General features: G+C 64.5%; 60 protein-coding genes and 1 pseudogene (2 of these 61 running past the window's edge). 36 read left to right on the forward strand and 25 right to left on the reverse strand.

What is annotated here, in order from left to right:
* Positions 1–895, forward strand: the 3' portion of a protein-coding gene (locus tag MYCSP_RS05700; RefSeq protein WP_088413368.1) for a wax ester/triacylglycerol synthase domain-containing protein. The gene continues 440 nt to the left of window position 1, outside the view; the window shows 895 of its 1335 coding nt (coding positions 441–1335); the start codon falls outside the window, past its left edge; the stop codon is at positions 893–895.
* A 30-nt stretch (positions 896–925) separates the two neighbouring features.
* Complete coding sequence (locus MYCSP_RS05705; protein WP_083013866.1) at positions 926–1417, forward strand: VOC family protein; 492 nt, start codon at positions 926–928, stop codon at positions 1415–1417.
* Here MYCSP_RS05705 and MYCSP_RS05710 read toward each other — a convergent pair.
* From MYCSP_RS05710 to MYCSP_RS05720, 3 genes are read right to left on the reverse strand one after another with little or no spacing between them, the layout of a single operon-like run.
* Entirely contained in the window at positions 1414–2706 is a 1293-nt protein-coding gene (locus MYCSP_RS05710) for a hypothetical protein (protein ID WP_088413369.1), read from the reverse strand. The two genes, MYCSP_RS05705 and MYCSP_RS05710, sit on opposite strands and share 4 nt — an antisense overlap.
* Before the next feature lie 27 nt (positions 2707–2733).
* Positions 2734–3309 carry a DUF3558 family protein gene (locus MYCSP_RS05715; RefSeq protein WP_088413370.1) on the reverse strand — a complete coding sequence of 192 codons (576 nt, stop codon included), beginning with the start codon at positions 3307–3309 and terminating at the stop codon, positions 2734–2736.
* Positions 3310–3330: 21 nt separating this feature from the next.
* Positions 3331–3723, reverse strand: coding sequence for a hypothetical protein (locus MYCSP_RS05720; protein ID WP_088413371.1), 393 nt, complete (start codon positions 3721–3723; stop codon positions 3331–3333).
* A gap of 441 nt (positions 3724–4164) precedes the next feature.
* Between MYCSP_RS05720 and MYCSP_RS05725 the strand changes: the two genes are divergently transcribed.
* The 5 genes from MYCSP_RS05725 to MYCSP_RS05740 all read left to right on the forward strand — a co-directional run bounded on the left by MYCSP_RS05725 (position 4165) and on the right by MYCSP_RS05740 (position 9392).
* Positions 4165–4824: a hypothetical protein gene (locus MYCSP_RS05725; protein WP_157886155.1), complete on the forward strand. Its 660-nt coding sequence runs from the start codon at positions 4165–4167 to the stop codon at positions 4822–4824.
* Between the two features lie 354 nt (positions 4825–5178).
* Complete coding sequence (locus tag MYCSP_RS05730; RefSeq protein WP_131822121.1) at positions 5179–5937, forward strand: hypothetical protein; 759 nt, start codon at positions 5179–5181, stop codon at positions 5935–5937.
* Between the two features lie 69 nt (positions 5938–6006).
* A complete protein-coding gene (locus MYCSP_RS23050; RefSeq protein ID WP_157886156.1) occupies positions 6007–6378 on the forward strand; it encodes a hypothetical protein in 372 nt (123 codons plus the stop codon).
* 169 nt (positions 6379–6547) lie between these two features.
* On the forward strand, positions 6548–8758 hold the full coding sequence (locus MYCSP_RS05735) for an MMPL family transporter (protein WP_088415465.1): 2211 nt from the start codon (positions 6548–6550) through the stop codon (positions 8756–8758).
* Entirely contained in the window at positions 8751–9392 is a 642-nt protein-coding gene (locus MYCSP_RS05740; protein ID WP_083013860.1) for a TetR/AcrR family transcriptional regulator, read from the forward strand. The genes MYCSP_RS05735 and MYCSP_RS05740 overlap by 8 nt, the downstream gene beginning before the upstream one ends.
* On the opposite strand, the gene MYCSP_RS05745 is transcribed toward MYCSP_RS05740, so the two are convergent.
* Together MYCSP_RS05745 and tpx are read right to left on the reverse strand one after the other, a co-directional pair.
* The gene (locus MYCSP_RS05745; protein ID WP_083013859.1) at positions 9383–10195 is read right to left on the reverse strand and encodes a nuclear transport factor 2 family protein; all 813 of its coding nucleotides are present in this window, start codon (positions 10193–10195) and stop codon (positions 9383–9385) included. The genes MYCSP_RS05740 and MYCSP_RS05745 overlap by 10 nt on opposite strands.
* A 4-nt stretch (positions 10196–10199) precedes the next feature.
* Positions 10200–10694, reverse strand: a complete 495-nt coding sequence (gene tpx / locus MYCSP_RS05750; RefSeq protein WP_005059496.1) for a thiol peroxidase — start codon at positions 10692–10694, stop codon at positions 10200–10202.
* Positions 10695–10751: 57 nt separating this feature from the next.
* On the opposite strand from tpx, the gene MYCSP_RS05755 reads away from it, so the two are divergent.
* Entirely contained in the window at positions 10752–11396 is a 645-nt protein-coding gene (locus tag MYCSP_RS05755; protein ID WP_070913290.1) for a class I SAM-dependent methyltransferase, read from the forward strand.
* A 12-nt stretch (positions 11397–11408) separates the two neighbouring features.
* Here the strand turns inward: MYCSP_RS05755 and MYCSP_RS05760 are convergent, their stop codons facing one another.
* Genes MYCSP_RS05760 through MYCSP_RS05770 form a run of 3 tightly spaced genes read right to left on the reverse strand, consistent with a single transcriptional unit; the run spans position 11409 to position 13604 of the window.
* Positions 11409–12218, reverse strand: a complete 810-nt coding sequence (locus MYCSP_RS05760) for a class I SAM-dependent methyltransferase (protein ID WP_162266205.1) — start codon at positions 12216–12218, stop codon at positions 11409–11411.
* Positions 12219–12231: 13 nt separating this feature from the next.
* A complete protein-coding gene (locus MYCSP_RS05765) occupies positions 12232–12753 on the reverse strand; it encodes a DUF1697 domain-containing protein (protein ID WP_088413374.1) in 522 nt (173 codons plus the stop codon).
* Between the two features lie 2 nt (positions 12754–12755).
* Entirely contained in the window at positions 12756–13604 is an 849-nt protein-coding gene (locus MYCSP_RS05770; RefSeq protein WP_083013856.1) for a class I SAM-dependent methyltransferase, read from the reverse strand.
* A gap of 60 nt (positions 13605–13664) precedes the next feature.
* On the opposite strand from MYCSP_RS05770, the gene MYCSP_RS05775 reads away from it, so the two are divergent.
* Entirely contained in the window at positions 13665–13850 is a 186-nt protein-coding gene (locus MYCSP_RS05775) for a DUF5302 domain-containing protein (protein ID WP_070913294.1), read from the forward strand.
* Here the strand turns inward: MYCSP_RS05775 and MYCSP_RS05780 are convergent.
* From MYCSP_RS05780 to MYCSP_RS05810, 7 genes and pseudogenes are all read right to left on the reverse strand, one after another.
* Positions 13847–15148: an acyltransferase family protein gene (locus MYCSP_RS05780; RefSeq protein WP_088413375.1), complete on the reverse strand. Its 1302-nt coding sequence runs from the start codon at positions 15146–15148 to the stop codon at positions 13847–13849. The two genes, MYCSP_RS05775 and MYCSP_RS05780, sit on opposite strands and share 4 nt — an antisense overlap.
* Positions 15149–15250: 102 nt before the next feature.
* Positions 15251–15640, reverse strand: a complete 390-nt coding sequence (locus MYCSP_RS05785; RefSeq protein ID WP_070913389.1) for a hypothetical protein — start codon at positions 15638–15640, stop codon at positions 15251–15253.
* A gap of 280 nt (positions 15641–15920) precedes the next feature.
* The gene (locus MYCSP_RS05790; protein ID WP_088413376.1) at positions 15921–17129 is read right to left on the reverse strand and encodes an MFS transporter; all 1209 of its coding nucleotides are present in this window, start codon (positions 17127–17129) and stop codon (positions 15921–15923) included.
* Between the two features lie 138 nt (positions 17130–17267).
* Positions 17268–18900 (reverse strand): annotated as a pseudogene (locus MYCSP_RS05795) (solute symporter family protein).
* Positions 18897–19229, reverse strand: coding sequence for a DUF485 domain-containing protein (locus MYCSP_RS05800; RefSeq protein ID WP_088413377.1), 333 nt, complete (start codon positions 19227–19229; stop codon positions 18897–18899). The pseudogene MYCSP_RS05795 and the gene MYCSP_RS05800 overlap by 4 nt, the downstream one beginning before the upstream one ends.
* Positions 19230–19360: 131 nt before the next feature.
* Complete coding sequence (locus tag MYCSP_RS05805) at positions 19361–20389, reverse strand: TPR repeat region-containing protein (protein WP_088413378.1); 1029 nt, start codon at positions 20387–20389, stop codon at positions 19361–19363.
* Positions 20386–20679 carry a hypothetical protein gene (locus MYCSP_RS05810; RefSeq protein ID WP_070913299.1) on the reverse strand — a complete coding sequence of 98 codons (294 nt, stop codon included), beginning with the start codon at positions 20677–20679 and terminating at the stop codon, positions 20386–20388. The genes MYCSP_RS05805 and MYCSP_RS05810 overlap by 4 nt, the downstream gene beginning before the upstream one ends.
* A gap of 116 nt (positions 20680–20795) precedes the next feature.
* On the opposite strand from MYCSP_RS05810, the gene MYCSP_RS05815 reads away from it, so the two are divergent.
* Positions 20796–21371: an HhH-GPD-type base excision DNA repair protein gene (locus MYCSP_RS05815; protein WP_207565751.1), complete on the forward strand. Its 576-nt coding sequence runs from the start codon at positions 20796–20798 to the stop codon at positions 21369–21371.
* Between the two features lie 33 nt (positions 21372–21404).
* Here the strand turns inward: MYCSP_RS05815 and MYCSP_RS05820 are convergent, their stop codons facing one another.
* On the reverse strand, positions 21405–22043 hold the full coding sequence (locus MYCSP_RS05820; protein WP_088413379.1) for a hypothetical protein: 639 nt from the start codon (positions 22041–22043) through the stop codon (positions 21405–21407).
* A gap of 96 nt (positions 22044–22139) precedes the next feature.
* Between MYCSP_RS05820 and MYCSP_RS05825 the strand changes: the two genes are divergently transcribed.
* The 3 genes from MYCSP_RS05825 to purU are packed head-to-tail and all read left to right on the forward strand — an operon-like array spanning position 22140 to position 25143.
* Positions 22140–23423 carry a mannosyltransferase gene (locus MYCSP_RS05825; protein WP_407661629.1) on the forward strand — a complete coding sequence of 428 codons (1284 nt, stop codon included), beginning with the start codon at positions 22140–22142 and terminating at the stop codon, positions 23421–23423.
* A gap of 10 nt (positions 23424–23433) precedes the next feature.
* A complete protein-coding gene (locus MYCSP_RS05830; protein ID WP_088413381.1) occupies positions 23434–24240 on the forward strand; it encodes an SDR family oxidoreductase in 807 nt (268 codons plus the stop codon).
* Positions 24241–24243: 3 nt separating this feature from the next.
* Positions 24244–25143: a formyltetrahydrofolate deformylase gene (purU, locus tag MYCSP_RS05835; protein ID WP_088413382.1), complete on the forward strand. Its 900-nt coding sequence runs from the start codon at positions 24244–24246 to the stop codon at positions 25141–25143.
* Positions 25144–25300: 157 nt separating this feature from the next.
* On the opposite strand, the gene MYCSP_RS05840 is transcribed toward purU, so the two are convergent.
* Together MYCSP_RS05840 and MYCSP_RS05845 are read right to left on the reverse strand one after the other, a co-directional pair.
* Positions 25301–25585, reverse strand: a complete 285-nt coding sequence (locus tag MYCSP_RS05840) for a 4a-hydroxytetrahydrobiopterin dehydratase (RefSeq protein ID WP_088415467.1) — start codon at positions 25583–25585, stop codon at positions 25301–25303.
* 25 nt (positions 25586–25610) lie between these two features.
* On the reverse strand, positions 25611–26261 hold the full coding sequence (locus tag MYCSP_RS05845) for a hypothetical protein (protein ID WP_157886157.1): 651 nt from the start codon (positions 26259–26261) through the stop codon (positions 25611–25613).
* A gap of 67 nt (positions 26262–26328) precedes the next feature.
* Here MYCSP_RS05845 and MYCSP_RS05850 point away from each other — a divergent pair, with 67 nt between their 5' ends.
* The 9 genes from MYCSP_RS05850 to MYCSP_RS05895 all read left to right on the forward strand — a co-directional run bounded on the left by MYCSP_RS05850 (position 26329) and on the right by MYCSP_RS05895 (position 35941).
* Positions 26329–26721, forward strand: a complete 393-nt coding sequence (locus MYCSP_RS05850) for a (deoxy)nucleoside triphosphate pyrophosphohydrolase (protein WP_162266206.1) — start codon at positions 26329–26331, stop codon at positions 26719–26721.
* A gap of 250 nt (positions 26722–26971) precedes the next feature.
* The gene (typA, locus tag MYCSP_RS05860; protein WP_162266207.1) at positions 26972–28876 is read left to right on the forward strand and encodes a translational GTPase TypA; all 1905 of its coding nucleotides are present in this window, start codon (positions 26972–26974) and stop codon (positions 28874–28876) included.
* Between the two features lie 9 nt (positions 28877–28885).
* Positions 28886–29266, forward strand: a complete 381-nt coding sequence (locus MYCSP_RS05865; protein WP_083013844.1) for a VOC family protein — start codon at positions 28886–28888, stop codon at positions 29264–29266.
* Positions 29267–29342: 76 nt separating this feature from the next.
* Entirely contained in the window at positions 29343–29732 is a 390-nt protein-coding gene (locus MYCSP_RS05870; RefSeq protein WP_234809099.1) for a nitroreductase family deazaflavin-dependent oxidoreductase, read from the forward strand.
* A 93-nt stretch (positions 29733–29825) separates the two neighbouring features.
* A complete protein-coding gene (locus MYCSP_RS05875) occupies positions 29826–31727 on the forward strand; it encodes an alkyl/aryl-sulfatase (RefSeq protein WP_088413386.1) in 1902 nt (633 codons plus the stop codon).
* 32 nt (positions 31728–31759) lie between these two features.
* Positions 31760–32572: a helix-turn-helix domain-containing protein gene (locus tag MYCSP_RS05880; protein ID WP_088413387.1), complete on the forward strand. Its 813-nt coding sequence runs from the start codon at positions 31760–31762 to the stop codon at positions 32570–32572.
* Between the two features lie 270 nt (positions 32573–32842).
* On the forward strand, positions 32843–34636 hold the full coding sequence (locus tag MYCSP_RS05885) for an ABC transporter family substrate-binding protein (protein ID WP_083013840.1): 1794 nt from the start codon (positions 32843–32845) through the stop codon (positions 34634–34636).
* 11 nt (positions 34637–34647) lie between these two features.
* The gene (gene mshB / locus MYCSP_RS05890; protein WP_083013888.1) at positions 34648–35469 is read left to right on the forward strand and encodes an N-acetyl-1-D-myo-inositol-2-amino-2-deoxy-alpha-D-glucopyranoside deacetylase; all 822 of its coding nucleotides are present in this window, start codon (positions 34648–34650) and stop codon (positions 35467–35469) included.
* A gap of 139 nt (positions 35470–35608) precedes the next feature.
* Entirely contained in the window at positions 35609–35941 is a 333-nt protein-coding gene (locus tag MYCSP_RS05895) for a hypothetical protein (protein ID WP_083013839.1), read from the forward strand.
* On the opposite strand, the gene MYCSP_RS05900 is transcribed toward MYCSP_RS05895, so the two are convergent.
* Positions 35938–36699, reverse strand: coding sequence for an O-methyltransferase (locus tag MYCSP_RS05900; RefSeq protein WP_070913394.1), 762 nt, complete (start codon positions 36697–36699; stop codon positions 35938–35940). The genes MYCSP_RS05895 and MYCSP_RS05900 overlap by 4 nt on opposite strands.
* 117 nt (positions 36700–36816) lie before the next feature.
* Here MYCSP_RS05900 and MYCSP_RS05905 point away from each other — a divergent pair, with 117 nt between their 5' ends.
* Complete coding sequence (locus MYCSP_RS05905) at positions 36817–39393, forward strand: bifunctional FO biosynthesis protein CofGH (RefSeq protein WP_070913395.1); 2577 nt, start codon at positions 36817–36819, stop codon at positions 39391–39393.
* 7 nt (positions 39394–39400) lie between these two features.
* Here MYCSP_RS05905 and MYCSP_RS05910 read toward each other — a convergent pair whose 3' ends face one another.
* Complete coding sequence (locus tag MYCSP_RS05910; RefSeq protein WP_234809097.1) at positions 39401–40105, reverse strand: excalibur calcium-binding domain-containing protein; 705 nt, start codon at positions 40103–40105, stop codon at positions 39401–39403.
* Between the two features lie 104 nt (positions 40106–40209).
* Between MYCSP_RS05910 and MYCSP_RS05915 the strand changes: the two genes are divergently transcribed.
* From MYCSP_RS05915 to MYCSP_RS05935, 5 genes are all read left to right on the forward strand, one after another.
* Entirely contained in the window at positions 40210–40665 is a 456-nt protein-coding gene (locus MYCSP_RS05915) for a hypothetical protein (RefSeq protein ID WP_088413389.1), read from the forward strand.
* Positions 40666–40745: 80 nt separating this feature from the next.
* The gene (locus MYCSP_RS05920) at positions 40746–41384 is read left to right on the forward strand and encodes an MspA family porin (protein ID WP_070913396.1); all 639 of its coding nucleotides are present in this window, start codon (positions 40746–40748) and stop codon (positions 41382–41384) included.
* Positions 41384–41677 carry a hypothetical protein gene (locus tag MYCSP_RS05925; protein WP_088413390.1) on the forward strand — a complete coding sequence of 98 codons (294 nt, stop codon included), beginning with the start codon at positions 41384–41386 and terminating at the stop codon, positions 41675–41677. Before MYCSP_RS05920 ends, MYCSP_RS05925 begins: the two co-directional genes overlap by 1 nt.
* A complete protein-coding gene (locus tag MYCSP_RS05930) occupies positions 41674–41976 on the forward strand; it encodes a hypothetical protein (RefSeq protein WP_083013836.1) in 303 nt (100 codons plus the stop codon). Before MYCSP_RS05925 ends, MYCSP_RS05930 begins: the two co-directional genes overlap by 4 nt.
* Positions 41977–42111: 135 nt before the next feature.
* A complete protein-coding gene (locus MYCSP_RS05935) occupies positions 42112–42561 on the forward strand; it encodes a hypothetical protein (RefSeq protein WP_088413392.1) in 450 nt (149 codons plus the stop codon).
* Positions 42562–42642: 81 nt separating this feature from the next.
* On the opposite strand, the gene MYCSP_RS05940 is transcribed toward MYCSP_RS05935, so the two are convergent.
* Positions 42643–44673 carry an NADPH-dependent 2,4-dienoyl-CoA reductase gene (locus tag MYCSP_RS05940; protein WP_083013834.1) on the reverse strand — a complete coding sequence of 677 codons (2031 nt, stop codon included), beginning with the start codon at positions 44671–44673 and terminating at the stop codon, positions 42643–42645.
* A complete protein-coding gene (locus tag MYCSP_RS05945) occupies positions 44666–45235 on the reverse strand; it encodes a PadR family transcriptional regulator (protein WP_070913319.1) in 570 nt (189 codons plus the stop codon). The genes MYCSP_RS05940 and MYCSP_RS05945 overlap by 8 nt, the downstream gene beginning before the upstream one ends.
* A gap of 400 nt (positions 45236–45635) precedes the next feature.
* Between MYCSP_RS05945 and fdxA the strand changes: the two genes are divergently transcribed.
* From fdxA to MYCSP_RS05980, 6 genes are all read left to right on the forward strand, one after another.
* Positions 45636–45962 (forward strand): ferredoxin, encoded by a 327-nt coding sequence (gene fdxA / locus MYCSP_RS05950; RefSeq protein WP_070913320.1) that lies wholly within the window; start codon positions 45636–45638, stop codon positions 45960–45962.
* 8 nt (positions 45963–45970) lie between these two features.
* On the forward strand, positions 45971–47071 hold the full coding sequence (gene dapC / locus MYCSP_RS05955) for a succinyldiaminopimelate transaminase (protein ID WP_083013833.1): 1101 nt from the start codon (positions 45971–45973) through the stop codon (positions 47069–47071).
* 130 nt (positions 47072–47201) lie between these two features.
* A complete protein-coding gene (gene pruA, locus MYCSP_RS05960) occupies positions 47202–48836 on the forward strand; it encodes an L-glutamate gamma-semialdehyde dehydrogenase (RefSeq protein WP_088413394.1) in 1635 nt (544 codons plus the stop codon).
* The gene (locus MYCSP_RS05965) at positions 48829–49794 is read left to right on the forward strand and encodes a proline dehydrogenase family protein (protein ID WP_083013887.1); all 966 of its coding nucleotides are present in this window, start codon (positions 48829–48831) and stop codon (positions 49792–49794) included. Before pruA ends, MYCSP_RS05965 begins: the two co-directional genes overlap by 8 nt.
* Before the next feature lie 192 nt (positions 49795–49986).
* The gene (locus MYCSP_RS05975) at positions 49987–51378 is read left to right on the forward strand and encodes an acyl-CoA synthetase (protein ID WP_088413396.1); all 1392 of its coding nucleotides are present in this window, start codon (positions 49987–49989) and stop codon (positions 51376–51378) included.
* On the forward strand, positions 51375–51923 hold the full coding sequence (locus MYCSP_RS05980; RefSeq protein ID WP_070913324.1) for a DinB family protein: 549 nt from the start codon (positions 51375–51377) through the stop codon (positions 51921–51923). The genes MYCSP_RS05975 and MYCSP_RS05980 overlap by 4 nt, the downstream gene beginning before the upstream one ends.
* Before the next feature lie 11 nt (positions 51924–51934).
* Here the strand turns inward: MYCSP_RS05980 and MYCSP_RS05985 are convergent, their stop codons facing one another.
* Both MYCSP_RS05985 and dapD read right to left on the reverse strand, forming a co-directional pair.
* Positions 51935–52900: an SGNH/GDSL hydrolase family protein gene (locus MYCSP_RS05985; protein ID WP_088413397.1), complete on the reverse strand. Its 966-nt coding sequence runs from the start codon at positions 52898–52900 to the stop codon at positions 51935–51937.
* Positions 52901–52907: 7 nt separating this feature from the next.
* The gene (dapD, locus tag MYCSP_RS05990) at positions 52908–53855 is read right to left on the reverse strand and encodes a 2,3,4,5-tetrahydropyridine-2,6-dicarboxylate N-succinyltransferase (protein WP_070913398.1); all 948 of its coding nucleotides are present in this window, start codon (positions 53853–53855) and stop codon (positions 52908–52910) included.
* Positions 53856–53878: 23 nt separating this feature from the next.
* Between dapD and dapE the strand changes: the two genes are divergently transcribed.
* Positions 53879–54943 carry a succinyl-diaminopimelate desuccinylase gene (gene dapE, locus MYCSP_RS05995; protein ID WP_083013829.1) on the forward strand — a complete coding sequence of 355 codons (1065 nt, stop codon included), beginning with the start codon at positions 53879–53881 and terminating at the stop codon, positions 54941–54943.
* Here the strand turns inward: dapE and MYCSP_RS06000 are convergent.
* Complete coding sequence (locus MYCSP_RS06000; protein ID WP_083013828.1) at positions 54933–55673, reverse strand: AraC family transcriptional regulator; 741 nt, start codon at positions 55671–55673, stop codon at positions 54933–54935. The two genes, dapE and MYCSP_RS06000, sit on opposite strands and share 11 nt — an antisense overlap.
* Before the next feature lie 97 nt (positions 55674–55770).
* Between MYCSP_RS06000 and MYCSP_RS06005 the strand changes: the two genes are divergently transcribed.
* Positions 55771–56236, forward strand: partial view of a TIGR03564 family F420-dependent LLM class oxidoreductase gene (locus tag MYCSP_RS06005; protein ID WP_083013827.1) — the 5' portion only. 473 nt of this gene lie beyond the right edge of the window; 466 of the gene's 939 nt are visible here — the first part of the coding sequence; its start codon is at positions 55771–55773; the stop codon falls past the right edge of the window.

Here is a 56236-nt window from a genome sequence, read left to right on the forward strand (position 1 = left end):
CACCGCCGCCGCGCGGGCCTTGTTCGGAGATGGTGTATCGGAGAAGGGGCCGTTGCCCCAGGTGCCGGCCCGCGCGGCCCTGCGCGGGCTGATGGGCTTCCCGGCCAAACTGGGGCAACTGCTGGGCGCGAGCCGGGGTGGGTACGTGGCCTACCGGCGTCAGCAGGAGCTTGTCGCGGCCGGTGAGTTGGAGCCGGAACCGCACGGCTTCCCGCTGATTTCGCTCAACACGCGGCCCGATGACCGCCGCGAGATCCGGATGATCGTGCGGCCGCGCGACGAGCTGCGCGCCGACAACGTCAGCGTGACCGTCGCGGTCATGGCCGCGATCGGCACGGCGCTACCGCGGTATCTGCGCCATCACGGGCAGTGGGTGCCGGAGCGATTGGGTGCCGAGGTGACCGTCGCCGACGCCGGGGAATCGTTGGCGCGTAACAACTTCAGGAATGTGGGCGTCGACCTGTGCTGGGACGAGCCGGACGTGCGCACGCGAGCACGCAGGATTGCCGACGGCATCGAACGCAGGCGTCTTCGCGCGGCGCATCCGGTGTTGGTCGCACAGCGCGCGGGCGGGGCGGCGCTGCCCGCACCGATGATGTGGGCCGGCGTCAACGCCTTCAATCTCGACCTCATGCCGCCCACCGTCGCCGGCAACACCGTGGTGTCCAGTGTGGTGCGCGGTGCCGCCGATCTGACATTGGGCGGTGGGCGGGTGGTGTTCACTGCTGGGTTCCCGGCGCTCTCGCCGGTGATGGGCCTGACCCACGGGGTGCACGGGATCGGCGACGCCGTCACGGTGAGCGTGCACACCAGCGCGGCGGTGATGCCGGATGCCGACCATTACGAAGACCTGTTGGCCGATGCGCTTACCGAGGTTTCCCGCCAGCTGCGATGAGTTTTCCCGTCGGCGGGGGTCGATACCGGTATGCCGACGATTACTCCTTGCCTGTGGTTCGACACCCAAGCCGAAGAGGCCGCCACCTTCTATGTGTCCGTGTTTCCCAACTCCCGGATCCTTGAGGTCACCCACTACGGGCCGAACACGCCGATGCCGGAGGGCACCGTGCTCACCGTCGAGTTCGAGCTCGACGGAAAGCGGTACACCGCGCTGAACGGCGGCCCCCAGTTCACCTTCGACGAGGCGATCTCGTTCCAGATCGATTGCGCATCGCAGGAAGAGGTCGACCGCTACTGGGAGGCGCTGACCGCGAACGGGGGAGAGGAGTCCCAGTGCGGTTGGCTCAAGGACAAATTCGGGCTGTCCTGGCAGGTGGTTCCGCGCGAGCTGATCGACCTGATCTTCCACTCCGACACCGTGACCGGTAACGCGGCGATGCAGGCCATGATGACCATGCGCAAGCTCGATGTTGCCGTCGCCAAGGACGCGGTGGCCGCGGCGAAGGGCGCTTCTTCCTAGTCCTCGTCGCCGAAGTCGACGTTCCAGCCCATGGACTTGTAGCGGCGCTTCTCGGACTCGCGACGCTGCTTTTCGGCGCGCTCGTGCTCGCTCCAGTCGCCGATGACGCCGGGGGATGCCTTGGGTAGATCGCCGAACAGCTCGTTGCCGTTGTCCCAGTTGATCAGGAACTCCGGGGTCTGGTGTTCGTCGTCGTCTTCGCCCTTGCCGCCGCGGCCGTGGGCGCCGCCCATGGGGGCCATGCCCATGCCACCCATGCCGATTCCACCGCCACGGATTCCTGCGCCACCGATGCCGGCTGGGTTGGTGCCGCCAGCTCCCGGTCCGGGAACTCCTGCTCCACCGCGCAATGCGCCTGGGCCGCTGAGGGTTCCGGTGCCCGAGCCTGAGCCCGATGGCGAGTTGAAGCCTGCTGAGGTGGTGGTGCCGGGCGCCAGGCCGGAGCCGTCCTTGCCCAGGCCGCCCGCGAGGCCGCTGAGCGCATTGCCCAGGCCACTGCCCGAGCCGCCCGAGCCGCTTTGGGGACTGCCGCCGCCTGCGCCGCTGCCGCCACCCGAACCCGCGCCTTGGCCTTGCCCTTGACCGCCCGAGCCGTCGCTGAAGGCGGGCTTGGTGTCCTTGTCGGCAAGGCCATTGGTGAGCTTGCTCAAATCACCCGAGCCCTGTCCGCCTGTACCGCCGTTCTGGCCGCTTCCACCGGTGTTGTTGCCGCCGCCGGTGCCGGTGCCTTCGGGACGATTTGTGGGCTCTTGCAGCGTGATGTTCCCCGGATTATTGCCCTGTGGGGGACGAACATCGGTGACGTTATCGCCCTCGCGCACCACTGGTTCGCTGAACAGGCCGACCATCTGAAGGCGTGCAAAGAACTGCTCTTGGTTTTTCCGCTGTTGTATGTCTGCGTCCGACGATCCCGACTTCTTGAGCTGCGAGACCTGGGCGTCGGACATCGGCGGCTCGATGCTCCGCTTGGCGGCGCTCATCGCGTCGGCAAGCGGCGGCATTCTGTCGGCCACGTGCCGAATGCTGATGATGCCTCTCTCCGAGGCCCGGAAATACTCGGACATGTTGGCCTGTAGGGATTTCGCGGCCGCCCCACGCCAGTCCTCGACCAGCATGCCCTGCACCTTGCCGCCGAGCGTGTGCATGATGTCGCCCAGTTGCTCGGCGATGCTGTTGATCGATTCCTGGGCCGCTTGCGGGCTGCCGGTCTGGAATGCCTGGGCGGCGTTGTAGATCGACTGGTGGTCGTGGCCTTCCCAGTGTTCCTTCTGGATCTGCTTCTTCCCCATGTCTTCTCCTCTTGAAAACGGCTGGCTCTAAGGTATTTTCGGCTCGATCTGCTTCATGATCTGCAGGGCCAACGGGCATTGGTCGTAGTGCTGCTCGGTGAGATCGGTCTTCAAGTCCACTTGCACGGACGCGACACCCTGCTGAGAAGGAATGGCAATCGAACAACTTATGGCGCTCGTCGTGTGAACCAGCCAGCCCGACCGCGAACCAATCTGCACTGGTTCCTGCCGATCGAATCGCTTTTGGGGTTGCCCAAGCTGGTCCAAGTTGGCATCGACCGCGTAGATCTTGATGCCCCATTTTGGGCCAACCCACATACAACCTCGAACGTTCTGCCCGAAGGCGATGCTGTGCGCGTCCTGCCTACTGGCAGGATCGACTTCCCAACTGGTGAGCTCCTCACTTGTCGCTGCGGCACAGCCGTCGAAAGTGGTTCCTTTGACCGGATCACCGCTTGTCTGCGTGGTTGTAGTCATCACGGAGTCGTCGGGTGAAGACACCGAAGACGAGGCTGACCCTGCAGCAGGTGACCCCTGGATGCCGTCATGCGTGCATCCCGCGATAAGTGCAGCCGACGCGGCGACTACGGTGATCCATCTCATGGGTTGAGTTTTCCTGACTCGTCAGCTGGTGGGTGGCGGGTAGACGCCAAGGCCGTTGCTGTCGATGGTGTCGCCTTTGAGCTGCTCGAATGATTCGGCATTCCGATGCTCCATAGAGTCATACTCGTTTTGAGCGACCTTGGCCCACTCTGCCCAAGTCTTCACAGTTTTGATGTGTGCATCAATGACCGAGACGACCGACTCGGAGGGACCGGTTACTAACTCAGCTAAAGCATCGTTCCACGACGTGCCCTCTGCACAGCCACCCATACCTACGTCTGCGTTGAACGCCGCTGCAGTCAGGCGAAGACTCTCCAGTTTGTCTACCGTTGCGCTGAACTCCTGTGACACCTTCGTAGCGGCCCCTGGCGCCAGGTGCAGCTCGTTCATGTCGAGTCCCGATTCGCCGGGCATGGACGCTCCCCTCGCTGGTCAAGCGGACATATTTGTCCTACACATACCTCTGACGTCAGCTGGCCCGATTTGGTTCCATGTTTTTCGGATGAGGAGGAACTCGGGTCGTCAGGTGCGCACTGTGCAGGGCGCCGGTCCTAGCTCGAAGATAATCGGCGCCGCCTCTGCTGGGTAACAGCCGATGATCGACGTGTTGTCGGTTGATGAAGCAGACCGCGGACGCTTACGTGAAGATCCTCCGGGTTGTGAGAGGAAAAAGCGGCCTGAGCAGGCTCTCCTGCTCAATATTTAGTTGAATTCGGTACGACTGTTGAGCGGACCGCCGAGGTGTTGGAACCGATACGCCTGCAACCTAGTCGGATCAGTTAGGCGAAGCATGGCTTCTGGTGACGTTGGAAATTGCGAGCAGTGGGCTCGTGTAAAACACGATGGGAATCTGAGATGGGCAGTCGAGAAGACGGCGAGCTTGTGGTCGGGGTGGCCGCGAACGGCACTATCTCGGCGGAGCTGACCGGAGACAGAGAGCTTGTTCGCGTTCAAGTCCAGCAGGGTTGGGAGGGGGCGATACCAGCGAGCGGACTGGGTTCAGCGGTCCTGACCGCTTACAGCGACGGTCTGTCGAAGTTGCCAGAACTCTCGATTGGGGATCTATTGGCCAACCCCAGGGGCTTCGACCACGGCATGGATTCAAGGTCGAGCGAGTTCGGTGGACCTCCTCGCAGCGTGGAGAGCTTTTCGGAGGATCTCCAGAACACAATCGATCAAGCGGCGGCGGCGCTGAACGACTTACGACTGGCGACCAGGGCTGCGAACGCTCCTGACCAATCCGTCGTTCGTACGGTGGCATTCCGCTTAAGGCAGAAGTGGGTCGTTGGTTGCAAGGTGAATCCCGATTGGGCGGCTGGAAAATCGGGGATAGAAATCACCCAAGAGGTCATGCGTGCCCTCGAGTTAGCGCGGAGTGGATCCAACGACATAGATCCGAGTACTGCAGCCCAAGAGCGAGTACAGCAGGCAGTCCAATCGTTGATGGGCTTCGGATACGAAGCAATCGCGAGCCTGTCTAATCCCAGGCCCACAAACACAAATGAGGGAGGCTAGCAAATATGGCACCGTCACCAGAGCGAATTAAGGTAGACGTGGACTGGCTGAGGAACCAATCGAAGAATTGGACATCATTAGGTGATGGCCTAGGTTCCGTGGGACAGGGTTCTGCATCTGTCAGGGTGGACAAAGCCGGTATAGGTGTTTTCGGTCAGGAAGTCACGAACGTGGCGGGATTCCTAAGTGCGTACAGCGAGTTCGAGACGACCTTCGAAGATCGCACGTCTGAAGGTGCGAAGGCCTGTCATGGAATTGCGTCTGCTGTAGTGGCGATAGCGGACGGCTATCAAGCGCAGGAAGCGACGACCACTAGCAACATTAGAAATACAGGATAAGGGGGCGGAGTGAAAAATGTCTGGGCCATATGAACTAGTAGAGAAATTACAGGAAATCGAACCATGGCCGGGGAAAATTCGCAACGGCGCCAACGATGTTGCGAACTCTTGGCTGGCTAAACATCTGCACCTAGACGGAGCCATCCGAGAGGGTGGAAACGGGGTGGCAGATAAAACACAGGAGTTGGTAGATAAAACCAAACCCGTGGTCCAGGATGCTAAAGATATCCAGAAGCTACAGAATGTTCCAGCAGGATGGGATGCAATCATTCGGAAGTTGTCTGGGGAAATCGTTGCGGAGTTCGGCAAACCAGAGATGGGTTTGCGTGGGCACTGGGAAGGCAGCGGCGCCGAGGCATACACAGCGATGTCAGAGCAACAGCAGCATGCGATGGAGAAACTGTTAGCAATGGCCAAGAAGGCCAAGCAGACAATCGATGATATGAATGATTCGGCCGAAACGTTCTTCTATGGTGTTATGGGCTTTGTCGTGGGCGCGTTGGTCGCTCTTGCGGCAGCGCTAATATCATTGGCCGGCGTGGTCACTGCCGTGCCAGGCTGGGCAGTATGCCTGACGGCAATCATTGCGGCAATCGGTGGACTGGCAAGCCTTATTACTACATTTGGAATGCGTTGCAATGATTTGGCAAAGGGCATTCGGTCTCTGAAAGATGAATCGAATGATCAACAGTTCTTCCCGGGGCCTCCGGCTGGCCGTTGGCCCGCAGTCAACAATGGTGCATACAGCTTGGATCAGGGCTGGGAGGCCAAGTAAAATGGACATCTTCGGCATTCAGCGAAACGTGGCTTCAAATTGATGCTCACAAGATCGCGAAGGAATACCGTGGCCTGGACGCTCTTTGTAGCGTATACGGTGGTCTGTTTAGTATCCGTATATCTGGCCGGATTGTCTGCAAAATCTGTAGTTGTCGCAGCTGTTGAAATTGGCTATATGCTGGTTATCACCTTCGGTATTACTGCGCGCCGACTGGCCCCGTTGACCCGTAAGCATGCACGCATCGGTGATGTCTTAGCTGTGGGAGTAGTTGGCATGTTCATCGTCGCAATGATATTGGTGATCCCAAGTCTGTATACAAGCGATCATGCGATTCTGGGAATAGTAGTTTTGGTGATAATTTCGGTGCTGCTGTTGGCGCAATTAGCTATCTTCTTCACGAGGTCAACGGCCGAAAGTTTAGGTCGAGATCGGGAATAGCGATGCTGCCTGCCCCACGCACCCTCGTTCGCCGAGCGCATACCGCACGCAGGTGAAACGCCCGAAAGGCCTGTGTGCGGTATCCATTCGGTGAGCAACGCGACCACCTTGACCCGTTAACTTATCGCTGATAACTTAACGCCGTTATTCTCCGGCGGAAGGCGTGGCGATGTTGGAACGTTTGGCTCGATCGGTGATCGCGGCACCGCGCCTGGTCCTGGGCGCGGCACTGCTCATCGCCATAGCGGCCGCCATCTTCGGCGTACCGGTGACCAAGCACCTCGCCGCCGGTGGACAGCAGGACCCCAATTCCGAGTCCGCTTATGTGACACGAGTTCTCGCCGACAAGTTCGACATCAGCGACCAATCGCTGGTCTTCATGCTCACCAGCGAGCAGGGCGTCAAAAGCTCACAGATGCGCGCCGTCGCAAGCGATCTGGAACGCCAGCTCAAAGACTCCGGCGTGGTGCTCAATCTGACCTCGGCATGGACGGCGCCACCGCCGGTGGCCGAAGAGCTCTTCGGCACCGACGGTAAGTCGGGGATGATCGTCGCCGGTCTGACCGGAGGCGAGAACGACGCCCAGAAGCACGCGGCCACGCTCATCAAGTCACTCGCCGTAGATCGCGATGGCGTATCGGTCACGGCGGGTGGTGTCGCCACGCTCTACAACCAGATCGTCACGCAGTCCGAGAAGGATCTATTGGTCATGGAATCGATCGCGATTCCGATCAGCTTCGTGGTGTTGGTCTGGATCTTCGGCGGTCTCTACGCCGCCCTGCTCCCCCTTGTCGTGGGCGTGTTCTCCATCGTCGGGGCCATGTCGATCCTGCGCGGTCTGACCTACGTCACCGACGTTTCGGTGTTCGCCCTGAATCTGGCTGTGGCAATGGGATTGGCGCTCGCCATCGACTATTCGCTGCTGATCATCAGCCGCTATCGCGAGGAGGTGAGTGCAGGCAAGCCGCGCGACGAAGCGCTGGTGCTGACCATGACCACCGCGGGCCGCACCGTGCTCTTCTCGGCGCTGACGGTTGCCCTCGCGCTGGTGGCGCTGATCTTGTTCCCGATGTACTTCCTCAAGTCGTTCGGGTATGCCGGTGTGGCCGTGGTGTTCGTCGGCGCGATCGCGGCGCTCGTGATCGTGCCGGCTGTGGTGACCCTGCTGGGCGATCGGATCGATGCCCTCGACGTGCGCCGCCTCATCCGCAAGATTCTGGGCAGGCCCGAGCCGGTGGCGAAGGCCGTCACCGACACCTTCTGGTATCGCAACACCAAACGGGTTATGGCGCGGGCGGTTCCGATTGCCATTGTCATCGTCACGGCACTGGTAGTTCTCGGGCTGCCGTTCCTCGACGGCAAGTTCGGGTTCCCGGATGATCGGGTGCTCCCCGCATCGGCCTCGGTGCACCAGGTGGGCAACGAGATGCGCCGCAACTTCAACAACAACAGCTCCACCAACTTGTCGGTCATCGCCGAGGGCGTCGGCACGCTGCCGCCGCAGGAGATCGACCGGTACGCCATGGACCTCTCGAAGATCGAAGACGTCAAGGAGGTGGCCGCGCCGACCGGCGCCTTCATTCGTGGCATGAAGGTCGGCCCGCCGTCGAGTGCAACCGGAATCAAGGATGGGACAGCGCTTTTCACGGTCCAGACGGGCGCCAAGCCATATACCGATGCCGCCGACCTTCAGCTCGACGCCATCCACGCACTGCCCGGTCCTGGCGACGTCACCGTCAAGATCGGCGGCGGCGCGCAGCTGGACCGTGACGCCGTCGACGGCATCGTGCACAAGCTGCCGTTGGTGCTGGCGATCATCGCGGTTGTCACCTTTGCGCTGCTGTTCCTGCTGACAGGTTCGGTGGTGCTGCCGCTCAAGGCGCTTGTTCTGAACGTACTGTCGCTCACGGCGACCTTCGGGGCGCTGATCTGGATCTTCCAGGAAGGCCACCTGGGTGGGTTTGGAACCGAAGTGACCGGCACCATTGTCGCCACCATGCCGATGCTGTTGTTCTGTATCGCGTTTGGGCTGTCGATGGACTACGAGGTGTTTCTCATCTCGCGCATCCGCGAGTACTGGATGGCGTCTGGGCGTACGCGTGCCGACAACGACGAGGCCGTAGCGCTCGGGGTGGCCCGTACGGGGCGGGTGGTCACTGCGGCCGCGTTGATCATGGCGATCGCCTTCGCGGCACTGATGGCGGCGCAGGTGTCCTTCATGCGCATGTTCGGTACCGGACTGACGATCGCGATCCTGGTCGACGCCACCATCATTCGCATGCTGCTGGTGCCGTCGTTCATGCGAATGCTGGGGCGCTTCAACTGGTGGGCGCCCAAACCGCTGGTCAAGCTGCATGAGCGAATCGGATTCAGTGACTAAGCGTCAGCGTTCATCTCGCGGGGAAGGGGATCAGCTCCGCGAGGAGATCATCGGGGCCGCAATTGCTTTGGTGCTGGAATCCAAGGAGTTGCGTGCGCCGTCGATTCGTGAGGTGGCCCGCGAGATTGGTGTGACACCGCCGTCGATCTACCTGCATTTCGCGGACAAAGACGAGCTCATGGACGCGGTGTGCGCGCAGTACTACCAACAGCTCGACGACGAGATGGTGGCCGCCGCCGTGGATCAGCCGACCGCACTGGAGCGCTTACACGCGCAGGGTATGGCCTACGTCCGTTTCGCCATCGCGACACCGCTGATGTATCGGCTGGCCACGTCCGCACCGCCGCGCAACGACAGTGAGCTGGACGAGACATTGGTCAGCGCGGCGTTCGCGCATCTACACAAGGGTGTTCTGGAACTCGTCGCCGAGGGTTTCTATCCGGACGGCGATACGGTAGCGATGGGTTTGCAGCTCTGGACCACGGCGCACGGAGTGGCCTCGATGTTGGTCACCAAACCGCACCTGCCATGGGGAGACGCGGAACTGTTCGCCGACAACGCCTTACGTGTGGCCTGCCTGGGGCAGGCGGTCAGCGACATCGACCTGAGCGGTTTACTGCCCCGTCAGAAATAGAGCCGCGCCGACGCCAGCGTGCCCGGCGCCGCCGAGTTGTCGGAGAACTCGAAGAGCCCTACGCCGCGACGATCGCCCAAATGCACCGTGGCCGATACCGAAGAGCCCGCGGCCAGCAGCTTGTCAACGGTCAAAGAGCCTGCCTCCGAGGCGAACTCGGCCAGCGAAGCATCGGATACCCCATCCAGGGAGAGGGAGGCCTCGGGGGAGAGCAGCGTGGTCACTGTGGGAACATCGCGGCCGCGCAGGGCCGCAGCCAGTTCCTGCACGCGCTGCTTGCCCGCCTCGCGCACACCCTTGAGCCCGCGCATGAATCCGAGCACCCCGTTGAGTCCCTGATTCTTCAGCAGCTGTGGCCCCAGTTTGACGCTCGCGAGCAGTCCGTCACCGCCCGCGCCCAACAGCTGGCCGATCATGGCGCGCAGTTCCCAGTAGGCGAACAGGCGGTCGATCTTTAGCGATGCGGCCGGACCGTCCTCGACCACGTCATACCGCAGATGCATCGGGATATGCATCGTGACACCGGTCGACATGGTCGTATGGATGGTCAGATCGCGTAACACCGACATCCCGGCGACCACATCGTTTTCGACTTCGAACACGATGGTGTTCGGTGCGATGAAGGTGTCGTAGAACTTGCCGATCGCGGATTCGCCGATATGTGGCCGCGACCCCACCGGGTCATTCACCTGGCCATAGGTGGCGAACAGGCCGACCCAGGTGTCCTTGTCATGAGCACCGACAGCTGCCGGCGACGCCTGAACGGTCGCCAGCAGCTCGTCGGCAAATGGTGCGCTGGACACAGTCTTAGGACAGTGCGCCGAGCACCGCGTCGTAATCGGGTTCCTGAGCGATCTCGGGGACCAACTCGGTGTAGGCGACGTTGCCGTCGGCGCCGATGACGACGATCGCGCGTCCCAGCAGTCCGGTCATCGGGCCGTCGGCGATGGTGACGCCGAAGTCCTCGCCGAAAGAGCTGCGGAACGCGGACGCGGTGCCGACGTTCTCGATGCCCTCGGCGCCGCAGAAACGCTTCTGGGCAAACGGCAGGTCCTTGGACACGCACAGCACCGGCGCTCCGGCCTCGGCGGCACGCTGATTGAAGGTGCGCACGCTGGCCTGGCAGACCGGGGTGTCGATCGAAGGAAAGATGTTGAGGATCACCGGCTTATCCCGGTACTGATCGCTGGTGACGGGGCCGAGATCGGCGCCTACCAGCTCAAATGCCGGGGCAGGAGAGCCGACAGCGGGAAGCTCGCCGACCGTGTTGATGGGGTTTCCGCGCAACGTGATCTGTGCCATGGCCCCAGTGTTCCAGAGTTCGGGTGCCAGTGGCATCAGCGGGGCTAGGTTGGAGGCATGACGACGCCCGTCAGCTTCGATAACAAATTCTTCTCGGCAATGTGGTCCGCCATCGCGCGACGCGAGCCTCCGGAGATCAAAGAGCTGCGTGCCGAGAATTTGCGAGGCCTGACGGGGCACGTGCTGGAGGTGGGTGCGGGGATCGGCTCGAACTTCCCGCTGTACCCGAACACGGTGACCGCGGTGACGGCACTCGAACCCGAATCCAGGCTGCGCCCGCAAGCCGAGGACGCGGCGGCCGGTGCGGCGATCCCGGTGACGGTGACCGCCGGTGTCTTCGAGGATCTTGCGGTCACCGGGGAGGACCGATTCGACGCGGTGGTGTGCTCGCTGGTGTTGTGCTCGGTGAGCGATCCCGACCGTGCCGCAGCGCAGGCCTTCGAGGTGCTCAAGCCGGGCGGAGAGGTGCGTTTCTTCGAGCATGTAGCCCACGACGGTGCGCTCGGGCTGGTGCAGCGCGCCGTCGACGCGACGTTCTGGCCGAGACTGTTCGGTAACTGCCACACCCACCGAGACACGCTGGGCGCGATCGAACGCGCCGGGTTCCAGATCGAGGGGCAGCGGGATGACTGGCTCAAGGTGATGGGTATCCCGATGCCGTCCTCGTCGATCGTGATCGGACGCGCGGTCAAACCCGCCTAGAACGTCTGCGGATCAACCGAATTCGACGACGGTCATCGCCGGCCTGATCCGGTCGGAGAAGGGCAGGTCGTAGAACAGCGGCGTGGCCAGCTTCAGGAAGTTTCCGCGGCCGGGTGGCATCCGCACCTCGCGGACCGCGCGCACACCGTCGAGAGCACGTAGCTCGTCGTATTGGTGGGCGGTGAAAGAGAACGGCATCGGCGGCACCGTGTAGTGCTTGCTCAGCTTCCAGCCCCGCCGTTGCGAATACACGCTCATCAACCACGGGATGGTGTCGAACGCCATCCAGCCACCGGGGAAGCGTTTGGCGCAGGCGGCGATGAGATCGAACACGACGTCGCGTTCCAGGTACATGAACAGGCCCTCGGCGGTGATCACCACACCCTCGGAGGCGTCGACCTGATCCATCCAGGAGTAGTCGAGTGCCGACTGTGCGATGTAACGGAGCCGGTCCGACGGGGGGAGCAACTGCTGACGCAACCGCACGATGGGTTCCAGGTCGACCGTCACCCACTTCAGCTCGCCGTTGTCGATACGCCAGAAGCTGGTCTGCAATCCCTCGGCCAGCGCCACCACCGTGGCACGCGGACGATCGGCCAGGTACTCGTTGGTGACGTTGTCGAATGTCAACGCCCGCAGCGCAATACCTTGATGTGTCCGGCCGAAGTGGTGGTAGTCGTAATCCAGGCTCTCGTAGACCACGACGGCCATCGGATCGTCGATCACGCCATCGGGCCGGGCCGCCTCTTCGGCGCGCTGGCGCAGAGTGATGAGCGCGGTTTCGGACACCCCGTCGAGGTGGCGGGCATCAATGGCAGCCATGCCAGCCACACTACTAGCGAACGAGCTTGTGCAACGTCCGCAGGTTGCGGGTGGTGGTCGTCGACTTGTATCGCTTCTTGCCCATCGTCTTGCCGACGGGGCTGCTCAGGGTCTGCGACTTGGGCACCTGCCAGTACAGCACCCCATCGCCGGCGGCGATGCGTTCGTTCTCGTCGAGCTCGGTATCGAGGCCGGCCAGTTCGGCAAGCACCTCGGGCTCGCTGCAGAACATCACGTACGAATGCACGTCCTCGATCTCGGGCTCCCACGGGAATGCCGCGATGATCTGGCCGATGGTGTCCAGGTCGTACACCAGCACCCATGCCTCGTAGCCGAAGCGATCGCCGAGTACCTGCTGCAGTCGTTCCTTGACCGCGGCCGCGGGCTCGGTTGCGTCGAGCAGTACGTTGCCGCTGGCGAGAATCGTTGTCACACCTGCGAATCCATCAGTGGCGAGGGCATCGCGGACATCGGCCATCTTCATCGTGATGCCACCAACGTTCACTCCGCGCAGCAAGGCGGCGTATCTGGTCACGGTTATCCGAACTGCAGCAGTGTCATGGACGGCCGGGTTCTACGCAGAAATCCGCGATCAAGACGCTTGGCGTTCACGAACTTCCAGATTCCACGGCCCGGATGCAACGGGATGTCGATGGCCGCGGACACTCCGGGAATGGACGTCAGTGACTCACCCTCATCGGCTGTCAGCGCGAACGGCATCGGTGGGGCCACGTAGCGGTCCGAGAGTTTGAACCCCTGTAGGGTGCGCTTGCTGAACCAATGCGGGATGCTGTCGAACATCATCTGTCCGCCGGGAAAGCGCTTGGCGCAGGCTTCGATCAGTCCCAGTGACTCCTCGGGTCGCAAGTACATCAGCAGCCCCTCGGCCGTGATGAACACACCGCCCGAGTCGTCGACCCGATCCATCCAGCTCAGGTCGAGGGCCGACTGGGCCAGCTTCACGATCCCCTCGTTCTTGGGCAGCAGTTGGTCGCGCAGCTCCATCACCGGCGGTAGATCCACTGAATACCAGGTGAATTGCGTCGTGGGTTTGTCGCCGCCCAGCCGCCAGAAGCTCGTCTGCATGCCCTCCGCGAGGGCCACCACCGCCGCTCTGGGGTGCGTTGCGAGATACACCCGTGCTTGCGAGTCGAACGACAATGCCCTGAGTGCGTGGGACTGCGACGGGCGACCGAACTTGCGGTAGTCGTACTCGATGGCGTCGAAGAGCTCCGCGGCCAGCGGGTCCTGGATGAGACTGTCGGGGCGCTTGGCCTCGGTGCCGCGATTGTGCAGTGTCCACAGGGTGGTAGCCGAGACGCCGTCCAGGCTGTCTCCGCTGATCCGCGATGAGCCGCTTGGGCGAAGAGCATCGGACTCGGTCATGAACCTGATGCTAGTGAAATGGGGCGACGACCGGGCCGCCCCTTGGTTAGGCTGACGGCTATGACCGATTCGAAGGGGAGCGGCGACTCGGCCGCGGACGAGGCCAAGCGCAAGTTCCGCGAGGCCCTTGAGCGCAAGAACACCAAGGCCAGCTCCGCCGCCGATCACAAGGACACCGGAAGCAAGCCGACCCATGCACACGGCCGGGCCGGCTCGCATCGCGAATTCCGTCGTAAGAGCGGCTAGACGGCCTTCTTCTCACTGGCCAGCAGCCGGGCGACGACCAGCCCGGCCAGCACTACCAGCCAGCACACGAGGCCAAATCCCTTGAGTCCCCAGACCACTGAGGCCAAGGTGAATCCGCCCGCGGCCATCAGCGCTATCCCGACGACGGCGCTGCGTGGGCCGGGGTGTGCGACATAGCCGCCATCCCAGCCGGGTAGCGGGTTGTTCTCCAGCGGCCGCAGGGCCAGGAACAGTCCGGTCACCAGCAGGACCATCGTCGCCACCTGGAGCACCGACAGGGTGATGAAATTCGGTGCGGCGGTGTCATATCGGGGGAACCCGAGGAAGTCGAACACCAGATGCATGCCGAGGAGTGCGGGCATGTGCCACAGGTACAGCGTCATCGCACCCGAGTTGCCGATGGCCACCGCCCACCACACGCGTGGACGCTGTGCCCACCGGTTGATGGCCGGCATCGCCGCGATAGCAAGGGCGGACAGGATGATTGCGTGCCCGGCCAGCACCAGCGACGGCGGGATCATGTTCGGCACCTTCTGGCCGGCCACGCCGACCAGGCTGATGGTGTACGGGCCGAACGTCACCAGGGCGATGTTGATCGCGAAAACGGCCGCGGCCAGCGCCAGGGCCGCCTTCCGGGTGATCAGCTGACGGCGGTACCCCACGCCCAAAACCGCCGGCAGCAGCCACACCACGAAGTTGACGTACCCGATCCCCTTGGATGCATCCAGGCCGAGTCGCAGCACGTCCACCGCCGCGATGCCCAAGTAGATTCCTGCGAGCGCCGTGAACATCGCACGTGTCGTCGTGATCCGGGCCAACAGCGGCACCGCCGCCAGCACCAGCACGTAGGCCCCGAGGAACCACAGCAGCTGGGTGCTCACACCGGCGACCGGCTCATAGACATGCAGAGGCAGGACCTGCCGGAGAATCACCAGCGCCAGCGCCCAGAAGCCCACGTAGTAGAACACCGGGCGATACAGCCGGGTGCAGCGATGCATCAGCCAGGACCCCCAGCTGGTTCCGGGCTTCCAGGACCCCACGCTGGCCGCGACACCGGCGAAGAAGAACAGCGGCATGATCTGGAAAACCCAGGTCAGCGCCTGGAAAATGGGGCGGCCGTTGAGCAGGTTGCCCCAGAGCAGCACGCCGTTGTCGATGGTGCTCACCGCCATGACGGTGTGCCCGAGGACCACGCCGGCCAGCGACACGATCCGGATCACGTCGAGTGCGCGGTCACGCGTGGTCGGGGTGGCTGCGCCCACCTCATCGGCGGTGGGCAGGCCCAGAGTCATCGTCATGCACCCAGCGTCGCCGAGCGGCCCACCCCGACACAGCGCGTGGCTACGCGACTGCGCTAGGTAGTTTCCCCTGCCGTGTCGGCGAGAAGGTACCTACCTGAACTAGCCGCCGAGAGCGGCGATGAGGTCCTTGATCTTGGCGGCCTCGTCTTCGGTGACGGGTTCCTCGGACTCGATCGCCGTCAGGAAGCCCACCTTCAGACCGGCGCCGTTGGCGGTCTCCTGCGCGGTGAGCCGCGCACGCCGGCGAGCGGTGTAGAGGCGCTGGCCCAGCGTGGCGCTGGGGCTGTTGGCGGCGTCCTTCATCAGGTCGTCGTAGCGATGGCGCACTCCGCTCAGCGCGACGACGACCGAGGGCGTCACGCGGCTACGGCTGGCGGCCTTCGCGATCGCGCCCTCAAGCTTGCGAAGCCCGCTGAGAACAACGGCGACGCGTTCTCCGTACTCGGGGTCGCTGGGCTCGGGCAAGGTGTCGATGGCGGATGAGTACATGTGCACCGCTGCATCGACAAGGCTGACAATGACTGGGGCTTCTCCGTCATCCGGCACGACTTCAGGCACGACCCATCGACTCCTTCTGAAAAGACCGGTTATGACCCCGGAGTAGGCGGGGGTCGCCGACAACCTAGCGCCGATTCGCGGCCCGGACAACCCTTATCGGATGAACGGTTTCTGACCCGAGTGTCTAGGTTGGACCTGCGAACTATGCTGCGCTACCTACCTTTTCGCCATCGCAGCTGTGCTCATGCGGTGTGGCGGCAACAGATCTTGATTAGCCGGTGGTCGCCGGCTCCACCGCCTGTATCCGGCGCGGGCGCTCCTGCCAGATGACGGCGATCAGGCAGAGCGCCGCCAGCGCGGCCACCGCGAGGGCGAAGGTGACACCGGCGGTGCGCAGACCCCACGCCTGGGCGGCCAGGCCCTCGCCGATGACCGGCAGCGCGATGCCGATGTAGGCGACCACGAAGTAACTGGAGGTCACCTCGGCGCGGTTGTCCTCGGGGGTGCGGTCGGCGATCGAGGCCAGCCCACGGCTGAAGCTGATGCCCTGCCCGATGCCCACCACCACCGCGCTGGCCAGGTACCACGGCAGCGAGGAGGTGTGCAGCGCCACCACCACAAGCAGCATGCCGGTCAGCAGGATGGCGCAGCCGATGACCAGGGCCTTGGCCGCAGGCACCTGACGGGCGAGAATCTGTGCCACGCAAGAAGATCCGAACGTCAGAAAGACGCTCGCCCCGGCGACCGCATGGTTGTCGATGCCGATCACCGTGGACAGGAATCCGGGGGCCACGGCGGTGAATGACCCGAGTGCCGCGAAGCCGGCGAAGCCCGCTGTAGCCGCAGCCGCGAATGTCGTGCGGACTTGAGGAGGAAGCGAAAGGCGTTGCACACCAAGTTTTCCGTGCTTGGGCGCGGTTTCCGGTGCCAGCAGCAGCGCCACCACGGCGATCGACACGAGCGCGATATGAACGATGAACGCCAGGTGTGTCGGCCAGGGCGCGTACTGCACGAGGATGCCGGCCACCAGCGGGCCGAGCCCGAGGCCGCCGGTGTTGGCGATGGTCGCCACCGCCGCCGCCCGCCCCCGCCATTGCTCGGGTGCTGCCTCGATGACAGCGACGGTGGCCGCACCGGTGAAGAAGCCTGCCGACAGGCCCGAGACGATGCGCGCGATCAGCAGCAGCGGAACCGAGTCGACGAACAGGAAGATGACCGAGCTGAGGATGGCGAATCCGGCGCCCGTCAGCAACAGAGGGCGACGGCCGAGAACATCGGACCAGCCGCCGAACATCAGCAGCGCGAACAGCACCCCGGCGGCATAGGTGGCATAGACAACCGTGGTGGTGAGCACCGAAAAGTGCATCTGCTGCGAGTACAAGGCGTACATCGGGGTCGGCATCGTGGTGCCGATCATGACGGTGGAGAAGCTGAACGCCAGCAGGATGAAGGCAGCCGAACGGCGCAGACGGGCAATCACACCCCAATGTAAGTCACCGGCCGCCGGAGGTTGTTCCCGCGAGATGACATTTATGCGGGCAATTGGTGCCCAAAGACCAGCGTGAATGTCATCTCGGCCGGGATAGCGCAAGAGGGCCGGGATGGGGGAGTGCGGTGGTTAGTGCTGGACGGCCTTCTCCGCCCCGATGCCCGTCAACGAGCGCACCTCCATCTCGGCGTTCAATCCGGGGTCGCCCTTGTCGTTGGACGTGAGCGTCCCGACGATGCCCAGTAGGAAGGCCAGCGGAATCGACACGATGCCCGGGTTGGCCAAGGGGAACCAGGCGAAGTCGGCGCCGGGGATCATCGCCGTCTTCGCGCCGGACACGGCGGGCGAGAAGACGATCAGCACGATGGTGGAGATCAAGCCGCCGTACATGCTCCACAGCGCACCGCGGGTGTTGAAGCGCGGCCAGTACAGCGAGTACAGGATGGTCGGCAGATTGGCCGCGGCCGCGACCGCGAACGCCAGGGCGACCAGGAACGCGACGTTCTGCCCGTTGGCCAGGATGCCGAGTCCGATCGCGATGATGCCCAGCACCACCGCCGCGATCCGCGATACCCGCACCTGCTCCTCTTCGGAAACGTTGTGTCCCTTCATGACCGAGGCATAGATGTCATGCGCGAAGGATGCTGACGCGGTGATCGTCAAGCCGGCTACCACCGCGAGGATGGTTGCGAAGGCCACCGCGGAGATGACCGCCAGCAGTATCACCCCGCCGAGTTCGAAGGCCAACAGTGGCGCAGCCGAGTTCTGACCGCCCGCGGCGGCCAGGATGCGATCGGGACCCACGAGTGCCGCGGCGCCGTAGCCGAGCGCCAAGGTGAACAGGTAGAAGGCGCCGATCAGCCCGATCGCCCACACCACCGAACGGCGAGCCTCCTTGGCGGTGGGCACCGTGTAGAAGCGCATCAGCACATGGGGGAGGCCGGCAGTGCCGAGCACCAGGGCCAGGCCGAGTGACAGGAAGTTGATCTTCGACGTTAACGAGCCGCCGTACTGTGCGCCGGGCGCCAGAACATCGCGGGAGGCAACACCTTTGGTGTGGCTGCCGGAAACGGCGTGCTGCGCTGCCCCGAGGATGTCGGAGAAGTTGAAACCGAACTTGGCCAGCACTGCCGCCGTCATCAGCGCGGCGCCGGTGATCAACAGCACCGCCTTGATGATCTGCACCCAGGTGGTGCCCTTCATGCCGCCTACCAGGACATAGACGATCATGAGCACGCCCACCACGCCGATCACGATCGATTGGCCCACGCGGCCGTGGATATTGAGCAGCAGCGCCACCAGGCCGCCGGCGCCCGCCATCTGGGCGAGCAGGTAGAACAACGACACCGTGAGGGTCGAGGTGGCTGCCGCCAGCCGGACCGGGCGCTGCCTGAGCCGGAAGCTCAACACGTCGGCCATGGTGAATTTTCCTGTGTTGCGCAGCAATTCGGCGACAAGCAGCAGAGCCACCAACCACGCCACCAGGAATCCGATGGAGTACAAGAAGCCGTCGTAGCCGTACCGCGATGGCCCCGGCGATGCCGAGAAAGCTTGCGGCAGAAAGGTAGTCGCCGGCTATCGCGATGCCGTTCTGTGGACCGGAGAAGGCGCGGCCGCCGGTGAAGAATCCCTCGGCGGTCTTACTGCTTCCGCTGGCCCGGATGACGAGGTAGAGGGTGACGACGACGAAGAGAGTGAATATCGCGATGTTGGTGGCGGGATTGCCGATGGTCTCGGCCGCCATGATCGACGGTGTGGTCATGCCTTTTCCGCCTCGGCGCGGATGGCCGCCGCTCGCGGATCCAACTCGCGGTTGGCGAACCGGACGTAGAAGCCGGTGATGACGAATGTGGTGAGGAACTGGCCGAGACCGAGTACGAGCCCCACGTTGATGTTGCCGACGACCTTGATGGCCATGAAGTCATGAGCGAACGCACCCAGCGCCAGGTACAGGCCGTACCACCCCAGAAAAAATGCCGTCATGGGAAAAATGAAGTGGCGCAACGTTTTCCGGAGCTCGTGAAACTCGGGGCTGGCCTGGATTTCCAGGGCTCTGTCGGTGGACAGCTCGGGAGGATCGATAGCGGTCAACGCTGGCTCCTTATGGATACCTGTCAGGGTGCTGGGAGAGCGTAATGAGGGCTGAGCCGCGACCGGGGCGTTTCCGGCCCTGGTTTGTCAGGTGTTCACCTGCGCGGGCTCGAATCGGTGGAGCCGACGCCTTACGCGTCCTTGCGCGCCGAGTCCTCTCCATACTGCTGGTTGACCGCGCGCAGGAACTTCTCGGCGTCGGTCGGTTCCAGTGGAGGCAGGTTGATCGTCTCGCTGACGATGCCGTCGGGAAGACGGGGCTCGGACCCGACGTCGGGAATGAAGTTCTTCACGGCTCCGTCGGTGAAGGGCACGCCCGACTTGACCTGGTTGTTGGACACCAGGTCGAATGCCCGCGTCATCGCGTCCCGGGATTCCTCGGGCAGTCCCGCCTTGATGGCGGCGATCTCGGTGGCGGACTTGCCGTCGAAGGACTGCGCGAACTCGTACAGGTACTGCAGCTGGTTCGACGGGATGGTGACACTCTTGCCGGCCGCCAGGTCCTTGAGCTGCTTGTCATCGAGAAGCGATGCCGCCTTGACCCGATTCAGCACGCTCTGATCGCGATGGTTGTCGTCCTGAAAGTGCGCCCCGTCGTGGTTTCCCTGCGCCGATGTCAGCCCACAGAACGGATTGAACGACGCCGATAGGGCGTCGCAGATGGCGTCGATCTGTTGCTGGGCCTCCAGCTCGGCCGCCCACCACTTGTCGTAGGCCTTCCGCATCATCCGCGTGAACTTGGCGGCGTACTGATTGCCTTTGTCGATGATCTCCGCGCTTGCGTTGGATTGCATGATCCAGCTGGCGGTGAGGTCCTCGGCAACGGTGTAGCCGTTATCCATGGCCTCGTTGTAGAGGTCCACCGCCTCGCGGCGGTACTCGATGGACTGAAACTCCAACGTGACCAGGGCCTTCGGAGCATCATCGAGCAACATCTGAGTGGCCAGATAGATCGTCTTCTCGTCGCTGGCCGCGGTGTCCTGGATGGCGCGGGCGGTTTCCCCATCCCAGGGCAGTCCGCCGGGCCGGTCGATCGAGTTCTTGTAGTCCTGGGCGCGATGCTGCAACTCGGCGGCGGCGAGCATCGCCTGGCGCAACGGCACGATGGACTGTTCGGGGTGGTTGGTGAGCAACCTTCTGGCCGAGTACTCCGATTTCATTGCGGCCTCGACAAGGACGCTGCCGAAAGGATGGTCTGCCGCACATACTCTTCGGTGTCGCCGAATCGGGTCTGCGCCTGCTGGGACAGATCGGCCATGTTGACACAACGTGCCGCAAACATGCGCTGCAGCTCGGGGATGACCTCGGTGACCAGTCGTCTGACGGCCTTCAGCGAAGGAGCATCCCCCGGTTCAACCCTGGCGGGGTTGTCAGCCCGATTGCATAGCTTGTGGGCTTGTTCTCTTAGTTCCGGCGACAGCTTGCGCAACGCCTCTAGATCAACGTCCAATTGGCCTGACAGCGGCAGCCTCCCCGAGCACGGCGATCTTGGTCGCCCAAGTTGCCGTAGCGTAGCACCGCTGGGGTTGTCAAAGTTCAGAAGGAAGGAATGTCACATTGGCGAAATTGCAGCTAGCGCAAGACCCGGCCGCCGATGAGTTGCTGGAGGAGAATCCGCTGGCGCTTTTGATAGCGATGCTCCTCGATCAACAGATTCCCATGGAGGTCGCATTCGCGGGGCCCAAGAAGATTGCCGACCGCATCGGCGGTATCGACGCGCACCAGATCGCCGAGTACGACCCCGACAAGTTCGTGGCCCTGTGTTCCGAGCGGCCCGCCATCCATCGCTTCCCCGGCTCGATGGCCAAGCGTGTCCAGGTCCTCGCGCAGGAGATCGTCGACGAGTATGACGGCCGCGCCGAGAACATCTGGAAGGCCGGCGACCCGAACGGGGCCGAGCTGCTCAAGCGGCTCAAGGCGCTGCCCGGCTTCGGCGAGCAGAAGGCGAAAATCTTTGTGGCCCTGCTGGGCAAGCAGTATGGCGTGCAGCCCGCGGACTGGCGCAAGGCCGCCGGAAACTACGGCGAGAAGGACACGCACCTATCGGTCGCGGATGTCGTCGACGCCGAGTCGCTCGGTCTGGTGCGTGCCCATAAGAAGGAAATGAAGGCTGCCGCCAAAGCAAAGGCGGCCAAGGCATAACGCCCTGACCGCCTTGCTTGTGTACTGACTGAACTACGGCAGCGCCGCGAACATCGGTGCCGACGGGACCAGTCCGGCGCCGGGGGTGGCGGCGGTGGCGGCAGGCAGTCCGGCCACGGGAGCCGCCGCAGCGGCGGGGATTCCGTTGACCAGCGCCGGCGGGATCAGCGTCTGCTGCACACCGGCGGGCAGCAGCTTGGGCAGGTTGGTGGCCCACAGATCGACGGTCTGGGTGACGCCGTCTGCACCCGGGATCTGCGAGACACCGGGCACGTTGCTGGTCGCGGGAACCGACGCCGGAGACAGCGCCTGGGCTGCGGCCGGGGTCAGGGCCTGGGCGGCGGCCGGAGGCAGCGCGGCCGGGGCAGCAGGAGCGGCGGGCGCCACGCCCTGAGCCGGTGCGGCCGCGGGAGCGGCCGGAGCCACGGCAGGAAGGGCCGGTGCTGCCGGTGCGGCAATCGCGGCGGGTGCCGCGGGAGCCACCGGAGCGGCGGCGGGTGCGTTACCGAAGCCCGAAGCAGCCTGGCCCAGGATCGCGGCGGGGTTGGTCGGGTTCGGCCCCGGGGCGGGGATGGGGTCAGCGCTGGCGGTCGACGCCAGGCCCAGCGCCAGGCCGGCCGACGCGAAGGCCGCGATCGACGCGCCCATGAAGACGTTGGTGATCCGTGACATATTGAACTCCAATGCTGTTTCGCTAGACGTGATTACTGGTGTTAAACGCCAAGGTAATCCGTTACGCGTGTTACTCAAGTGACGCGTGTGGCGTAGATGGAACCGTTACCAAAACGAGTGAGCGAGGTTATCGAAGCCCCGATGAGAACAGAGCCGACCAGGGCGGATAGCGAGCCCCAGGTTTCGACACGCGGCGCGTCGGCGTGGCGGCGTGTCCGCGAGTGGGGCCCGTGGCTGCTGGCGCTGAGTGTCGCGGTGCGCCTTGCGTGGGCGTACCTGACGCCGCACGGTGCCGACCTTGTCGACCTGCATGTGTACGTCAGCGGTCCGGCAACTCTGGGCCACGGAAATCTCTACGAGTTCACCTATCCGGACAAGACGCCGGACTTTCCGCTGCCCTTCACGTATCCGCCCTTTGCGGCCGTGGTGTTCTGGCCGCTACACCTGATTCCGTTCACTCTGCTCGGACTGTGCTGGATCCTGGGCACTATCGCCGCGCTGTACGCGGTGGTTCGGCTGAGTCAACGACTCCTCGGATTCGACGACGCCCGCGGTGCCGCCGTGTGGACCGCCGTCACGATGTGGACCGAACCGGTGCGCTCCACCCTGGATTACGGGCAGATCAACGTGTTGTTGATGCTGCTGATCCTGTTGGCGGTCACGTCGTCGCGCTGGTGGATCTCCGGAACGCTGGTGGGGCTTGCCGGTGGGGTGAAGCTGACCCCGCTGGTCAGCGGGTTGTACTTCCTGGGTGCGCGTCGCTGGGCGACTGCCGTCTGGGCCGGAGTGGTTTTTGTGCTGACCGTGGTGATCGGCATCGCGGTGGTCGGGGAGCAAGGGCGCTATTACTTCACCGATCTGTTGGGTAAGCCCGACCGGATCGGGCCGATCGCCACCGTGTTCAACCAATCCTGGCGCGGCGGGATCTCCAGAATCCTCGGACACGACGTGGGGTCCGGGGCGCTGGTCCTGGTGGCCTACGCGATTACCGCGGTGCTGGCCTTGCTGGCCTGGCGTGCCGTCGACGACAGGCTGGGGCGAATCTGCGTGGTGGAGATCTTCGGCCTGCTGATCTCGCCGATCTCGTGGACCCATCATTGGGTGTGGATGGTTCCGTTCATGGTGTGGCTGTTACACGGGCCTTGGCGAGAAATGCTGGGCACCAAGATTTTTGGGTACGGATGGCTGCTGCTGTTGCTGGTCGGGGTGCCCTGGCTGCTGAGCTTTGCTCAGCCCGACATCTGGCGCATCGACCGGCCCTGGCCGCTGGCCTGGGCCGGGTTGGTGGACATCGCGGCGGCAATGGCCACACTGACCTGGATGGCGGTAACCGGGATCAGGTCGCGGGCTTGGAATCGGGAAGTTTCGGCCACCGGCTAGCGTTGCGGTCATGTCTGAACATTGGACCGTCCTGGTCACCGGTGCTTCCAGCGGGATCGGCGCGAGCGCGGCCCGGATCTTCGTGGAGCGCGGGCATCGGGTGTTCGGTACCAGCCGCAATCCCGATACCATCGCCGATCGCATCGCCGGGGTCCAGTACCTGCGGTTGGACCAGACCGACAAGGCCAGCATCGCCGAATGTGTCGCGCAGGCAGGCGAGGTGGACATCCTGGTCAACAACGCCGGCGAGAGTCAGATCGGTGCCCTGGAAGATATCTCTGTCGACGACTTCGAGAAGTTATACACCACCAATGTCTTTGGGCCCGTGGCGCTTACCAAAGCGGTGTTGCCGGCAATGAGGGAACGGCGCCGGGGCGCCGTGGTCATGGTGGGCTCGATGGCGGGCACGCTGCACGTCCCATTCCGGACGACCTACAGTTCGGCGAAATCGGCGTTGCACACGGTGGCCGACTGCCTGCGCTATGAGGTGGCGCCATTCGGAATCACCGTCACCACCGTGGAACCCGGTGTCATCGCGACCGGAATCGAAACGCGGCGCAACCGCATCGTGCCTGAGGGGTCGGCCTACCGCGACGCGTTCCAGACTGTCGACGCGGCCATGGCCGCGCGTGAGCAGCACGGCATGGAAACCGACGAATTGGGGCGCCTCATTGTCGACGTGGCGCTGAACCCGAATCCGAAACCTCTGTATGCCAAAGGCAGTAACGCGCCGCTCATCATGACCGCCCAGCGGCTGCTGCCCGCCCGGCTCTTCCTCAAGTTCCTGGCACGCATGCACGGGCTGAAGGTGGGGTAACGCATGTTTCCGCAAGGTATGCACCCCACCGGATCCTCAGATGCCTTTCACTCCAAAGACATCGGCAGGCTGCTGCTGCAGTGTCCGGACCGTATCGGCGTGGTGGCCGCCGTCAGCGCTTTCCTGGCCGACGCCGGTGCCAGCATCATCTCGTTGGCGCAGTACTCGACCGAACCGCAAGGCGGCTGGTTCATGCAGCGCACGGTCTTCCACCGCGCCGGGCTGACCGCCGCGCGCGAGGAGATGGAGAACAAATTCTCTTCCATCGCAGAAAAGTTCGACATTCAGTACCGATTCAGTGAGGCCGCCAAGCCCAAGCGCGTCGCGATCATGGTGTCGCGCACCGATCACTGTCTGCTGGATCTGCTGTGGCGCAACCGCCGCGGCGAGCTTGACATGTCGATCGTGATGGTGATCTCGAACCATCCCGATCTCGCCGAGCAGGTGCGCTCGTTCGGGCTACCGTTCGTGCACATCCCGGCGACTCGCGAGAACCGCGCCGAGGCCGAACACAAGCAACTGGAACTGCTGCGGGGAAACGTCGATCTGGTGGTGCTGGCTCGGTACATGCAGATCATCTCGCCGGAGTTCCTCGCCGAGATCGGCTGCCCGATGATCAACATCCACCATTCATTCCTGCCCGCCTTCACCGGCGCGATGCCCTACCGTCGTGCACGCGAACGCGGCGTCAAAATGATCGGTGCCACAGCGCATTACGTGACGCAGGAGCTCGACGAGGGTCCCATCATCGAGCAGGACGTGATCCGTGTCGACCACACCCACACCGTCGAGGATCTGGTGCGGCTCGGTTCGGACGTGGAGCGTCTGGTGTTGTCGCGAGCCGTCGCATGGCACTGCGAAGACAGGGTCATGCGGCACGGCAATGTCACTGCGATCTTGTGAGACGCCATCGCGCTGAACGCTCGGGCGCCGTGCCGCTGTTGCCCGCCTCTACGCGACAAACGTGGAGTAATGCGGCGGGACTGGCCTTATTTGTCGCATAGACGTGGGCGAGGCCTATATGTGGTGTCGAGATCCTCGCGCCCCCGTATCGTGCTCTCTAACCGCCGACCTGCGCGTCGATCGTCTGCGCCAGTGCCACGTCCTTGTCGGTGATGCCGCCCTCGGAATGGGTGGACAGTACAAACGTCACTGTGCGCCATCGGATATCGATATCGGGATGATGGTCGACGGATTCGGCGTGCTCGGCGATGCGCCGCACCGCGTCGATGCCGTCGAGGAAGGCGTTGAACCTGACGACGCGGCGCAGAGAGTCGCCCTCGCTAGTCCAGCCGGAAAGTCCGGCGAGCGCTGCGTTGATCTGGTCATCGGTGAGCAGAGCCATGGCACCCACGGTACGCGGGAACCTTCTACAGCTTGGTGATCCTCAGCGCACCGAGGGCCTTTTCGACATCGGCGTGTGCGTGGGCATCGCCGATGGGGCTGGTGCCCATGAAGAACGTCACGGGATCGGTTCGGATCATCACCACGGTGGTGTCGTCTCCGTCGACCCCGGCGTTGGCCCGATTAACCCTGATCACCGCGTCGACGCGGTATGCCGGTACGCCGTCGACCTTCATCGGCGTCGCCCGAATCGGCCCGAGCCGGGGAGAGTAGGGGCGGTACCACTCGCAGTCCGCCAGACATCTCATCGCCGCGGTGGCCTGGTCCGCGGCGCTCGCGTCCGGCGGAAATCGGGACGTGCCGATGTCGACACTGGTCATCCAGTGTTCGGCGACCTCGCGTTGTAAGCCAGTGACATCGCTGCCCAGCGGAAACGACTTGTACGCGTTGGCCTTCAGGTTGGGCAATGTGTCCACGGGCAGCAGCAGTTGGCCCGTCGCCAATAGTGGACCGCCCGGATCCGGATCGCTTTCGACGGTGCCCGCACAGGACATGTCTCCGGGTGCGTTGCGGACGTTGCGTGGCGCTTCCGGCGGACGGACGGTGTGACAGGACATGAGCAGTAAGGCACCGGTCGTCGCTGCCGCGACCGCCCCGCCGATTCGAAGTGCTCTCACCTGTGGCCCCCGTTGCTAGTGGACACTCATCGTACGGAGATTCCTCCGGGCCGATAGCGTTGTCACCATGGCGATAGTGGTCGCGGGTGCGGTCATCGACGGCGACAAGCTATTGATTGCGCAGCGCGCCACACCCGCCGAGCTCGCCGGGCAGTGGGAGCTTCCCGGCGGCAAGGTCGCCGAGGGGGAATCGGAGCCGCAGGCCCTGGTGCGCGAGTTGCGGGAAGAACTCGGGATCGACGTCGACGTCGCTGCGCGTATCGGTGAGGACGTCGTCGTCGGGAACCTGGTGCTGCGTGCCTACGGCGCGCGGCTACGCGGCGGCATCCCACATCCGCATGAGCACCTGGCACTGCGCTGGGTCACCGCGGACGAACTCGACACCGTGGAGTGGGTGGCCGCCGACGGTGGATGGATTCCTGCCTTGCGCGCCGCGCTAGTGGGCCCGCGCCCGGTGTAGCACCTTTTTCAGCTCCTTTTCGGAGAGGCCGTGATGCTCGGCCTTCTGCATTTTGTGCACCACAACGGGGCACTTGGTGCAGCGTGGCTTGCTTTTGCAGCATTTCTTCTTCGGCTTGAGCCTGGCGACCTTGCTGGCCTTCACGAGCTTCCTACTTCTGGGGCTGATTGCGGGTGTTGCTATGTCCGGCGTCACATCAATTGTTCGCCGGTTTCGTGAACTGCGGGCTGTACTGCCAGAATTGGAAGACGTGACCCACAATTTCCGGAACGTAGCCATTGTTGCGCACGTCGACCACGGCAAGACAACCCTGGTCGATGCGATGCTCAAACAATCGGGTGCGCTCTCGCACCGAGGTGATGACGCCGTCGAGCGGCTGATGGACTCCGGTGACCTGGAGAAGGAAAAGGGCATCACCATCCTGGCCAAGAACACCGCGGTGCACCGGCACCATCCGGACGGTTCCATGACGGTCATCAACGTCATCGACACCCCTGGCCACGCCGACTTCGGCGGTGAGGTGGAACGCGGTCTGTCGATGGTCGACGGTGTGTTGCTGCTGGTCGACGCCTCCGAAGGACCGCTGCCGCAGACCCGGTTCGTGCTGCGTAAGGCGCTCTCGGCGCACCTGCCGGTGATCCTGGTCGTCAACAAGACCGACCGCCCCGACGCGCGCATCGCCGAGGTCGTCGAGGAAAGCCACGACCTGCTGCTCGATGTGGCCTCCGACCTGGACGAGGAGGCCCAGGCGGCCGCCGAGAAGGCGCTCGACCTGCCGACGCTGTACGCATCGGGCCGTGCCGGCATCGCCAGCACCACCGAGCCGCCGAACGGGGAAAACCCGGACGGTGAGAACCTCGACCCGCTCTTCGATGTGCTGCTCGAGCACATCCCACCACCCAAGGGCGACCCCGAGGCGCCCCTGCAGGCGCTGGTCACCAACCTCGACGCGTCGGCCTTCCTGGGCCGGCTCGCGCTGATCCGCATCTACAACGGACGGATCCGCAAGGGCCAGCAGATCGCGTGGATGCGTGAAGTGGACGGCCACCCCGTCATCACCAACGCCAAGATCACCGAGCTGCTCGCCACCGAGGGCGTCGACCGCAGCCCCACCGAGGAAGCAATCGCCGGTGACATCGTCGCCGTCGCCGGGATGTCCGAGATCATGATCGGCGACACGCTGGCCGACCCCGATCACGCGCACGCGCTACCGCGGATCACCGTCGACGAGCCCGCGATCTCGGTGACCATCGGTACCAACAGCTCGCCGCTGGCGGGCAAGGTGTCCGGGCACAAGCTGACCGCGCGGATGGTCAAGTCGCGGCTGGATTCGGAGCTCATCGGCAACGTGTCGATCAAGGTCGTCGATATCGGCCGTCCCGACGCCTGGGAGGTGCAGGGCCGAGGCGAGCTGGCGCTGGCCATCCTCGTCGAGCAGATGCGCCGTGAGGGCTTCGAGCTGACGGTCGGAAAGCCCCAGGTGGTCACCCGGCAGATCGACGGCAAGCTGCACGAGCCCTTCGAGGCCATGACCATCGACTGTCCCGAGGAATTCGTCGGCGCCATCACCCAGCTGATGGCCGCCCGTAAGGGCCGCATGGAGGAGATGGCCAACCACGCCGCCGGATGGGTCCGGATGGACTTCATCGTGCCGTCGCGCGGCCTGATCGGCTTCCGCACCGACTTCCTGACGATTACCCGGGGCACCGGCATCGCGAACGCCGTCTTCGAGGGCTACCGCCCCTGGGCGGGGGAGATCCGCGCTCGGCACACCGGCTCGCTGGTGTCCGACCGAACCGGAAGCATCACCCCGTTCGCGATGATCCAGCTCGCCGACCGTGGGCAGTTCTTCGTGGAGCCGGGCGAGGACACCTACGAGGGTCAGGTCGTCGGTATCAACCCGCGCGCCGAGGACCTCGACGTCAACGTCACCCGTGAGAAGAAGCTCACCAACATGCGCTCCTCTACCGCCGATGTCATGGAGACGTTGGCACGGCCGATCGAGCTCGACCTGGAACAGGCCATGGAGTTCTGCGCCGCCGACGAATGCGTCGAGGTGACACCGGAAATCGTGCGCGTGCGCAAGGTCGACCTGGATGCCAACACCCGTGCGCGTAATCGCTCACGAGCCAAGGCGGCCGCCAACAACAGCTAGATTCGGCTGATGGCGTGCCGTATCAGCGAGCTGGTGCTCGATTGCCGCGACCCGGAGGCGCTGGCGCGGTTCTGGTGTGAGGTCCTGGACTTCGTGGTGCTGGATCGCGAAGAGGACGGCTCTTTGGAGATCGGGCCGCGCGCGGGTTTCGGCGGATTGCAACCGACGCTCTTCCTGAGTTTCAACGCGGAGCCGCGGCGGGGCAGATCACGCCTGCACATCGACGTGAACCCGACCGACCGCGATCAGGACGCCGAGCTCGAACGTCTTATGCAGCTCGGCGCACGCCCGGCCGACATCGGCCAGACCGGGCAGGAGCAGTGGCACGTGCTGCAAGACCCCGAGGGGAATGAATTCTGCCTGCTCAAGGCCCGTATCAAGCATCTTTGACGCACGTCGGCGTCAAGATGGCGGATTTCGGTCGCACGTATCGCACCGCCGCCGAAATCGGAGCACACTGCATGGCGTGGCGGATTTCAACTCCCTCAAGCGACTGGTGGTCCACAACGCGCAGCGATACCTCGTCAACCCGGTAGGACGCAGGCTGCCGGTGGTGATGCTGGAGACCACGGGTCGCAAGTCCGGACAGCCACGTCACACCGCCATCGGCGGACGGCTGGTCGGCAACCAGTTCTGGCTCGTTTCCGAGCACGGCGAGCATTCGGACTACGTGCGCAACATCCAAGCCAACCCTGCGGTGCGGCTACGGATCGGCGATCGATGGCGCAGCGGTACCGCGCATCTACTGCCCGACGACGACGCGCGAGCAAGGCTGCAGCAGCTGCCGCGGGGTAACAGCGCAGTGGTGCGCGCGGTGGGTACCGACTTGTTGACCGTTCGGGTGGACCTCGACTGATGTGGTAACAGCGGTTGCCGTGGATCGATGAACTCGTTTGAGAGATAACGTTTTTGACGATCGCTCGAACGCACCCGTGGGTACTATCGCGATATGCCCGAGCAGACCCAGCCCACATCTCGCATCGTCGAACAGAACGTGTCGGCGGCGGGAGAGCTCCCGTTCGCCAATGCCGTAGACCAGGAGGACGCCGACCGCGGATTCATCGCGGCGCTTGAGCCGGGGGTCGTCACGGGTGCGTCCGGGAATATCGTGTGGGACAACGACTCCTACGGGTTCTTGCGAGACAACTGCCCGGCTTCGGTGCACCCGAGCCTGTGGCGACAGTGCGGACTCGTCATCAGGCAGGGACTCTATGAGGTCTCCGCGGGCATCTACCAGGTTCGTGGCCTTGACATATCGAACATGACCCTCGTCGAGGGCAAGGACGGGGTCATCGTCATCGATCCCTTGGCCTCCATGGAGTGCGCAGCCGCCGCGCTGGAGCTCTACCGTCGACATCGTGGGGACCGGCCGGTTACGGGCTTGATCTACTCGCATTCCCATGCCGATCACTTCGCGGGCGCGCTCGGAGTCACCACCGTGGAGGAGGTCGCTGCGGGACGGTGTCCGGTCATCGCGCCCGCCGGATTCCTAGAGCATGCTGTTGCCGAGAACGTGTACGCAGGCCCGGCGATGGCTCGCCGCGCGGTGTACATGTATGGCGCGGTGCTGCCGCGCGGACCGCTGGGGCAGGTGGGAGCCGGTCTCGGGCAAACCAATTCGCTCGGAACCATCACTCTCATTCCGCCGACGCTGGACATCACCCGCACCGGGCAAGAGGTAATCGTCGACGGTGTTCGGATGATCTTCCAGCTCACGCCCGGCACCGAGGCTCCCGCGGAGATGAACTTCTACTTTCCGGAGCATCGTGCGCTCTGCATGGCGGAGAACACCACCCACACCCTGCACAATCTGTTGACCTTGCGCGGGGCGCTGGTGCGTGACCCGCACGTCTGGTCGCAGTACATCACCGAGGCCATCAACCTGTACGGCTACGACTCCGATGTGGTGTTCGCCTCGCACCATTGGCCTACCTGGGGCACTGAGCGGTTGGTGGAATATCTTGGGCTGCAGCGTGATCTGTATGCGTATCTGCACGATCAGACACTGCGTCAGTTGAATCAGGGATATGTGGGCTCCGAGATCGCCGAGGTCCTGCAGCTGCCACCGGCGATCGCCGGAGCCTGGCATGCACGCGGCTACTACGGCTCGGTCAGTCACAACGTCAAGGCGATCTACCAGCGCTACATGGGCTGGTTCGACGGCAATCCGGCGCACCTGTGGGAGTACCCGCCGGTCGAGAGCGCGCAGCGGCACGTGGAGTTCATGGGTGGAGCAGATGAGGTTCTGTGCAAGGCGCGCATTGCCTTTGAGCAGGGGGACTATCGCTGGGTGGCTCAGGTGGTCAACTACGTGATCTTCGCCGACCCCGCCAACGAAGCGGCAAAAGAATTGCAGGCCAGCTGTTTTGAACAGCTCGGTTATGGAGCCGAGAACGCCACCTGGCGCAACTTCTACCTGATGGGTGCCTACGAGTTGCGCCACGGCAATGTAGGGACGCCCATGAAGCTGGATTCGCCGTCCATGATGGCCGCGCTGACCATCGATCAGGTCTTCGATGCGCTCTCGCTGCGTATCAACGGGCCCCAGGCATGGAATGAGCGCTTCGTCAGCGACTGGCATTTCACCGATGAGAACCGCGTGCACCGGGTGGAGCTGCGCAACGGCGTGCTGGTGCATTACGACCAGCCTGCCGACGGCAAGCTGCCGCCGCCCGACGTGACCTTCACCTTGACCAAGCCTGCTCTCATCAAGGTCTTGCTCGCTGGTGCGGATCCCGCTGCGGCGTTTGCATCCGGTGAGATCACGGTGGAGGGCGACGCCACCGGATTCGCCCGATTGGCCGCGGTCCTGGACCAGCCCGATCCCGGCTTTGCCATCGTGACCCCCTGACCGGCCGAGCCACTGTTTGCTGCCCGTTGGTTATGGTTGGTGACCATGCTGTCCGGGGGGCGTCGTTGAGTGGATTCCGCTACACATTCGTCAGTGAACGGATCGTTCAACCCGTGCAGTGGTTGTTTGGCGGTGACCACCACATCGTCGCCGTGTACCAGGGTGGTCGAATCGATACGAAGGAACTGGAGTTCGATCGCGGTCTGTCCCGTAGTTACGTTCCGGATGCCGGTGACGTGTTGGTGATTCCGGCAGGGCGGCGAGTGGCGATCATGGCGCAGGGGAAGCTGGCGCAGTTCTGCCAGTTCAACGTTCCGACCAGACTGTTCGAGCAGCGCGAGGTGCAGCCGCGGGTCGCTTACTCAGATCCCCTGATGCTCCATCTGGCAGAGCGAATGGGCAGCCTCTCGGGGCGGGACGACGTCATCGCACGGCTGCTGAGGGAATCGCTGGTCGATGTGCTCAGGATGCACCTGGTTGACCATTACGCCAAGATCCGCGAAAAGGCCACGCGGCGGCGCGGTTTGGATCCCGCGTTGCAGGCGCGCCTGGTGGACTACATCGAATACGAACTCGATTCGGAAATCAGCTTGGCGGCGCTGGCGCGGCACGCCGAAATGTCTGCCACCGACTTTCGGGCGGCCTTCGTGCACGCATTTCACAAGACGCCATATCAGTTCGTTCTCGACCGCCGGATGAGTCGCGCCAAGCACCTGCTCGCGGCCACCAAGCTTTCCATCACGGACATCAGTGTCGCGGTGGGTTTTTCCAGCCCCAGCCATTTTGCCACCACGTTCAAAGCGCGCGTTGGCGTGACGCCGACCGTATACCGGGATGGCCTCTGACGCTTTTCCGCAAGGCACCTCAGATTTTGAAGGCGCGGCGGGCGCGCTGCACCTAGATTGACCGGCGGTGGTCACGGGGGACGTGGTCACTAAGCCGGGTGGGGACCTGACCTCGCGCATGCGAGAGTCGGGCCCCATCCGGCACCACCGCCCGAATCGCGGGGGCGTCGACGCCAGGGCGCAGCGGCCGTGAGGCGATATCCGCCTCACGGGGTAGCTGGACCTCGTTCACATTCGCCTCTCAGCACGCCACCGATAAGGTTGTTCCTCATGCCTACCCACTCACCGCGCCTGAGACTGTGCGCAGTGCTTGGTGTGGTGCTCCTCGCCGGATGCTCCGTCAGCGCGCCTCCGGCCGTGCAGGGCAGCGAGACAACCAGCTCCACCACGCCGCCACCGCCCAAAAAAGAGCAGATCGTGGTGGGTATCGACTCGATCGGTGCGGGATTCAATCCCCATCTGTTGTCCGATCAGTCGCCGGTGAATTCGGCGATCAGCTCCCTGGTGCTGCCCAGTGCGTTCCGTCCGGTGCCGGATTCTGCGACCACCACCGGTTCGCGCTGGGAGATGGATCCCACGCTGCTGGTCTCCGCGGAGGAAACCAGCCAGGAACCCTTCACGGTCACCTACACAATCCGTCCTGAGGCCCAGTGGACGGACAACGCACCCATCGGCGCCGACGACTTCTCGTACCTGTGGCAGCAGATGCTCACCCAGCCCGGAACCGTCGACCCGGCGGGCTACGGAGACATCACCGACGTGCAGTCGCGTGACGGCGGTAAGCGTGTGGTCGTCACCTTCGACCACAAATACCCGGCCTGGCGTGAGCTGTTCACCGATCTGCTGCCCGCGCACATCGTCAAGGACATTCCGGGAGGCTTCGCTTCGGGGTTGATCAAGTCGATGCCGGCCTCCGGAGGACGCTTCCGGGTCGACACGATCGACCCCCAGCGCGATGAGATCCTGCTGGCCCGCAACGACCGGTACTGGGCCACTCCCGCGGTTCCCGACGAGATCCTGTTCCGGAGAGCCGGTGCACCCACGGTGCTGGCGGATTCCATCCGCAACGGCGACACCCAGGTGGCCCAGGTGCACGGCAGCGGGGTGACCTTCGCGCAGCTGTCCAACATCCCCGGGGTGCGCACCGCGCGCATCGTTGCTCCGCGCACACTGCAACTGACGCTGCGTGCCGGACAACCGGCGCTCACCGACACCGGTGTGCGCCGGGGCTTGCTCGGCCTGCTCGATGTCGGGTTGCTGGCGGCGGTAGCCGCAGGCAACGACAACGCCGTTACCCTGGCCGCGGCCCAGGTGCGTTCTCCCTCGGATCCCGGATACAAGCCCACCGCGCCCACCGCCCTGACCCGCGAGGCGGCCCTCGCGTTACTCAAGGAGGCCGGATACGAGGCCGTCGAGGTGCCTGCACCTCCGGGTGCTCCGGCGGGTCCGCCACAGATCACCCGGGACGGCGAACCGCTTACCCTGATCATCGGGGCCGCCTCCAACGATCCGACGTCGGTGGCCGTCGCGAATACCGCCGCAGACCAGTTGCGCAACGCGGGGGTGCGCGCCAGCGTGCTGGCTCTCGATCCGCCCACGCTGTACGGGCAGGCGATTCCGGATGGACGCGTCGACGCCATCGTCGGCTGGCATCAGTCGGGCGGTGACCTGGCCACCGCGCTGGCCTCCCGGTACGGCTGTCCGGCGTTGCAGTCGGGCAAGCTTCCCGACACGCGCACCACCACGCCCCCGCCACCGCCTGCGAGCAATACACCGTCGCCGCCGTCGAGGGAAGAGTCCGTGCGGGCGCCGAGCAATCTCACGGGGTTGTGCGACGAGGCACTACAACCCAGCATCGACGCCGCGCTGACCGGCCACGCCGACGTGGGCAAGGTCGTCGATCAGGCCGAGCCTCAATTGTGGAAGATGGCAACGGTTTTGCCGATCATGCAGGACACCACCATTGCCGCGGCCGGCCCCAGCGTGCAGAACGTGGAGCTGACCGGTGCGGTGCCGGTGGGAATCGTCGCCACGGCAGGAGAGTGGAAGAAGACCCGCCCATGACTCGACGGCTCATGTTGGTTCACGCCCACCCCGACGACGAATCGCTGACCACCGGAGGGACCATCGCGCGGTACGCCGCCGAGGGTGCCGACGTGCGGGTCGTCACCTGCACCCTCGGTGAGGAGGGCGAGGTGATCGGCGAGCGCTGGGCGCAGCTGGCTCGCGATCACGCCGACCAGCTCGGCGGGTACCGGATCGCAGAACTGTCCAGCGCGCTGGGACACCTCGGCGTCGACGGCCCCACCTATCTCGGCGGTGCGGGGCATTGGCGTGATTCGGGCATGGCGGGCACCGAACCCCTGCACCCGCGCGCATTCGCGGGAGCAGAATTGGATGACGCGGTGGCGGCGCTCGTCGCACTGATCGACGAACACCGCCCCCACGTCGTCGTCACCTATGACCCGTTCGGTGGTTACGGGCATCCCGATCACATCCAGGCGCACACGGTGACGACCGCGGCCGTGGAGAAGGCCACCTGGCAGGTTGCCAAGCTGTACTGGACCGTCATCGCGACCAGTGCGCTAGAGGCCGGCCTGGCGTCCATGACGCAGCTGCCGCCGGGATGCCAACCGGCACCGCTGGACCTCATCCCCACCTTCGCCGACGAGAAGATCAGCGCGGCCGTCGACGTGTCGGCCTATCGCGACGCCAAGGTGGCGGCGTTGCGTGCACACGCCACCCAACTCACGGTGTCCGAGGATGGCACCTCGATGGCGCTGTCGAACCTGATCGCCTTGCCCATCGCGGACACCGAGCACTTCGTATTGGTGCGCGGGGAGCCCGGCGTCGACACCGGGTGGGAATCAGATCTGTTCGCCGGGGTGGAGTTGTAAGCTCGACTCATGCCACCCGATCAAGACCTGGATCCCAACCAGCAGCACTGGCAAGACCGGCTGGACAACTTCCAATGGGTCGTCGGCTCGCTCGTGGCTCAGCTCGATTCCGTCCCGATCTAGTCACCTGTTCGTCTTCGTGCGCGGATTTGTCATGGCCGCGCTGGTTTTCGACGGCGTCATCAGCGCCATTTTCGGGGCCGCTCTGCTCAACACTCGTTTCGGCGGGGTGCTGGTTCCACTCGGTTTGATCATCAGCGCAGTGCTCAACGCACTGCTGGTGTGGTGCGCCCTGCAGTGGGCGCCGACACCGCGATGGGCGGCCGCCCCGCTGTGGGCATTCGCGGCGACCACGATGATCCTGTTGTTCGGCGGTCCCGGCGGCGACGTCGTCTTCACCGGGTTCTGGCCCGTTCTGCTCGTGGTGTCCGGGATTGTTCCCGCCGCCTACGTGCTGCGCCGGGATCTCTAACCCAGAAACTCGGACTCGAGGACCAGGTCCTTCACCAGGGTCTGGTACTCCACGTGGGTCTCGTGCTCGATGGTCTGCCAGAGCTTGCCCTGCTGCTCCTTCATGTACGCGCGGTATTTGGGCGAGCCCGGGAATCCGACGTTGTCGGCGACGACGATCGTGCCCGGATGCAGCCAGCCCCGATCCATCAGCCGCTGCAGGTCATCGAGGTAGATGTCCTTCCAGTGATCGATGAACACGAAATCCAGGCATCCCGCGGTGAATCCGTAGTCCTTGGTCAGGGTGTCCAGTGTGGTGCCGTCGTCGACGGTCCCGGTGAGGCACGTGGCCCGGTCCGCCAGCCCGGCGTGTGCCCAGACCCGGCGCGCGACCGAGGCGTTGGCCCCTGACTTTTCGATGGAGAAGAACTTGGCACCCGGCGCCGCTCGCGCGATCCGCAGGCCGCTGTAGCCGCAATACGCGCCCAGTTCCAGGGCGATCTTGGGGTTTGCGCGTTTGACGGCGGCATCGAGCAGCTGGCCCTTTTCATCGCCGACATTCATAAGGATCGATTGGTCGTACGCGAAGTTGTCGATGGCGTCGATGGCGGCGTCGACATCTCCCGCCGGGGCGGTCGCGATGACGTGCTCGGCGGTGGCCTCTTCGCGGCCGTCACCCATCTGACCGGTGCGCATGACGTTCAAGCCGCCGAACACCGCCCGTAAAAACGAATACCGCAGAAACGGAAGTTTCTGCTTGAGGGTTCTCGTAAGACTCACGACGATCAGCCTAGCCATCCCGGGCATTTCCGCAGGGTGGCCTCGTTGATGAACCCCCGAGTGGTCGGCTTTTCGGTACGGGCGGATGATCTGAGGGTGACCGACGGTTGTACAAACGTGCCCGACGACGTAACGCCGCTGCCGAATCCCGCCTTTCCCTCCCGGAAAGCGGCGTCCTCATCGCCCGCGCTGCGGCGGGTGCTGCGGCGTGCCCGCGACGGGGTGACGCTGAACGTCGACGAGGCCGCGCTCGCACTGACCGCACGTGGAGACGATCTGGCCGATTTGATGGCCAGTGCCGCGCGTGTGCGTGACGCGGGGCTGGAATCTGCTGGTCGCCTCGGCGCCGAGGGGCGTCTGCCGATCTCCTATTCGCGCAAGGTGTTCATCCCCATCACACATCTGTGCCGCGACAAATGCCATTACTGCACGTTCGTGACAGTTCCGGGCAAGCTGCGGGCGCAGGGCCAAGGCATGTACCTGGAGCCCGACGAGATCTTGGACATCGCGCGCCGCGGCGCCGAATTGGGCTGCAAGGAAGCCCTGTTCACGTTGGGGGACCGGCCCGAGGATCGCTGGCCGGACGCCAAGCAGTGGCTGGACGAGCGTGGGTACGACACCACCCTGGATTACGTGCGCGCGATGGCGATCCGGGTTCTGGAAGAGACGGGTCTGCTTCCGCATCTGAACCCGGGCGTGATGACCTGGGCAGAGCTGGCGCGGCTCAAGCCGGTGGCGCCGTCGATGGGCATGATGCTGGAAACCACGTCGCGGCGGTTGTTCGAGAACCGTGGCGAGGCGCATTACGGCAGTCCCGACAAGGACCCCGCGGTGCGGTTGCGGACGCTGACGGACGCGGGCCGGTTGTCGATTCCCTTCACGACGGGCCTGCTGGTGGGCATCGGCGAGGACCTGACCGAGCGCGCCGAGACCATCCATGCGATCCGCAAGGTGCACAAGGAATTCGGGCACGTGCAGGAAGTGATCGTGCAGAACTTCCGGGCCAAATCCGATACCGCCATGCAGAAGGCGCCCGATGCCGACATCGACGAGTTCCTGGCGACGATCGCGGTGACGCGTCTGGTGCTGGGACCCAAGATGCGGGTGCAGGCGCCGCCGAACCTGGTGTCCCGTAGCGAGTGCCTGGCGCTGATAGGTGCCGGCGTGGACGACTGGGGCGGCGTCTCGCCCTTGACCCCGGACCATGTGAACCCCGAGCGGCCGTGGCCCGCGCTGGACGACCTGGCCTCGGTGACGGCGGAGGCCGGATACGACCTGGTGCAACGCCTGACGGCGCAGCCGCAGTACGTGCAGGCCGGTGCGGCCTGGATCGACCCCCGGGTGCGCGGGCATGTGGAGGCCCTGGCCGACCCGGAAACCGGTTACGCCCTGGATATTTCGCCGACGGGGCTGCCGTGGCAGGAACCCGACGAGACCTGGGAGTCGACCGGGCGCGTGGATCTGCACGCGGCCATCGACTCGGAGGGGCGCAACACCGATACCCGTAGCGATCTGGCGAGCGCCTTCGGGGATTGGGAGTCGATCCGCGAGCATGTGCGCGAGTTGAATGCGCGTGCACCGGAGAAGGTGAGCGCCGATGTGTTGGCGGCCTTGCGTTCTGCCGAGCGCGATCCCGCCGGGTGCACCGACGACGAATATCTGGCGCTCGCGACCGCCGAGGGCCCGGCGATGGAGGCCCTTGCCGCGCTGGCCGATTCGATTCGTGCCGATGTGGTCGGTGACGACGTCACCTACGTGGTGAATCGGAACATCAACTTCACCAACATCTGCTACACCGGCTGCCGCTTCTGCGCCTTCGCGCAACGTAAGGGCGACGCCGACGCCTTCTCGCTGTCCGCCGAGGAGGTGGGTGACCGGGCCTGGGAGGCGTATGTCGCCGGTGCCACTGAGGTCTGCATGCAGGGCGGCATCGATCCGGAACTACCGGTGACCGGGTACGCCGATCTGGTGCGCGCGGTGAAGAAGCGGGTACCCAGCATGCACGTGCACGCCTTCAGCCCCATGGAAATCGTCAACGGTGCCTCCAAGGGAGGTCAGAGTGTGCGCGAATGGTTGACCGAACTGCGTGCCGCGGGCCTGGACACCATCCCGGGCACGGCCGCGGAGATCCTCGACGACGAGATTCGGTGGGTCCTCACCAAGGGTAAGTTGCCCGCCTCCGAATGGATCGACGTCATCAGCACCGCGCACGAGGTGGGTCTGCGTTCCAGCTCGACCATGATGTACGGACATGTCGACACCCCCAAGCATTGGGTCGGACATCTGCGCGTGCTCACCGGAATCCAGGACCGCACAGGCGGTTTCACCGAATTCGTACCGCTGCCCTTCGTGCATCAGAGCGCGCCGCTCTACCTCGCGGGTGCCGCCCGCCCCGGGCCTACCAACCGGGACAACCGCGCGGTACATGCGCTGGCGCGCATCATGCTGCACGGGCGTATCGACAACATCCAGACCAGCTGGGTCAAGCTCGGCATCGAGGGCACGCGGATGATGCTCCAGGGTGGCGCCAACGATCTCGGTGGCACGCTGATGGAGGAAACCATCTCGCGGATGGCAGGCTCCGAACACGGATCGGCCAAGACTATCGCCGAGCTGGAGGAGATCGCCGACGGCATCGGACGGCCCGCGGTGGAGCGCACCACCACGTATTCGCGACGGCCTTCCGCCGCGTAGCGGTTGGCTAAGCTGAGGCCTTTAAGGAGTCTGCTCGAGTGAGGCAGTTGACGTCATGTCCATCGCCTCGTGTGCCTGAATCCCGAAGGCGACCGACCAGGATCTCACATGTGATCGATTCAGCTGAGCCCATTATCGGATCCGCCCCAACGAGCTGACTTCCTGTGGCTCCCTGCGTGAATTGTGTCCTGCCGCCGCAGTGATTGGTGGTGCCCAGCACCCTCGCAGGAGATGCATCCGGGGCGGTGATGTCTATGCAGTCCGTGCCGGTCCAGGTAACGACAGTCTCGTAATCGGTCCCGCCCGCTGATACCAATCCCGGTGCGGGTGTTGGTGTCGAAATTGATTGCGGGACTTGTATTGGGGGGATTGCTGGCGCAGGGACCGACTGGCCAGGCGAGTATCCCGATGAGCCGCTCTCGCATGCGACGCCATCGCCGTCACGATCTAGCTTCGAACTGTATCCGGGCTGGCCCCGATACAGGGGCGCGGCTCCGGCCGCTCTTGCTGCAGCGCAGTTGGGATATGCCTGCGCCAGGGGTGCTGTGATCAGGCCGACTGATGGGCTACCGATCAACCCGACAATGACGAAATACAGAACCTTAGTCCGCAACTGAGCCCCTCCCGAGACGAAACGTGATCTCGATCCTCTACCTGATGAGACACGGACGGGGGAGAATCGCGAGAAGAAATCGGCCGTCAGTTCGCACACGCTAACGGGCTGGTAGAAGTTCCACTTGGCTGAAATGGCAGGGCGTGCCCGTGAGGGAGATTTCGGGGGTGAGGCGGCGCCTAGGGCGGTAGCCTCGTGCCCTGATGACCGAGTTCCCGCCCGACGACGAGTCGATGCCGCCGACCACCCAGCGGCCGATGGAGCCCTCCGTGGCCGCGTACTCCGAGGCGGACGACTCGGAAATCGCCGTTCATGATCGCTCATGGCGCTGGGTGTGGATTGTCTGTGCGCTGGCAGGTTTGGCCGTTGTGGTGGCGCTGGTCTTGGCTCTGGTGGAGGTCGACGAGACCGACGAGTCGCCGCGTGTTCCGGCGACGTCGACGAGCGAACACCCCAGTGCACCAAGTAGTTCGGTTCCCGTTGCACCGCCGCCGCAGACGGTGATCAGCACCGTCATCGAGACCACGGTCGTGGTTGAGACGCCCGCGCCGGCGGCGCCGACGGAGACGGCGCCGGTAGAGGTGGTGCCGACACGTCCTGAGGAGGGCCGGTTGTGCCACGAGCTGCGCCCGCGCCGCGAGTGCGACGGATTTCGCTGAGTTGACGGTCTCTGGGTGCACCTGACTGATTGGTTCGCACGGGATTAACTCCCCAGGGCGTTTTGGGCATCGTGATGTGCGTGATAGCCCGACTCGTAGCGACAAGCTCCATCGTTGCCATGCTTGGGTTCCTGTCCGCGTTTCCCGCCGGTGCAGAGCCGAGAGAGATGGCGCCGCAGTCGTATTCGAGGACCACTCGAGACGGCTGGCAGTTGCAGATCAAGCTCGATAATGAACGCGTCAACGCGGTGCCCAACCTTGCGGCGGCAACCAATTCCCGCGAGGCGTTCATCACCCTGTCCGGTACCGCGACGGCGACCGGCGGTTCCAATCCCATCACCGACAGCCTCTTCGTCATCGGATACCAGTTGGGCTGCCAATCGGATGTTTCCTCGGGTTTGCAGCTCGGTGGATCGGCGGGTATCGCACCGTCGGTAAGTCTCGGTGTGGCGCCAACACCGTCGGTTGGCGTCGGCGGTAGCGCGGGAGTCAGCGGATTTGTACAGACCGTTGTACAGCCGGGTGTCATCGTCAACCTGCCGATGGCCAACATGGTTCTCTCCCACGGTGGCACGGGGGCGCTGGACTTGGACAACGTGCATGTGAAGGCCGACGCATGTGGCGGTGACGTGACAATTCGTTCGTTCGCATCGTTGCGCGCATCCACGGAAACCGGTCACACCGAGTTTGCGATCTACGGCGACCCGATCAAGATCTGATGAAGAAATGCATCGGTGCGGCAACGATATTGGCGTGCTGGCTGTGGTGGGCACCGGTGGCCGCCGGGGACCCGCCGCCCGGGAATCCCGCGGTGCCCATGCCGGTGCCCGGCGGGTCACCCAATTACGCCGCAACCGCCCCGCAACCACCCTTCGGGCTGTCCCCGGCGTCGCCGCGGGGAGCGCGAATATCGGCCGGTGTCGACTCCGGGTATACCGCCCGAATCGGGGCGGGGATGGCCGCCGGGCAGCTCGAGGACCCTCGTGGAATGACCGAAGGAGCGATACCGTGATCCGAACATTTTGTGTGGCAACGATTGTGGCGGCGCTTGCCATGGGACTGGCCGTACCGGTCGCGGCCGCGCCGCCGCCTCCGAACCCGGCACCGTACAACCCGGTCTTCGTGCCGGGCCAGCTGCCGGCGCTGCGACCATCGCGCGGTACGCAGTTACCGGTGCTGATGTCGGGCCCTGCGCGTGGCCCTCGGATTTCGGCTGGCGTCGACGCGCCCCCGGCACCAGGCGGCGTCAAGCCGGGCGTCGGTACCGGCGACGGAAAGTTGGAGAGCCCCACCGGGGCGCCGGGGCGTTAGGCCGGCACGGCGTCCAAGCATTTGGCAGATTCATTCCAGCGATACTTCAGATTCGTTCACTACCGTGGCAGCATCCGGTGCCCGTTTTGGCTCGGCATGCGGTCAAACGACGACAGTCCCGGAGGTGCGCCAGGAATGCCGCCACGCGAGCCTGCCGATCCCGAAGACACGGTGCGGGCCTGGAGCGACCGTGGGGAGTTGCCCACGCAATTGCTTCCGGTGGCCGCGCAACTCCGGCGGCCCTCTCACCAGGCCTGGATCATCGGCCTCGCCACGTTGGCCGGCGTGCTTGCGCTTATCGCTCTCGGGGTTCTGCTTCTCGGTCGGCATAAGGCAACGGCGCCACCGCTGGTCCCCATCACCTCGGTGACGATTCCGTCGGCATCTCCATCGGCCTCGGCGCCCCCGCCCTCCACGTCGACGGAAACCGTCACACAGACGGTGACGGCGACGACCTATGTTCCGGTGCCCACCGTCACGCCGACAACCGACGCGCCACCGAGTACCACTGCGACGGACCCGAACGACGTCTGGCGGGCGTGCCGCCAAATGCATCCGCACCGCTGGTGCAATGGATACCGGTGACCTCGCCAAACACGAACAGACGCTTAGTGCAAACCCTTCCTGGGTCTACCGTGCACCAAGCGTCTGCTCGTGGACGAGGGGCTACAGCTTGGCGGCCAGCTCGGTGCCCTGCTTGATCGCGCGCTTGGCGTCCAGCTCGCCGGCCAGCGCCGCGCCGCCGATCACGTGGGCCTGGATCCCGGCCTCCTTCAACACATCATCGAGGTCGCGCACCGATTCCTGGCCGGCGCAGATCACCACGTTGTCGACTTCGAGCACGCGCGGGTCCTTGCGCTCCTCGCCGAAGCTGATGTGCAGCCCGGAATCGTCGATCTTCTCGTAGTTGACTCCCGCCAACTCGGTGACCTTCTTGGCCTTGAGCGATGCCCGGTGCACCCAGCCCGTGGTCTTGCCGAGGCCCTTGCCCAGCGAGCCCTTCTTGCGCTGGCACAGGTAGACCTCGCGAACCGCCGGAGCCGGAATGGGTTTGGTCAGTGAGCCGCGGGCATCGTGCTCTTCGGAGATGCCCCACTCGGCGCGCCACTCCTTGAGGTTCAGCGTGGGTGACTCGTCGATCGTCAGGAACTCGGACACGTCGAAGCCGATACCGCCCGCACCGACGACGGCGACGCGCTTGCCGACGGGCTTGATCTGCTTGATGACCTCGGGGTAGGAGAGCACCATCGGATGGTCGATGCCCGGGATGGACGGAACACGGGGCTTGACGCCGGTGGCGAGGATGACATCGTCGAACTGGCCGGCAATGAGCTCCTGGGCATCCACCTTCTTGTTCAAAAGCACTGTGACACCGTGCTTCTTGAGCATCGTGGTGTAGTAGCGGATGGTCTCGTTGAACTCTTCCTTGCCCGGGATCTTGCGGGCCATGTCGAACTGGCCGCCGATCTCACCGTTGGCCTCGAACAGCACCACCTTGTGACCACGCTGTGCCGCGGTGACGGCGGCAGCGAGCCCGGCCGGACCCGCGCCGACGACGGCGATCTTCTTGCCATGCCGAGTAGGCAGCAGCTTGAGCGTTGTCTCGTTGCCGGCTCGCGGGTTCAGCAGGCAGCTGGCCTTCTTGTTCACGAAGGAGTGATCCAGGCAGGCCTGGTTGCAGGCGATGCAGGTGTTGATCTCGTCGGCGTGATCGGCCGACGCCTTGTTCACCCAGTCCGGGTCGGCCAGCAGCGGCCGGGCCATCGAGATCAACTGCACCTGGCCGTCATTGAGGATCTGCTCGGCGGACTGCGGCATGTTGATCCGGTTGGAGGCCATCACCGGGATGCTGACCTCTTGGGCGATCTTGTTGGAGAGGTCGACGAAGGCGTTCTGCGGCACCGAGGTGACGATGGTGGGCACCCGCGCCTCGTGCCAGCCGATGCCGGTGTTGATGATCGTGGCCCCGGCGGCCTCGATCTCCTTGGCGAGGGCCACGATCTCGTCCCAGGTCTGGCCGTCGGGCACATAGTCGGCCATGGAGAGCCGGTAGCAGATGATGAAGTCCGGGCCTACCGCCTTGCGTACCGCCTTGACCACCTCGACGGCCAGGCGTCGTCGGTTCTCGGGGCTGCCGCCGAATTCGTCGGTGCGGTCGTTGGTGTAGGGCGCGAGGAACTGATTGATGAAATAGCCTTCGCTGCCCATGATTTCGCAGCCATCGTATCCGGCCTTCTTTGCCATCTTGGCGCTGTGCGCCCAGTCGTCGATGGTCTGCCATACACCCTTGGTGCTGAGCTTGCGGGGCTTGAAGGGCGTGATGGGGGACTTCTTGGCCGAGGCGCTCACCGAGAACGGGTGGTATCCGTAGCGTCCCGAATGCAGCAGTTGCACGATGATCTTGCCGCCGTTCTTGTGCACGGCGTTCGTGACGATCCGGTGTCGGTATGCCTCCAGGGAGGTTGTGAGCTTGCCTGCCAATGGCTTGAGCCACGCGGTGCGGTTGATGGCGTATCCGCCGGTGATGATCATGCCGACGCCGCCCTTGGCGCGTTCCGCGAAGTACGCCGCCAATGCCGGGGTGTCCCAGGGGAAGTCTTCGAGGCCGGCGTGCATGGAACCCATGACCACCCGGTTCTTGAGCTTGGTGAAGCCAAGATCCAAGGGGGACAGCAGGGTTGGGTAAGGATTACTCATCACTTTCACTTTCGTCAGTCCGGGCTGGGACATTTGGGCTGGACAAAGCCGAGATCATCTCGTCGCACCAATCGGTGAAGCCCTCTTCCATGCGGATGCCTCCGCGCAGGACGAGGTATTGGTGCAGGGCCGCACCGGAGAGCTGATCCGGCGCGGGAAACTGGCGTTTTTGCATGTGGAGGTAACCCTCCAGTGCGGCGGCGTGGGTATTGCGCTGCGCACGAATCTGTTCGATGACCGCGTCGACGTCCGCGTAGGTGGCGGCGCGAACCTTGAGGGCGAGGTCGCGCATCTCGGTGCCCTCGGAGCTGGCGATCCAACGGGACAGTTCGCGGAAACCGAGTTCGGCGACGGTGTAGACCTTCTTGGCGGGCCGTCCCTCTTGGTCGACGACCTTGCAGTGCAGCCAGCTGTCGTCCTCCATGCGGCGCAGCGTGCGATACATCTGCTGGTGGGTCGCGCTGTAGAAGTAGCCGATCGAGCGATCGAATCGGCGCGTGAGCTCGTAACCCGACCCGCTCTGCTCGGCCAGGGACAACAGGATCGCGTGGGTGAGTGCCACGGCAGCATGCTGGCACGAAAGCGCGCCCCTATGCAACTTGTTGCAGTGCAACAGTCTGCATATAGCTATCAGTTAAGTGTAACCTAAAGTAACCATTACTAATGGAAACGGTAAATTGAGTCGGAGTTTCAGGGGCGTCCAGTGCCCATCGGACCGGCGGAAGCGACCGTGATGCGCCGCTGGTGACGCAGGTCCCGCGAAGGGCGGAGTACTTCTGCTGGACGCCAGGACAAGTTAAACGTTAAGCTAAGTACCTGTAACCGGTGGATACGGCTAGATTGCCCCGACGAGTTAGGACAGCCTGTGTCGCGAGGCACATCTAGGGACCGGGATACTGGCCGCAACGCATGAACTGGACATCAGAGCAGGAAATAGCCCAGAAAATATCGAGGAGACCTTCGTGACCTACACGATCGCGGAACCGTGCGTCGACGTTATGGACAAGGCATGTATTGAAGAATGCCCCGTCGACTGCATCTACGAGGGTGGGCGGATGCTCTACATCCACCCCGACGAATGCGTTGACTGCGGTGCTTGCGAACCGGTCTGCCCGGTGGAGGCCATCTTCTACGAGGACGATGTGCCGGACCAGTGGACCGGCTACATCCAGTCCAACGCCGACTTCTTCGTCGACCTGGGCTCTCCCGGTGGCGCCGCAAAGGTCGGCAAGACCGAGTACGACCCGCCGTCGGTCAAGGAGCTGCCGCCCATGGGTGAGGGACACTGAGCTCTCCCGTGGACAGGCGCGTCTCGGCCTCTCTCCCCGAGTTCCCCTGGGACACCATCGCCGATGCCAAGGCGACTGCTGCGGCGCACCCCGAAGGGATTGTTGACCTTTCGGTCGGTACTCCCGTGGACAGCGTGGCGCCTCTCATTCGCGATGCGTTGGCCGCGGCCAGCGACTTGCCCGGATATCCGGCGACCGCCGGCACACCCGCACTACGGCAGGCGATCCGTGACGCAGTGACCCGGCGATACGGCATTGTGTCGCTTGCCGACAACGCGGTACTGCCGGTGATCGGAACCAAAGAGCTCATCGCCTGGCTGCCCACCCTGCTCGGGTTGGGCGCCGAGGATCTGGTCGTCATTCCCGAATTGGCCTATCCCACCTATGAAGTGGGTGCGCGGCTGGCTGGTGTGCCGACCGTGCGGGCAGACTCGCTGACACAGCTGGGGCCGCAGCACCCCGCCTTGATCTACCTCAACTCGCCCAGCAATCCGACCGGCGCGGTACTGCCGATCGAGCATCTGCGTAAGGTCGTCGAGTGGGCCCGCGAACGCGGCGCCCTCGTGGTTTCCGATGAGTGCTACCTCGGCCTCGGCTGGGACGCGGAGCCGGTATCGGTTCTCGATCCCCGGGTCTGTGACGGTGACACCACCGGGTTGTTGGCCGTGCACTCGCTGTCCAAGACCTCGTCGCTGGCGGGGTACAGAGCCGGATTCGTGCTGGGTGACGCATCGGTGGTCGCTGAGCTGCTCGCGGTGCGCAAGCATGCCGGGATGATGGTGCCGGGGCCGGTGCAAGCAGCGATGACCGCGGCGCTGAGCGAGGACGAGCACCAGCGTGATCAGCGCGCACGCTATGAGCTGCGCCGCGACAAACTCTCGAAGGCGTTGACGGGTAACGGCTTCCGGATCGATCACTCCGAGGCGGGCCTATACCTATGGGCGACGCGCGGGGACTCGTGCGACGAGGCGCTGGCGTATCTGGCGCAGCGGGGGATTCTGGTGGCGCCGGGGCGGTTCTATGGGCCGCGCGGCAAGGAACACGTGCGTGTGGCCCTCACCGCCACCGACGAGCGTATCGACGCCGCGGTCTCCCGTCTGGTCGACTAGTTCCACCGACCGTCGAAGACTCGGCCTATCACACGAAACGTCCCGCCGGATTTCGCCGTTACCTGAGGTTTCGTTGTGCAATCTCCTCCAATCCTCGACACCCGCGGGTGAACAGGACGATGCTGGATACATGGATGCCATCACCAACGTGCCGGCTCCCGTCAACGAGCCGGTGCTCACCTACGCCCCGCACACTCCCGAACGCGACCGATTGACGACGGCACTGTCACGCCTCGCCGCCACGCCCATAGACCTGCCGCATGTAATCGGTGGTGCTCGCCGGATGAGTGACGGTGAACGCATCGACGTGGTGCAGCCGCACAACCACCGCGCCGTGCTCGGCACCATCACCAACGCCGGCCATGCCGAGGCCCGTGATGCGGTGGAGGCCGCCATCGCTGCGAAGAACGATTGGGCAGCACTACCTTTCGACGACAGGGCGGCGGTCTTCCTGCGTGCCGCCGATCTGCTGTCTGGTCCGTGGCGTGCCACGCTCAACGGCGCCACCATGCTGGGGCAGTCAAAGACCGCTTACCAGGCCGAGATCGATTCGGCCTGCGAGTTGGCCGACTTCTGGCGGTTCAACGTGCAGTTTGCGCGGCACATCCTCGCCGAGCAGCCCAGCAGCGGAGGCGGGGCGTGGAATCGGATGGAGTACCGCCCGCTGGAGGGCTTCGTCTACGCCATCACACCCTTCAACTTCACTGCGATTGCCGGTAACCTTCCCACGGCCCCAGCACTTTTGGGGAACACGGTGGTGTGGAAGCCATCTGTCACACAGGCCTTCGCCGCGCATTTCACCCTGGAGCTCCTCGAAGCGGCCGGGTTGCCGCCCGGAGTCATCAACCTGCTCAACGGCGACGGGATCGCGGTCTCGGACGTGACGCTCGCCGATCCACGCCTGGCGGGTATCCACTTCACCGGTTCCACCCGAACGTTCCAGCATCTGTGGCGCGAGGTCGGTGCCAATATCGACAGGTACAACACCTATCCGCGGCTGGTCGGTGAGACCGGTGGCAAGGACTTCGTCGTTGCGCACACGTCTGCTCGCCCAGATGTATTACGCACAGCGCTTATTCGCGGCGCCTTCGACTATCAGGGGCAGAAGTGCTCTGCGGCCTCCCGGGCCTTTGTCGCCCGGTCGGTCTGGGACCAGATGGGCGACGAGTTCCTGGACGCCACCGCGGGGCTCAGCTACGGGGACGTGACCGATCTGTCCAACTTCGGCGGTGCCGTCATCGACGAGAAGTCATTCAAACGCAACGCGGCCGCCATCGATCGCGCCAAGAGTGCGGGAGTGACGATTGCCGCCGGAGGCGAATACGACGACAGCGAAGGCTATTTCGTCCGGCCGACGGTCCTGCTGTCGGATGACCCGACCGACGAGGCGTTCTCCACCGAGTACTTCGGTCCGATCCTGGCGGTGCACGTCTATCCGGACAGTGACTACGAGCGCATCCTTGACGTCGTCGACACCGGTTCTCGGTACGGCCTGACCGGCGCGGTTATCGCCGATGATCGTCAGGCGGTTCAGATAGCCAGCGAGCGGCTTCGCTTCGCGGCGGGGAACTTCTACATCAACGACAAGCCCACCGGTGCCGTCGTCGGCCAGCAGCCCTTCGGCGGTGGGCGGGCATCGGGTACCAACGACAAGGCTGGATCACCTCTCAACCTGCAGCGTTGGCTGTTGCCGCGATCTATCAAGGAAACATTCGACGCCCAAACGGAATATGGATACCCCCATATGGAGCGTGAGGATGGCTGAGTGGTTCGGAAAGACGGCCAGACCCGCGATCCTGGCGGCCAGCAGGTCCGCGCGACTACGGCACGCCGCCGAACGGATGCCGTTGACCCGGCAGGTGGTGCGCCGATTCGTCCCCGGTGAATCGCAGGATGATGTCCTTGCCGCCGGCACGACGCTGCTCGACTCCGGGCGCTTCATCTCCATCGACTACCTCGGCGAGGACACCAGGGACAGCGAGCAGGCCACCCGCACGGTGTCGGCCTACCTGTCGCTGCTGGATGCGCTGGCGCGGCGCAGCGACGCCGTGCACACCGGCGTGCGGCCGCTGGAGATCTCGCTCAAGTTGTCGGCGTTGGGGCAGGCGCTGCCGCGAGACGGGGAGCGTATCGCCCTGGAGAATGCACAGCTGTTGTGTGCGAAGGCCGATCAGGCCGGAGTGTGGGTCACCGTGGACGCCGAGGACCACACCACCACGGACTCGACCCTGAGTATCGTGCGGGAATTACGCGCGGACTTCCCGTGGCTGGGCACCGTGTTGCAGGCATATCTGAAGCGCACGTACGCCGATTGCGGTGACCTGTCGGGACAAGGTTCGCGTATTCGATTGTGCAAAGGGGCCTATGACGAGCCCGAGTCCGTCGCACATCGCGATCCCGAAGATGTCGACGTCGCCTACCTGCGCTGTCTGCGGGTGTTGATGGAAGGTGACGGGTACCCGATGGTGGCCTCGCATGACCCCGCCATCATCGACGCGGCGGGCGTGATGGCGCGCGAGACAGGCAGAGGCCCGGGTGATTACGAGTATCAAATGCTCTACGGGATCCGCGACGCCGAACAGCGGCGGTTGGCCGGTGAGGGGCACCACATGAGGGTCTATGTGCCGTTCGGCGAGGAGTGGTACGGGTACTTCGTGCGGCGCATCGCCGAACGTCCCGCCAACATGACCTTCTTCTTGCGCGCGCTGGTCTCGGGGCGGTAGCCAAGCGGCTCATCCGGGCAGATCGGTCTTCGCCCAAGCGGCTCATCCGGGCAGATCGGTCTTCGCCCAAGCGGCTCATCCGGGCAGATCGGTCTTCGCCCAAGCGGCTCATCCGGGCAGATCGGTCTTCGCCCAAGCGGCTCATCCGGGCAGATCGGTCTTCGCCCAAGCGGCTCATCCTAAGCTGGATGCATGCTGCTGAAGTCTCTTCACCCCAAGTCTCCCGACCTCGCGGATGCGGTTCGTATCGGCGAGGACAGCTGGGGTCGCGGTGACCTCGTCGGTGCCGCTACGGCAGCAGCAGAACGCATAGGCGGCGCGTCGGGCCCCCTCGCGGTGCTGGCCCGCCCGAGTATCGACACGGTCCTTGCAGTGGTCGCCGGACTCATCGCGGGGGTCACCGTCGTGCCGGTACCGGCAGATGTCGGGGTGGCAGAACGCCGACACATTCTCACCGACAGTGGGGCGATCGCCTGGCTGGGTGAATCGCCGCAGGAGTCAGAGGGATTGCCGCACGTACCGGTGCGTCGACATGCACGGTCCTGGCATCAGTACTCCGAACCGCGCCCGGAGTCGACGGCACTGATCGTGTACACCTCGGGGACCACCGGTGCACCCAAGGGAGTCCAGCTGAGTCGGCGTGCCTTGGCCGCCAGTCTCGACGGACTCGCCGCGGCCTGGGCATGGACGGCAGATGATGTTCTGGTGCACGGGCTTCCACTGTTCCATGTGCACGGACTGGTGCTCGGACTGCTCGGATCGTTGCGGGTGGGAAACCGTTTTGTGCACACCGTCAAACCGACTCCCGAGGCTTATGCCGCCACGCACGGCACCTTGTACTTCGGTGTGCCGACGGTCTGGTCTCGGGTGGCCTCCGACGAATCCTGTGCGCGTGCATTGTCTTCTGCGCGACTCCTGGTGTCGGGAAGTGCGCCGCTGCCGGTGCCGGTGTTCGACGCGCTGCGCCGGCTCACGGGCCAGGCCCCCATCGAGCGCTACGGCGCCACCGAAACCGTGATCACGCTCTCGACCCGCGTCGACGGCGAACGCCGCGCGGGATGGGTGGGTCACCCGTTGGCAGGTGTACAGACCCGCTTGCTGGGCGAGGATGGCCTGGCCGCGCCGCACGACGGGGAAACCGTTGGCCAGCTGCAGGTTCAGGGTCCAACGTTGTTCAGTGGATATCTCAATCTGCCGGAGAAGACGGCCGAAGTACTCACCGAGGACGGGTGGTACCGCACCGGTGACGTCGCCGTCGTCGACGCAGACGGAATGCACCGAATCGTGGGGCGCGAATCGGTCGACCTGATCAAGTCGGGCGGCTACCGCATAGGCGCCGGTGAAATCGAAACCGTGCTGCTGGGGCACCCCGGGATCGTGGAGGTGGCCGTGGTGGGGGTGCCCGACGACGACCTGGGACAACGCATCGTCGCCTATGTTGTCGGTGACGTGGTGGAAGATGACGTCATTGCCTTCGTGGCGCAACAGCTCTCGATACACAAACGTCCTCGCGAGGTGCGTCGTGTCGATGTGCTGCCCCGGAACGCGATGGGCAAGGTCCTCAAAAAGGAGCTGATGACATGAACGTGACCGGCGAGATCGTGGACCAGATCGACTGGCACTGGACTTCCCAACTGCGTCCCCGCTTCGACGGACTCACCGACGACGAATACTTCTGGGAACCGGTGCGTGGCTGCTGGAGCCTGCGGCCTCGCGGTACCGCGACGACACCGCTGCAGGGTGGATCGGGCGACTACGTCATCGAATTCGCGGCCCCGTCACCTGAACCCGCACCGGTCACCACCATCGCCTGGCGGCTCGGCCACATTCTGGTGGGTGTGCTCGGTGCACGGATCGCCAGTCACTTCGGTGGACCGCCGGTCGACTACATGACCTACGACTATCCGGTCACCGCAGCCGATGCCCTCGATCGTCTTGACCTCATGTACGCGGCATGGCGTGCCGGAGTGCTCGGTAAAGACGAAGCCTCACTCGCTCTTCCGGTCGGGCCGGCCGAAGGGCCGTGGGCCGAGAAACCATTCCTGACGCTGGCTCTGCACATCAATCGTGAGTTGCTGCACCACGGCGCGGAGATCGGCCTGCTGCGCGACCTGTATGCCTGGCAGTGAACGACTGATCGCTACCGCGCGTTCAGGGCCTTGTTGATTCCGGCGGCGATCACGGTCATGGCGCGCAGCGTCGGGTGATAGGCCATGGGTCCGTAGTTCAGCGGAGTTGCCGAGAACGTGTATCCGTAGACCCAGGGATCCGCCGAACAGATGTCGTGGCCATGTGTCAGGGCGGCCGCGGATACGAGCAGCGATCCGGTAGCGTGCGCGGCTTCATTCGTTGTGGCGGCAAGTGTTTTCGCCAGAGTGCGGGCGCGGTCGAACTGCGCGTTGGTGATGGGCAGCCTGTCCGGGCAGTATCCGGTGTCGGGCAGGACGGTCGTGTAGTCGACGTACACGACCGTGGCGCCCGGCGCGCGTCGGTGCGCTTCGCGGCCGATCTCTTGCAGGCTCATACCCACCTGCTGCACCGCCCCGTCGACGTTGTCGTCGGACTTGGCGTCACAGACGCTGAGCCGCCAGGTGAACGACACGGCGTCCGGATCTTTCGCACAGGACCAGGCGAACAGATTCGGCAGGTAGTAGATGTCGTTTCCGCCCGCGGTGATGGTGACGAGTTTGGTGGTGCTGCGCACCGCGTCGAGTTGGGGTGGCTGGAAGTACTGCCCACCGTGCAGGACGTTCTGTGCCGTTGCTCCCGAGCAGGTGACGTCGGTCAGGTCGAGGTGACGCAGGGTGGCCAGTTGATGGGCGTAATTGTTGGCGGATCGGATACACAGGATGGGGCTCGTCCGGTCGCGACCGGGAACTCCCGGACCGGCCCCGAACGAACTTCCGAGGGCGACGTAGTCGTGGTTGCCCGCGGGCGCCCGCATGCCTTGATCCGCGATCAGTGCCGTCGCCGTTCCTGCCACGATGAGGACCGCGACAACGAATGCGCCGAACACCTTGAGCGCCAGCAGCAATCCCCGCGCCGGGCGGGATCGTTGCGCCACCTCGTCAGGCAGCGGATCGGTCTCTTCCGGTGACGAGGACATAGCGGGGTTAGTTGGCGTGGAGCGCTGCGTTCAGCTCGAACGCGCCACCGTCACGCGACACGACCTCGACCGCGCCGGTCTGCGAATTGCGGCGGAACAGTAGGTTGTTGGCTCCGGACAGCTCCAGCGCCTTGACCGTCTTGCCGTCGGGTGTGCCGACCTTGGTGCCCGCCGTGACGTACAGCCCGGCCTCGACGATGCAATCGTCGCCCAGGCTGATGCCCACACCGGAGTTGGCGCCGAGCAGGGAGCGCTGACCCACCGAGATCACCTGGCTGCCACCGCCGGACAGGGTGCCCATGATGGACGCGCCGCCGCCGACGTCGGAACCGTCGCCCACGACGACACCGGCCGAGATGCGGCCTTCCACCATCGAGGCGCCCAGCGTTCCGGCGTTGAAGTTCACGAAGCCCTCGTGCATGACCGTCGTGCCGGGCGCCAGGTGTGCGCCCAGCCGCACCCGGTCGGCGTCGGCGACACGCACACCCGTGGGCACCACGTAGTCGACCATGCGCGGGAACTTGTCGATTCCGAAGACCGTCACCACGCCGCGCGCTTTCAGCCGCGCGCGCACCGTCTCGAAGCCCTCGACGGCACAGGGGCCAAAGTTCGTCCACACCACGTTGGTCAGTACGCCGAACAATCCGTCCATGCTGGCGCCATGCGGCTGGACCAGCCGGTGTGACAACAGGTGCAGACGCAGATAGGCGTCATAGGCATCGGTGGGTTTGTCGGTGAGCGAGCCAATCGTGGTGCGCACCAACACCTTCTCCACACCGCGATCCGGGTCGGTGCCGGCCAGCCCGGCCAGCTCGGCGGGTGCGTCTGTCTCGAAGATCCGCTCGGTGCCCGGTGTGCCGGGGGCATCGGTCAATTCGGGCGCCGGGAACCAGGTATCCAGTACCGATCCGTCCGCCGCGATGGTCGCCAGGCCAAGTGCTACTGCTCCGCTCACGGTGTACACGCTAGCCTGAGTCGGTGGCGCTTGAACTCGCTGGTGACCCGATAGCCCTGACGGCTGCCCTGGTAGACATCCCCAGCGAGTCCCGGTACGAGACCGAGATCGCGGATGCCGTCGAGGTTGCCCTGCGCGAACAGACCACCGGATTCGAGGTCATTCGCAACGGCAACGCGGTGCTGGCTCGTACCGACCATGGCCACGGAACCCGGGTGATGCTGGCCGGGCACCTGGACACGGTGCCTGCCGCCGACAACGTGCCCAGCCGGCGCGAGGCGGAGATCCTGCACGGCTGCGGCACCGTCGACATGAAATCCGGCGACGCTGTCTTCCTGCACCTGGCCGCTACCGTGACACCTCGCGTCGACCTGACGCTGGTGTTCTATGACTGCGAGGAGATCGAATCCTCGGCCAACGGGCTCGGCCGCATCGAGCGCGAACTGCCTGAGTGGCTCGACGCCGATCTCGCGATCCTCGGTGAGCCCACCGCCGGTCTGATCGAGGCAGGTTGCCAGGGCACCCTGCGCGTCGTCATCCGTGCCACGGGCACCCGCGCCCACTCGGCGCGATCCTGGCTGGGGGACAACGCCATTCACAAGCTCGGCGCGGTGCTGCAGCGGCTGGACTCTTACCGCGCCCGCATCGTCGACATCGACGGCTGCGAATACCGGGAAGGACTGTCCGCCGTGCGGATCGACGGGGGTGTCGCGGGGAACGTCATTCCCGATGCCGCGGCGGTGACCGTCAACTTCCGGTTCGCCCCCGATCGCAGCCCCGAGCAGGCGCTCGCGCATGTGCGGGAGGTTTTCGACGGGCTTGATGTCGAGATCGAGCTCACCGATTCCGCCGCTGGTGCGCTGCCGGGTCTGGATCGCCCCGCCGCCGCCGAATTGATCTGCGCGGCAGGGGGAGTGGTGCGTGCCAAGTATGGCTGGACCGACGTCTCCCGGTTCGCGGCACGTGGGATCGCCGCGGTCAACTACGGGCCTGGCGATCCCAACTTGGCGCATACCCGCGGTGAACACGTTCCGGTGCGGCAGATCACCGACGTGGCCGCGGTACTGCGGCGCTACCTCAGCGCGTGACGGGTGCGGCATACGTTCCCGGGGTCTGCCCCAGGGTGCGCCGGTACACGTCGATGAACGCGCTGGGAGTGGCCCAACCGCACTGATGCGCCACGTAGGTGACCGGCCGCCCCTCCGCGAGCAGTCGCAAGGCATGGTGAAGACGGATCTGCGTGCGCCACTGCGGATACGTCATGCCCATGTCGGTGCGGAACAGCCGGGTCAGCGTGCGCTCGCTGGCCCCCACGCGCCGCCCCAAATCGGCCACCGTCCAGACCTGCGTCAGGTCTTCTTCCACCACGGCGCATGCCTCGGCCAGCCGTTCATCGTGGGGTGTGGGCAGCTTGAGCGCCTGCTCCGGACTGTGCCGGAGCTGGTCGATGAGAACCACACGTAGTCGTACGACTTCGTCTTCGGCGAGGTCACCGGGTACCGAACACGCGATGATCAGTTCACGCAGCAGCGGCGATACCGCAATGACAGTGGGAGCCGCCAGCTCCACGACGTAGGTCTCGGGATCGAAGGCCACCGAGTGAAACTCGGTGGGGCCGTAGAAGCGATGCTCGTGACCGGCGCCCGCGGGTATCCACAACGCGCGATTCGGCGGTGCGATCCAGGTGCCCTCGGCCGTCGTCACCGCGATCACACCGGAGGCCGGGTACACAATCTGGTGCACCTCGTGCCAATGGCGGTCGATGCGTTGGCCGCCGGACACGGACATCACCCCGGTGAGATGGCGGTTAATCAACACAATGGGACATTTTATCGAAAGACTCGCACAGGGGTGTCCCCGCGCCGCCGTGGCCCGAACGGGAATAGGTAGCCGAACGAGACCGGTTAGCCAAGACGTGAAACTCGGAGTGGCGATCGGCCGACCTCTCAGTGTTCAGAGCGACACCAACCTGGTCGACGCCTTCATCGCGCACGGACGACGAGTGGCCGATGCCGGGATCGACACGCTGTGGCTGGGGCAGATGTACCACTATGACGCGATCACCATGGCCGCGATCGTCGGCCGCGCGGTTCCCGAAGTGACGGTGGGGGTTTCGGTCATTCCCATCAACCCTCGTCATCCCATCGAGGTGTCGGCGGCCGCCCAGACGGCACAGGCCGCCACCCATGGAAGATTTCAGCTGGGATTGGGGCTCGGAGCACCGGTGATCGAAGGTCCGAGCTACGGCCTGCGGGTGGACAAGCCGATACGTCGCCTGCGCGAATACCTCACAACGCTGCGGCAGCTCCTGGATGCCGGGACGGCCGACTTTCACGGTGAAACCCTGACCGTGGCACCGGAGTTCACCACCTCGCAGCCCG

It is taken from the genome of Mycobacteroides saopaulense (genome assembly GCF_001456355.1).
GTDB lineage: Bacteria > Actinomycetota > Actinomycetes > Mycobacteriales > Mycobacteriaceae > Mycobacterium > Mycobacterium saopaulense.

Excerpts from the sequence above, each read along its gene's own strand:
- MYCSP_RS05975 (WP_088413396.1), top strand. The coding sequence starts at position 49,987 with ATGCTGCTGAAGTCTCTTCACCCCAAGTCTCCCGACCTCGCGGATGCG.
- MYCSP_RS05705 (WP_083013866.1), top strand. The coding sequence starts at position 926 with ATGCCGACGATTACTCCTTGCCTGTGGTTCGACACCCAAGCCGAAGAG.
- MYCSP_RS05735 (WP_088415465.1), top strand. The coding sequence starts at position 6,548 with ATGTTGGAACGTTTGGCTCGATCGGTGATCGCGGCACCGCGCCTGGTC.
- MYCSP_RS05770 (WP_083013856.1), bottom strand. The coding sequence starts at position 13,604 with ATGACCGAGTCCGATGCTCTTCGCCCAAGCGGCTCATCGCGGATCAGC.
- pruA (WP_088413394.1), top strand. The coding sequence starts at position 47,202 with ATGGATGCCATCACCAACGTGCCGGCTCCCGTCAACGAGCCGGTGCTC.
- MYCSP_RS05965 (WP_083013887.1), top strand. The coding sequence starts at position 48,829 with ATGGCTGAGTGGTTCGGAAAGACGGCCAGACCCGCGATCCTGGCGGCC.
- MYCSP_RS05885 (WP_083013840.1), top strand. The coding sequence starts at position 32,843 with ATGCCTACCCACTCACCGCGCCTGAGACTGTGCGCAGTGCTTGGTGTG.
- MYCSP_RS05935 (WP_088413392.1), top strand. The coding sequence starts at position 42,112 with ATGCCGCCACGCGAGCCTGCCGATCCCGAAGACACGGTGCGGGCCTGG.
- MYCSP_RS05785 (WP_070913389.1), bottom strand. The coding sequence starts at position 15,640 with ATGTACTCATCCGCCATCGACACCTTGCCCGAGCCCAGCGACCCCGAG.
- MYCSP_RS05840 (WP_088415467.1), bottom strand. The coding sequence starts at position 25,585 with ATGGCTCTGCTCACCGATGACCAGATCAACGCAGCGCTCGCCGGACTT.
- MYCSP_RS05865 (WP_083013844.1), top strand. The coding sequence starts at position 28,886 with ATGGCGTGCCGTATCAGCGAGCTGGTGCTCGATTGCCGCGACCCGGAG.
- tpx (WP_005059496.1), bottom strand. The coding sequence starts at position 10,694 with ATGGCACAGATCACGTTGCGCGGAAACCCCATCAACACGGTCGGCGAG.
- MYCSP_RS05915 (WP_088413389.1), top strand. The coding sequence starts at position 40,210 with ATGACCGAGTTCCCGCCCGACGACGAGTCGATGCCGCCGACCACCCAG.
- MYCSP_RS05940 (WP_083013834.1), bottom strand. The coding sequence starts at position 44,673 with ATGAGTAATCCTTACCCAACCCTGCTGTCCCCCTTGGATCTTGGCTTC.
- MYCSP_RS05830 (WP_088413381.1), top strand. The coding sequence starts at position 23,434 with ATGTCTGAACATTGGACCGTCCTGGTCACCGGTGCTTCCAGCGGGATC.
- purU (WP_088413382.1), top strand. The coding sequence starts at position 24,244 with ATGTTTCCGCAAGGTATGCACCCCACCGGATCCTCAGATGCCTTTCAC.
- MYCSP_RS05725 (WP_157886155.1), top strand. The coding sequence starts at position 4,165 with ATGGGCAGTCGAGAAGACGGCGAGCTTGTGGTCGGGGTGGCCGCGAAC.
- MYCSP_RS05820 (WP_088413379.1), bottom strand. The coding sequence starts at position 22,043 with ATGTCACGGATCACCAACGTCTTCATGGGCGCGTCGATCGCGGCCTTC.
- MYCSP_RS05880 (WP_088413387.1), top strand. The coding sequence starts at position 31,760 with ATGGTTGGTGACCATGCTGTCCGGGGGGCGTCGTTGAGTGGATTCCGC.
- MYCSP_RS05715 (WP_088413370.1), bottom strand. The coding sequence starts at position 3,309 with ATGAGATGGATCACCGTAGTCGCCGCGTCGGCTGCACTTATCGCGGGA.
- MYCSP_RS05825 (WP_407661629.1), top strand. The coding sequence starts at position 22,140 with ATGGAACCGTTACCAAAACGAGTGAGCGAGGTTATCGAAGCCCCGATG.
- MYCSP_RS05730 (WP_131822121.1), top strand. The coding sequence starts at position 5,179 with ATGTCTGGGCCATATGAACTAGTAGAGAAATTACAGGAAATCGAACCA.
- MYCSP_RS05720 (WP_088413371.1), bottom strand. The coding sequence starts at position 3,723 with ATGCCCGGCGAATCGGGACTCGACATGAACGAGCTGCACCTGGCGCCA.
- MYCSP_RS05760 (WP_162266205.1), bottom strand. The coding sequence starts at position 12,218 with ATGGCTGCCATTGATGCCCGCCACCTCGACGGGGTGTCCGAAACCGCG.
- MYCSP_RS05780 (WP_088413375.1), bottom strand. The coding sequence starts at position 15,148 with ATGACGATGACTCTGGGCCTGCCCACCGCCGATGAGGTGGGCGCAGCC.
- MYCSP_RS05925 (WP_088413390.1), top strand. The coding sequence starts at position 41,384 with ATGAAGAAATGCATCGGTGCGGCAACGATATTGGCGTGCTGGCTGTGG.
- mshB (WP_083013888.1), top strand. The coding sequence starts at position 34,648 with ATGTTGGTTCACGCCCACCCCGACGACGAATCGCTGACCACCGGAGGG.
- MYCSP_RS05985 (WP_088413397.1), bottom strand. The coding sequence starts at position 52,900 with ATGTCCTCGTCACCGGAAGAGACCGATCCGCTGCCTGACGAGGTGGCG.
- MYCSP_RS05850 (WP_162266206.1), top strand. The coding sequence starts at position 26,329 with ATGGCGATAGTGGTCGCGGGTGCGGTCATCGACGGCGACAAGCTATTG.
- MYCSP_RS05875 (WP_088413386.1), top strand. The coding sequence starts at position 29,826 with ATGCCCGAGCAGACCCAGCCCACATCTCGCATCGTCGAACAGAACGTG.
- MYCSP_RS05805 (WP_088413378.1), bottom strand. The coding sequence starts at position 20,389 with ATGAAATCGGAGTACTCGGCCAGAAGGTTGCTCACCAACCACCCCGAA.
- MYCSP_RS05710 (WP_088413369.1), bottom strand. The coding sequence starts at position 2,706 with ATGGGGAAGAAGCAGATCCAGAAGGAACACTGGGAAGGCCACGACCAC.
- MYCSP_RS05755 (WP_070913290.1), top strand. The coding sequence starts at position 10,752 with ATGACGACGCCCGTCAGCTTCGATAACAAATTCTTCTCGGCAATGTGG.
- MYCSP_RS05980 (WP_070913324.1), top strand. The coding sequence starts at position 51,375 with ATGAACGTGACCGGCGAGATCGTGGACCAGATCGACTGGCACTGGACT.
- MYCSP_RS05775 (WP_070913294.1), top strand. The coding sequence starts at position 13,665 with ATGACCGATTCGAAGGGGAGCGGCGACTCGGCCGCGGACGAGGCCAAG.